The organism is Mycobacterium syngnathidarum (assembly GCF_001942625.1).
Classification (GTDB): Bacteria; Actinomycetota; Actinomycetes; order Mycobacteriales; family Mycobacteriaceae; genus Mycobacterium; species Mycobacterium syngnathidarum.
Genome location: NZ_MLCL01000024.1, coordinates 167,907 through 225,217, shown reverse-complemented (window position 1 = coordinate 225,217; position 57,311 = coordinate 167,907). Strand labels below are relative to the sequence as shown.

At 67.2% G+C, this 57,311-nt stretch carries 51 protein-coding genes (2 of these 51 cut by a window edge); 24 read left to right on the top strand and 27 right to left on the bottom strand.

Annotated elements, in window-relative coordinates:
• Together BKG60_RS07250 and BKG60_RS07245 are read left to right on the top strand one after the other, a co-directional pair.
• Positions 1-630, top strand: partial view of an AurF N-oxygenase family protein gene (locus tag BKG60_RS07250; protein ID WP_070944910.1) — the 3' portion only. 363 nt of this gene lie to the left of the window's left edge; 630 of the gene's 993 nt are visible here — the last part of the coding sequence; the start codon falls outside the window, past its left edge; it ends in the stop codon at positions 628-630.
• Positions 630-2,060: an FAD-dependent oxidoreductase gene (locus BKG60_RS07245; protein WP_075909458.1), complete on the top strand. Its 1,431-nt coding sequence runs from the start codon at positions 630-632 to the stop codon at positions 2,058-2,060. Before BKG60_RS07250 ends, BKG60_RS07245 begins: the two co-directional genes overlap by 1 nt.
• Here BKG60_RS07245 and BKG60_RS07240 read toward each other — a convergent pair.
• Genes BKG60_RS07240 through BKG60_RS07230 form a run of 3 tightly spaced genes read right to left on the bottom strand, consistent with a single transcriptional unit; the run spans position 2,057 to position 4,495 of the window.
• Positions 2,057-2,779, bottom strand: a complete 723-nt coding sequence (locus tag BKG60_RS07240) for a TetR/AcrR family transcriptional regulator (protein WP_070944912.1) — start codon at positions 2,777-2,779, stop codon at positions 2,057-2,059. The genes BKG60_RS07245 and BKG60_RS07240 overlap by 4 nt on opposite strands.
• A 55-nt stretch (positions 2,780-2,834) precedes the next feature.
• Positions 2,835-3,677, bottom strand: coding sequence for an alpha/beta fold hydrolase (locus BKG60_RS07235; protein WP_075909481.1), 843 nt, complete (start codon positions 3,675-3,677; stop codon positions 2,835-2,837).
• Positions 3,678-3,730: 53 nt separating this feature from the next.
• Positions 3,731-4,495 carry a trans-aconitate 2-methyltransferase gene (locus BKG60_RS07230; RefSeq protein ID WP_075909457.1) on the bottom strand — a complete coding sequence of 255 codons (765 nt, stop codon included), beginning with the start codon at positions 4,493-4,495 and terminating at the stop codon, positions 3,731-3,733.
• A 43-nt stretch (positions 4,496-4,538) separates the two neighbouring features.
• Here BKG60_RS07230 and BKG60_RS07225 point away from each other — a divergent pair, with 43 nt between their 5' ends.
• Positions 4,539-5,417, top strand: coding sequence for an amidohydrolase family protein (locus BKG60_RS07225; RefSeq protein WP_075909456.1), 879 nt, complete (start codon positions 4,539-4,541; stop codon positions 5,415-5,417).
• A 22-nt stretch (positions 5,418-5,439) separates the two neighbouring features.
• Positions 5,440-6,630 (top strand): alpha/beta hydrolase family protein, encoded by a 1,191-nt coding sequence (locus tag BKG60_RS07220; RefSeq protein ID WP_423226851.1) that lies wholly within the window; start codon positions 5,440-5,442, stop codon positions 6,628-6,630.
• Here BKG60_RS07220 and eccE read toward each other — a convergent pair.
• From eccE to BKG60_RS07155, 13 genes are all read right to left on the bottom strand, one after another.
• A complete protein-coding gene (gene eccE / locus BKG60_RS07215) occupies positions 6,586-7,515 on the bottom strand; it encodes a type VII secretion protein EccE (RefSeq protein WP_070944915.1) in 930 nt (309 codons plus the stop codon). The genes BKG60_RS07220 and eccE overlap by 45 nt on opposite strands.
• Positions 7,512-8,891: a type VII secretion-associated serine protease mycosin gene (gene mycP, locus BKG60_RS07210; RefSeq protein WP_070944916.1), complete on the bottom strand. Its 1,380-nt coding sequence runs from the start codon at positions 8,889-8,891 to the stop codon at positions 7,512-7,514. The genes eccE and mycP overlap by 4 nt, the downstream gene beginning before the upstream one ends.
• Positions 8,892-8,898: 7 nt before the next feature.
• Entirely contained in the window at positions 8,899-10,314 is a 1,416-nt protein-coding gene (gene eccD / locus BKG60_RS07205; RefSeq protein ID WP_070944917.1) for a type VII secretion integral membrane protein EccD, read from the bottom strand.
• Between the two features lie 2 nt (positions 10,315-10,316).
• Positions 10,317-11,267 (bottom strand): ESX secretion-associated protein EspG, encoded by a 951-nt coding sequence (locus tag BKG60_RS07200; RefSeq protein ID WP_070944918.1) that lies wholly within the window; start codon positions 11,265-11,267, stop codon positions 10,317-10,319.
• A 16-nt stretch (positions 11,268-11,283) separates the two neighbouring features.
• Complete coding sequence (locus tag BKG60_RS07195; protein WP_019342950.1) at positions 11,284-11,571, bottom strand: WXG100 family type VII secretion target; 288 nt, start codon at positions 11,569-11,571, stop codon at positions 11,284-11,286.
• 29 nt (positions 11,572-11,600) lie between these two features.
• On the bottom strand, positions 11,601-11,894 hold the full coding sequence (gene esxG, locus BKG60_RS07190) for a type VII secretion system protein EsxG (protein ID WP_070189520.1): 294 nt from the start codon (positions 11,892-11,894) through the stop codon (positions 11,601-11,603).
• Between the two features lie 49 nt (positions 11,895-11,943).
• Entirely contained in the window at positions 11,944-13,524 is a 1,581-nt protein-coding gene (locus tag BKG60_RS07185) for a PPE family protein (protein ID WP_070944919.1), read from the bottom strand.
• A gap of 1 nt (position 13,525) precedes the next feature.
• On the bottom strand, positions 13,526-13,837 hold the full coding sequence (locus tag BKG60_RS07180; RefSeq protein WP_070944920.1) for a PE family protein: 312 nt from the start codon (positions 13,835-13,837) through the stop codon (positions 13,526-13,528).
• On the bottom strand, positions 13,837-17,802 hold the full coding sequence (eccCa, locus tag BKG60_RS07175; protein WP_075909455.1) for a type VII secretion protein EccCa: 3,966 nt from the start codon (positions 17,800-17,802) through the stop codon (positions 13,837-13,839). Before eccCa ends, BKG60_RS07180 begins: the two co-directional genes overlap by 1 nt.
• Entirely contained in the window at positions 17,799-19,349 is a 1,551-nt protein-coding gene (gene eccB, locus BKG60_RS07170) for a type VII secretion protein EccB (RefSeq protein ID WP_070944922.1), read from the bottom strand. Before eccB ends, eccCa begins: the two co-directional genes overlap by 4 nt.
• Complete coding sequence (eccA, locus tag BKG60_RS07165) at positions 19,346-21,115, bottom strand: type VII secretion AAA-ATPase EccA (protein ID WP_070944923.1); 1,770 nt, start codon at positions 21,113-21,115, stop codon at positions 19,346-19,348. Before eccA ends, eccB begins: the two co-directional genes overlap by 4 nt.
• 186 nt (positions 21,116-21,301) lie before the next feature.
• Positions 21,302-22,204, bottom strand: a complete 903-nt coding sequence (locus BKG60_RS07160) for a class I SAM-dependent methyltransferase (RefSeq protein WP_070944924.1) — start codon at positions 22,202-22,204, stop codon at positions 21,302-21,304.
• Between the two features lie 30 nt (positions 22,205-22,234).
• Positions 22,235-23,140 carry an oxygenase MpaB family protein gene (locus BKG60_RS07155; protein ID WP_070944925.1) on the bottom strand — a complete coding sequence of 302 codons (906 nt, stop codon included), beginning with the start codon at positions 23,138-23,140 and terminating at the stop codon, positions 22,235-22,237.
• Positions 23,141-23,216: 76 nt separating this feature from the next.
• Here BKG60_RS07155 and BKG60_RS07150 point away from each other — a divergent pair, with 76 nt between their 5' ends.
• A complete protein-coding gene (locus tag BKG60_RS07150; RefSeq protein WP_070944926.1) occupies positions 23,217-23,831 on the top strand; it encodes a TetR/AcrR family transcriptional regulator in 615 nt (204 codons plus the stop codon).
• A gap of 1 nt (position 23,832) precedes the next feature.
• The gene (locus tag BKG60_RS07145; RefSeq protein ID WP_075909454.1) at positions 23,833-24,648 is read left to right on the top strand and encodes a helix-turn-helix transcriptional regulator; all 816 of its coding nucleotides are present in this window, start codon (positions 23,833-23,835) and stop codon (positions 24,646-24,648) included.
• Here the strand turns inward: BKG60_RS07145 and BKG60_RS07140 are convergent.
• Together BKG60_RS07140 and BKG60_RS07135 are read right to left on the bottom strand one after the other, a co-directional pair.
• A complete protein-coding gene (locus BKG60_RS07140) occupies positions 24,632-26,041 on the bottom strand; it encodes a carboxylesterase/lipase family protein (protein WP_075909453.1) in 1,410 nt (469 codons plus the stop codon). The genes BKG60_RS07145 and BKG60_RS07140 overlap by 17 nt on opposite strands.
• Before the next feature lie 2 nt (positions 26,042-26,043).
• Positions 26,044-26,952 (bottom strand): MBL fold metallo-hydrolase, encoded by a 909-nt coding sequence (locus BKG60_RS07135; protein ID WP_075909452.1) that lies wholly within the window; start codon positions 26,950-26,952, stop codon positions 26,044-26,046.
• Between the two features lie 101 nt (positions 26,953-27,053).
• Between BKG60_RS07135 and BKG60_RS07130 the strand changes: the two genes are divergently transcribed.
• On the top strand, positions 27,054-27,935 hold the full coding sequence (locus BKG60_RS07130; protein WP_075909451.1) for a helix-turn-helix transcriptional regulator: 882 nt from the start codon (positions 27,054-27,056) through the stop codon (positions 27,933-27,935).
• Positions 27,936-27,942: 7 nt separating this feature from the next.
• Positions 27,943-28,779 (top strand): SAM-dependent methyltransferase, encoded by an 837-nt coding sequence (locus BKG60_RS07125; RefSeq protein WP_075909450.1) that lies wholly within the window; start codon positions 27,943-27,945, stop codon positions 28,777-28,779.
• A 121-nt stretch (positions 28,780-28,900) separates the two neighbouring features.
• Here the strand turns inward: BKG60_RS07125 and BKG60_RS07120 are convergent, their stop codons facing one another.
• Entirely contained in the window at positions 28,901-29,482 is a 582-nt protein-coding gene (locus BKG60_RS07120) for a VOC family protein (protein WP_070189510.1), read from the bottom strand.
• A 123-nt stretch (positions 29,483-29,605) separates the two neighbouring features.
• Here BKG60_RS07120 and BKG60_RS07115 point away from each other — a divergent pair, with 123 nt between their 5' ends.
• The 5 genes from BKG60_RS07115 (at position 29,606) to BKG60_RS07090 (ending at position 35,292) form a co-directional block, all read left to right on the top strand.
• On the top strand, positions 29,606-30,235 hold the full coding sequence (locus tag BKG60_RS07115) for a TetR/AcrR family transcriptional regulator (RefSeq protein WP_075909449.1): 630 nt from the start codon (positions 29,606-29,608) through the stop codon (positions 30,233-30,235).
• Positions 30,232-31,353 carry an alpha/beta hydrolase gene (locus tag BKG60_RS07110; RefSeq protein ID WP_075909448.1) on the top strand — a complete coding sequence of 374 codons (1,122 nt, stop codon included), beginning with the start codon at positions 30,232-30,234 and terminating at the stop codon, positions 31,351-31,353. The genes BKG60_RS07115 and BKG60_RS07110 overlap by 4 nt, the downstream gene beginning before the upstream one ends.
• The gene (locus tag BKG60_RS07105) at positions 31,329-32,318 is read left to right on the top strand and encodes a 2-hydroxyacid dehydrogenase (protein WP_083650262.1); all 990 of its coding nucleotides are present in this window, start codon (positions 31,329-31,331) and stop codon (positions 32,316-32,318) included. Before BKG60_RS07110 ends, BKG60_RS07105 begins: the two co-directional genes overlap by 25 nt.
• An 80-nt stretch (positions 32,319-32,398) precedes the next feature.
• Complete coding sequence (locus BKG60_RS07100; RefSeq protein WP_075909447.1) at positions 32,399-34,606, top strand: acyl-CoA dehydrogenase family protein; 2,208 nt, start codon at positions 32,399-32,401, stop codon at positions 34,604-34,606.
• Positions 34,607-34,980: 374 nt separating this feature from the next.
• The gene (locus BKG60_RS07090) at positions 34,981-35,292 is read left to right on the top strand and encodes a hypothetical protein (RefSeq protein WP_075909446.1); all 312 of its coding nucleotides are present in this window, start codon (positions 34,981-34,983) and stop codon (positions 35,290-35,292) included.
• Positions 35,293-35,367: 75 nt separating this feature from the next.
• Here the strand turns inward: BKG60_RS07090 and BKG60_RS07085 are convergent, their stop codons facing one another.
• Both BKG60_RS07085 and fadD2 read right to left on the bottom strand, forming a co-directional pair.
• On the bottom strand, positions 35,368-36,150 hold the full coding sequence (locus BKG60_RS07085) for an SDR family NAD(P)-dependent oxidoreductase (protein WP_070189505.1): 783 nt from the start codon (positions 36,148-36,150) through the stop codon (positions 35,368-35,370).
• 29 nt (positions 36,151-36,179) lie between these two features.
• Entirely contained in the window at positions 36,180-37,853 is a 1,674-nt protein-coding gene (gene fadD2, locus BKG60_RS07080; protein WP_070944932.1) for a long-chain-fatty-acid--CoA ligase FadD2, read from the bottom strand.
• Between the two features lie 54 nt (positions 37,854-37,907).
• Here fadD2 and ligD point away from each other — a divergent pair, with 54 nt between their 5' ends.
• From ligD to BKG60_RS07055, 5 genes are all read left to right on the top strand, one after another.
• Positions 37,908-39,149, top strand: coding sequence for a non-homologous end-joining DNA ligase (gene ligD, locus BKG60_RS07075; protein WP_070945045.1), 1,242 nt, complete (start codon positions 37,908-37,910; stop codon positions 39,147-39,149).
• Positions 39,150-39,157: 8 nt separating this feature from the next.
• Entirely contained in the window at positions 39,158-39,892 is a 735-nt protein-coding gene (locus BKG60_RS07070; protein WP_070944933.1) for a (Fe-S)-binding protein, read from the top strand.
• On the top strand, positions 39,889-41,364 hold the full coding sequence (locus BKG60_RS07065; protein ID WP_075909445.1) for a LutB/LldF family L-lactate oxidation iron-sulfur protein: 1,476 nt from the start codon (positions 39,889-39,891) through the stop codon (positions 41,362-41,364). The genes BKG60_RS07070 and BKG60_RS07065 overlap by 4 nt, the downstream gene beginning before the upstream one ends.
• Complete coding sequence (locus BKG60_RS07060) at positions 41,361-41,981, top strand: LutC/YkgG family protein (protein ID WP_070189501.1); 621 nt, start codon at positions 41,361-41,363, stop codon at positions 41,979-41,981. The genes BKG60_RS07065 and BKG60_RS07060 overlap by 4 nt, the downstream gene beginning before the upstream one ends.
• A 146-nt stretch (positions 41,982-42,127) precedes the next feature.
• On the top strand, positions 42,128-42,577 hold the full coding sequence (locus BKG60_RS07055; RefSeq protein ID WP_070944935.1) for an STAS domain-containing protein: 450 nt from the start codon (positions 42,128-42,130) through the stop codon (positions 42,575-42,577).
• 168 nt (positions 42,578-42,745) lie between these two features.
• On the opposite strand, the gene BKG60_RS07050 is transcribed toward BKG60_RS07055, so the two are convergent.
• Entirely contained in the window at positions 42,746-44,143 is a 1,398-nt protein-coding gene (locus BKG60_RS07050; protein ID WP_070945046.1) for a DUF1254 domain-containing protein, read from the bottom strand.
• Between the two features lie 84 nt (positions 44,144-44,227).
• Positions 44,228-46,567 (bottom strand): arylsulfatase, encoded by a 2,340-nt coding sequence (locus BKG60_RS07045; protein WP_070944936.1) that lies wholly within the window; start codon positions 46,565-46,567, stop codon positions 44,228-44,230.
• 152 nt (positions 46,568-46,719) lie between these two features.
• Between BKG60_RS07045 and BKG60_RS07040 the strand changes: the two genes are divergently transcribed.
• From BKG60_RS07040 to BKG60_RS07030, 3 genes are all read left to right on the top strand, one after another.
• Positions 46,720-47,736, top strand: a complete 1,017-nt coding sequence (locus BKG60_RS07040; protein WP_070944937.1) for an AraC family transcriptional regulator — start codon at positions 46,720-46,722, stop codon at positions 47,734-47,736.
• A gap of 142 nt (positions 47,737-47,878) precedes the next feature.
• A complete protein-coding gene (locus BKG60_RS07035) occupies positions 47,879-48,265 on the top strand; it encodes a heme-binding protein (RefSeq protein WP_070184936.1) in 387 nt (128 codons plus the stop codon).
• Positions 48,265-48,582, top strand: a complete 318-nt coding sequence (locus BKG60_RS07030) for a hypothetical protein (RefSeq protein WP_070945047.1) — start codon at positions 48,265-48,267, stop codon at positions 48,580-48,582. Before BKG60_RS07035 ends, BKG60_RS07030 begins: the two co-directional genes overlap by 1 nt.
• Positions 48,583-48,699: 117 nt before the next feature.
• Here the strand turns inward: BKG60_RS07030 and BKG60_RS07025 are convergent, their stop codons facing one another.
• Positions 48,700-49,911 carry a CaiB/BaiF CoA transferase family protein gene (locus tag BKG60_RS07025; protein ID WP_070187699.1) on the bottom strand — a complete coding sequence of 404 codons (1,212 nt, stop codon included), beginning with the start codon at positions 49,909-49,911 and terminating at the stop codon, positions 48,700-48,702.
• A gap of 144 nt (positions 49,912-50,055) precedes the next feature.
• Between BKG60_RS07025 and BKG60_RS07020 the strand changes: the two genes are divergently transcribed.
• Positions 50,056-51,945, top strand: a complete 1,890-nt coding sequence (locus tag BKG60_RS07020; protein ID WP_070944938.1) for an acyl-CoA dehydrogenase family protein — start codon at positions 50,056-50,058, stop codon at positions 51,943-51,945.
• Positions 51,946-52,023: 78 nt separating this feature from the next.
• Positions 52,024-52,401 (top strand): hypothetical protein, encoded by a 378-nt coding sequence (locus tag BKG60_RS07015; protein ID WP_070944939.1) that lies wholly within the window; start codon positions 52,024-52,026, stop codon positions 52,399-52,401.
• 9 nt (positions 52,402-52,410) lie between these two features.
• On the opposite strand, the gene BKG60_RS07010 is transcribed toward BKG60_RS07015, so the two are convergent.
• Positions 52,411-53,865 carry an NAD-dependent succinate-semialdehyde dehydrogenase gene (locus tag BKG60_RS07010; RefSeq protein ID WP_070944940.1) on the bottom strand — a complete coding sequence of 485 codons (1,455 nt, stop codon included), beginning with the start codon at positions 53,863-53,865 and terminating at the stop codon, positions 52,411-52,413.
• Between the two features lie 25 nt (positions 53,866-53,890).
• Entirely contained in the window at positions 53,891-55,237 is a 1,347-nt protein-coding gene (gene gabT / locus BKG60_RS07005; protein ID WP_075909477.1) for a 4-aminobutyrate--2-oxoglutarate transaminase, read from the bottom strand.
• A 128-nt stretch (positions 55,238-55,365) separates the two neighbouring features.
• On the opposite strand from gabT, the gene BKG60_RS07000 reads away from it, so the two are divergent.
• The gene (locus BKG60_RS07000; protein ID WP_239252194.1) at positions 55,366-56,859 is read left to right on the top strand and encodes a PucR family transcriptional regulator; all 1,494 of its coding nucleotides are present in this window, start codon (positions 55,366-55,368) and stop codon (positions 56,857-56,859) included.
• On the opposite strand, the gene BKG60_RS06995 is transcribed toward BKG60_RS07000, so the two are convergent.
• Positions 56,844-57,311, bottom strand: partial view of an acyl-CoA thioesterase gene (locus tag BKG60_RS06995; protein ID WP_070944942.1) — the 3' portion only. It continues 330 nt past the right edge of the window; 468 of the gene's 798 nt are visible here — the last part of the coding sequence; its start codon lies beyond the right edge, outside the window; it ends in the stop codon at positions 56,844-56,846. The two genes, BKG60_RS07000 and BKG60_RS06995, sit on opposite strands and share 16 nt — an antisense overlap.

Below are 57,311 nucleotides of genomic sequence, written 5' to 3'. Positions count from 1 at the left end.
ATGACCGAGGAGTGCAACCACATTCAGATGTTCCAGGAACTGGTCAACCGCAGCGGCGTGGACGTGCCGGGCATGCGGCCGCTGTTCCGCCGCCTGTCGCCCTACATCGGCCTGGTCGGCCAGTACTCCCCCACGGCATTCATGGCGGGAATCCTGGCCGGCGAGGAGCCGATCGATCATTTCCAGAAGGGGCTGATCCGCGAGGGTGCCAACATTCCGCCCGCGGTGCTGCGGACCATGCAGATCCACATCGCCGAAGAGGCCCGCCACATCTCCTGGGCGCATGAGTTCCTCAAGACCCATATGCCGGAACGATCTTGGCGGATGAAGGCCTTCGCGTGCGTCGCCTTCCCGCTCACCCTGCGCTGGCTCGCGCACGAGATCGTGGCCCCGCCGAAGTCGTTCGGTCAGGACTTCGGCATTCCGCGCGCGGTGATCAAGGACGCGTTCTGGCGCAGCCCGCACTCCCGCAAGATCCTCGCCGGTTACTTCGGTGAGATGCGTTCCCTGAGCGAAGAACTCGGCTTGATGAACCGGGTCGGCCGGTGGATGTGGAAGCGTTGCGGGATCGACGGTGAGGCGGCCCGCTACCGCGGTGTGCCCGACCGCGAAGCGGTTGCCCTGCCCTGATGCCACACGTCATCACGCAGTCCTGCTGCAGCGACGCCTCGTGCGTCTATGCCTGCCCGGTCAACTGCATTCACCCCACACCCGACGAACCGGACTTCCACACCGCTCAGATGCTGTACGTCGACCCGGTCGAATGCGTCGACTGCGGAGCGTGCGTGACGGCCTGCCCGGTGGACGCGATCAAACCGCACACCAAGCTGACCGCCGACGAAGACGTGTTCGCCACGCTCAACGCCGATTTCTACGCCACACCCCGCCGGCCGAGGCCGATCCTGGCTCCGGTCGTCCCGCCGCTTGAAGTGCGCCCGGGCGAGCTGCGCGTGGCGATCGTCGGATCCGGCCCGGCCGCGATGTACGCCGCCGAAGAGGTGCTGACCATTCCCGGCGCCCTGGTCTTGATCTACGAACGACTCACCACGCCATACGGTTTGGCCCGGTTCGGCGTGGCACCCGATCACCAGCGGACGCGCGGGGTGACACACCAGTTCGACCACGTCACCGCCAACCCGCGCTTGCAGATGCGCCTCGGCGTCGAGGTCGGCAGTGAGATCACCCATGAGGACCTGCTGAACGAGCATCACGCCGTCATCTACGCCGTCGGCGCGTCGACCGACCGCCGCCTCGACATCGACGGCATCGACCTGCCCGGCGTCAGCTCGGCCACCGAGTTCGTCGCCTGGTACAACGGTCATCCCGATCACGCCGATCGCAGGTTCGACCTGTCGCATCGACGCGCGGTCGTGATCGGCAACGGCAACGTCGCCCTCGACGTCGCGCGTCTCCTCACGATCGACCCGGACCGGCTCGCCGACACCGACATCGCTCCGCATGCCCTGAAAGCCTTGCGCGGCAGTTTGATCGAAGAGGTGGTCGTGGCCGGCCGGCGCGGCATCGAACAGTCCGCGTTCACTGTCCCCGAACTCGTCGGCCTGTGTTCGACGCCCGGCGTCGATGTCGTCGTCCGCAACGAAGATCTGCGGGCGCTGCCTGACTCCGACCCGCGTGCCGCGATCTTGCGTGCGGCGCCGCGCGGGGCGGGCAATCGCCGAGTCGTGCTCGAGTACCTGTTGTCGCCCACCGCGATCCTCGGAGACTGCGCCGCCGAAGGTGTCGAGTTCGTCCACAACGAGCTGATCGCTGCACCCGACGGCTCCACGCGGGTGAAATCGACTGGGCTCCAACGGGTCATCGAAGCCGGTCTGGTGCTGACCTCCATCGGATATCGCGGGCGGCCGGTGCCGGGGTTGCCGTTTGACGATGCCACGGCGACGGTGCCGCACCAGGGTGGTCGGGTTCCGGGCGTCCGGGGCGCGTTCGTCACCGGGTGGATCAAACGCGGGCCGACCGGATTCATCGGCACCAACAAGTCCTGCGCCCAGGAGACGGTCCGCAGCCTCGTCGCCGATTACAACGCCGGGTTGTTGGCCTAGCTGGTCTCGCGGTTCGTCAGCGCCGCGATCACCGAGGTCAGCTGGTCGTCGCGGTTGATGTCCAGCCCACTCGCCCGCGCCGCGCCGTCGAGGACATACCACCCGAAGTCGGCCAGGTGCGTCACGATCTCTTCTCGTGACCGCTCCGGCGCCGCACCGCGGATCCACGCCGACAAGGTGGCCTCCACCATCGTCACCACCGCGAACGGCACCGTCTTGAATGCGCTGTCATCCACCCCGATGGTTTGCGCGATCGTGGCGATGATCCCTTCGGACTGCCTGGTCATTCGGAGCTTCAGCTCACTGACCGCGTCCAGCGAGCCGTCGCTGCCGAAAGTCGGCCCGCGCCGGACGAACTCGTCGAGCCGCGGGTGGTCCAGCATCCAATCGGCCACCGCCCCCACGGTGCGGGTCAGGATCTCCCGCAATGAGCCGCTGGAGACGTCGAGGTTGGTGTCGAGCACCGCCGCGAAGTCGTCGAACACGTACGAGCGGACGCGTCGCTCCAGCTCTTCTTTGCCGGCGAACTGGCGGTACACCACCGACTTCGCCAGTCCGGCGCGGTCCGCGATCCGCGCCATGGAGATGTCGGCGCCCGGCGGATTCTCCTCGATCAGCGCGACCGCGGCTTGCATGATCTGGGCACGACGCTCGGAGTTGTGCTGCTCCCAGCGGGCCTCATAGCCGCTGACCGCAGCGGGGTCGGCGGCGGTCGGCATGGCCCCCACCCTACCCACGGCCGGTTCGGACGTGGAGTGGATGGGAAAGGACGTGTCAACCAGTGATTTGTGCACCGCCGGTAACGGGCAGCGGTTGCGCCGGTGCACAAATCGCGTCGATGACGCGGTCGGCATGGGTGACGTACAGCCCGTGGGCGGCGCCGGGGATCTCGACGAGCGTGCCCTGTGGCAACAGTGCGACGGTCCGGCGCCCGGTGAGCTCGATGGGTGACGACACGTCGGCGTCACCGTGGACCAGTAGCACCGGAAGGTCGAGTTCGGCCAGCTCGGCACGGTAATCGGTGTGGGCCCCCATCCGCTGGGTGGCCAGCAGCGTCTCGACGGGCACCGCAGCGATCTGGTCCACCGTCCACTCGACGACCTCAGGCTCCACGGCGTGGTGTCCGAAAAACGGTGGTGCGCTGTCGATACACCATTGCTGCACATCGCGTTCCAGCTCGGCGAGCATCCCGTCGAGCATCTCCTCGGGTACCCCGTCCGGATTGTCCGCGGTCTGAACCAGCAGTGGGAGTTGCGCCGCCACCAGCACCGCACGATTCACCCGGCCGGTCCCATGCCCGCTGAGATAGCGCACGATCTCACCGCATCCCAGGGAATGCCCCACCAGTGTCACATCGCTGAGATCCAGGTGATCGAGCAGCCCGGCCAGGTCGTCGGCCAGCAGATCCACCGTCCACTCACCGCGATAGGCGCTCGAGCCTCCGTGGCCGCGCCGGTCGTAGGCGACACAGCGAAAGCCCTTGGCCACCAGGCGTTCGATGATGTGATTCCACTGGCCTGAGTTGAGCCCCCACGAGTGGGTGAACACCAGGACAGGCCCTGACCCGGTGTCGGTGTAGTGGATGTCGGCGTTGTCGGCTGTCTTTGACGTAGGCATGTGTCCATCGTCGAACGTGCAGGTACGCATGTCGATTACGTCGTAGGTAATGACTACCGGACTCGGGCGGCCACGAACACCCGACGGAACGGGAAGAACGTGGTGCCGTCAGCGCGTCGCGGGTAGGCCTCGGCCAGCATCGGGATGATCGCCTGGCGGTACTGCTGCCATAGCTCGTCGGTCAGCCGTCCTTTGACCTGAGTCAGGGCGGTACCGGTGATCCAATCCAAAACTGGTGTCTCGCCCGATAATTGGTGTACATAGGTGGTCTCCCAGGCGTCCACCGCACAGCCCGCATCGGTCAACAGGCCGGCGTACTGAACCGGCGTGTCCACCTGGCCCATGTCTCGCCACGGCATGTCACACAGCGGCCCGGTGAACGGCTCGCGGCGCGCCAGCGCGCGCACCGCGTGGTGCGACGGCGCGTCGAAATTGCCGGGTACCTGAAAGGCGATCCAGGCCCGGGCGGACAACTGCCGAGCCCAGCGCGACACGAGCTCGCGATGCGAGGGCACCCACTGCAACGCCGCGTTCGAAACCACCACGTCGGTGTCCGGTTGCGGTTCCCAGTGCTCGATCGCGCCGGCATGCGCCTTGAGCCCACGGGCCTGCGCAGCCGCGACCATCTCCGGTGAGCTGTCCCAGGCCTCCAGTGTGGCACCGGGCCAACGCTGCGCGAGCGTCTCGGTCAGGTTGCCCGGCCCACAACCCAGGTCCACCACGCGGCGCGGAGCCTCAGCCCCGACCCTCGAGAGCAGGTCATAGAACGGCCGGACCCGATGGTCGGCGAACGCGAGGTAGGTGTCCGGATTCCACATGCCCCGATCATGCCCGGCACCTGGCTCGATATCGTCGGATCCGATGGGCGAATCGGAGCAGGTACGGCAGATCTGGTCGGGGCTGGGGCTGCCCGGCATCATCGACGTGCACACCCACTTCATGCCCAAGAACGTCATGGACAAGGTGTGGCAGTACTTCGACGGCCGGGGCCCGCTGATCGGGCGGGAATGGCCCATCACCTACCGTGCCGACGAGGCGCAGCGGGTGGCCACCCTTCGGGCCTTCGGCATCCGCAGGTTCTCCTCGCTGATCTATCCGCACAAGCCGGACATGGCGGCCTGGCTCAACCAGTGGGCCAGAGGGTTCGCACAGGACACCCCGGACTGCCTGGCCACCGCCACGTTCTATCCCGAACAACAGGCCGCCGGCTACGTCGCCGACGCCATCGCCGCAGGCACCCAGGTGTTCAAAGCACACATCCAGGTGGGCAACTATGAGCCGAACGACCCCCTGCTCGACGAGGTGTGGGGCCAGATCGAAGACGCCGGCGTCCCCGTCGTGATCCACTGCGGCTCCGGCCCGGCACCTGGCGATTTCACCGGCCCGGACCCGATCGCCCGGCTGCTGAGCCGTTATCCACGCCTGGCGTTGATCATCGCGCACATGGGGATGCCGGAGTACTCGGCGTTCCTGGATCTCGCGGAGCGCTACGACAACGTGCGCCTGGACACCACCATGGCGTTCACCCCGTTCGTCGAGGAGATGATGCCGTTTCCCACCGCCGAGGCGAGCCGGCTGAAAGCCCTGGGTGAGCACATCCTCTGGGGCAGCGATTTCCCCAACATCCCCTACGGTTACGCCGAGGCCGTGCACCACCTGATCGACCTGCCGGGTGTCGACGACGCATGGTGCCGCAACGTTCTGCACGACAACGCCGCGAAGTTGTTCGGCCTCAGCTGAGCAGTTGGTTAGCATCGGGATCGTGGACGCGGACCCGGTAGAACCCCCGATCCCAGTTCCTGATGTTCCCGGCGGCGATGCCGGCGCCCGCGGACTGCCGCGGCGGGCCGATCTGACCATGCGACAGCGTGCCATCGTGGACGCCTCCGCGATCGCCGACATCGCGTTGCGCACCGGGGTTGCCTCGATCGTGGCGACGTCGATGGTGCCGACCACCCTGGCGTCGATGGTGCACCCGTCGACGTTCCGAACCGAGAACGACCACATGCGGTTCTACGCCGAACTGGCCACCGCAAAAGATCCCGCGGTGTCGTTTCCGGCGCCTACCCGGCCACCCCGGGTGTCCACCCGCCGGGCCAATCCCCTGGCCGAGATGATCGCGCACGGCCGGGTGGAGAACCTCCAGTTCGACAGCAGCTTCACCGCGGTCAACCCCGCGCTGCGCGACATGTGCAGTGGGTTCACTCGCAACAATGTTGTGCGGGCACAGCATTGGCGCCACGACGACGGACCGCACCCCACGCTGTGCGTGATCCATGGCTTCATGGGGTCGCCGTACCTGGCGAACGGGCTGTTCCTGTCGCTGCCCTGGTTCTACCGCTCCGGCTACGACGTGTTGTTGTACACATTGCCGTTTCACGGCGGCCGCGCCGAGCGTTTCTCACCGTTCAGTGGTTACGGATTCTTTTCCCACGGATTCGCCGGCTTCTCCGAGGCCATGGCCCAGGCCGTGCACGATTTTCGTTCGGTGATCGACTATCTGGAGTCCACGGGTGTCGATCGGGTTGCCTTGACCGGCATCTCGCTGGGTGGCTTCACTTCGGCACTGCTGGCCAGTGTGGATGACCGGATTCAGGCCGTAGTCCCCAATGTTCCTGTGGTGACGCCGGATCGCACGGTGGACGAATGGTTCCCGGCCAACAAGCTGGTGGCGCTGCAACGGTTCGTGGCCAGGACCGACCCCGCGTTGACCGAAGCGGCGGCACGGTACGCCTCACCGTTGAACTACCAACCGGTGGTGCCCAAGGAACGACGCCTGATCATCACCGGCCTCGGCGACCGGCTGGCTCCGCCGCAACAGGCCGAATTGCTGTGGGAACACTGGGATCGCTGCGCGTTCCACTGGTTCCCCGGCAACCACCTGCTGCATGTGAGCCAGCCGGACTACCTACGCCGGATGACCCGCTTCCTGCGGGATTTCATGTTCGACTGACGGCACGGGCGACCCCAGCAGTGCCTGCGGCAGCGCGGCCGGGTTGCCGTCCAGACGCTGCGAAGACAGCGGGTTCAGCGCGGCCAACGCCGGACGGTGCCGACCGCCTGCCGATTTCAACCCAGCCAACGGAGCCCGACGCGGGGGCCGATCGGCCGTCCGCAGGGCAACACCCACCGTCAACTGCGGTTGTGCCGGAGATCCGGTGAATTCCAGTGCGGTCCAGGTTTCCTGAGCCGGCAGCGCGCCGACCCCGGCCAGCACGGCCTCCAGCTTGTCGCTGACGTTGACGCGGTATGCCGCGAAGTACCCGGAGTCGTCCTTGACACCCCGCCAGGTCTCCTTGCCCGGGTCGGGCAGCGGTGAGTCCACCCCCTCGACCAGCGTGACCGTCCAGCCCTGCTCCCGTAGGTGATCGGCCAGGCGACGCCCGACGATTTCCGTGGTGTCCCGCAACGGGATTCGCGACGACCGGGCACGCAACGCATCGAGGTTGTCGGTGGCGACGACGGTCAGGCTGATCCAGCTGCGTCGCACACCACCGGCGTCGCGGTGGGTCACTCGAACCTTGTCGCATCGGATGCCGTACCGGTCCAGGTAGCTGACGACAACCGGAAGCTGCGCCGGGTTCGCGGGGTCGACCCGCAACACGACGGTCTCCGAATCGATTGCCGCCTCAGGCTGCTTCTTGGTCAGGTTGCGCCGCCACACCCCGAAGTGCCGGGCCACCCGCGTGGTCAGGAACAACCCGCCCCACCAGGCCAGCAGCAGCACCACCGCGGCGGCGGAGACGCCGAGCACCCAGCGTTCGGTGTTGGTCTGCCATGGCCGGGCCAGTACGGCCGCGACGATGAACAGGGACGCCAACGCAAGTCGGGCGGTCATGAAGGATCCTTCCGTCGGTATGCGCTGAACGCCACGGCGATGGCCGCCAGCGCAAGTGCGCCGGTGCCGGCGAATGCGACGATTCGCCCGGTGTTGTCACGGGGCGCCGGTTCTGCCGGCGCGGCAATGGGTTTGCCTTCGGGAGACGCCGGGCCGTCCAGCGGCATGTCGGCGACGTCCCAGGTGAGCGCGGCCACCGGATCGACACCGCCGGCGCCCATCACGTTCGACGGCGAGCGGGCGGCGCCCCGAGCCGTCGTGGTCAGCCGGTGCACCACCTGACGCGCGTTCAGGTCGGGAAACTTGCTGCGCACCAAGGCCGCAACGCCGGACACGTAGGCGGCGGCATAGCTGGTACCGCTGAGCGGCACCAACTTGTCCTGATCGGCGGGCATGGCGTTGGACAATCCTCCGCCGGGTGCGTTACTCACCGAGGAGATGTTCTCGCCCGGTGCGGCGATGCCCACCCAGGGTCCGGCCATCGTAAACGCCGAGGGCTGACCGGTGGCGTTGAGCGCCCCGACCGACAGCACGTAGGGCTGCCACCACGACGGGATGGATACCGAGGAGACGCCGCCCCAGTTGCGCGGATCGCCCGGGGCGCCGGCATCGGCAAGCGGATTGGAACCGCACGCCGATCCGGTGGTGACCCCGCCCTGGGTGTTGCCCGCGGCCGCGACGATCACCGCGTCCTTCTCGACCGCCGCATATCGCAGCGCCGCGCCGAGTTCGGTCTGGTCGATTTGTTTGTCGGCCGGCATGCAGGTCACCACGGAGATGTTGATGACACGCGCACCCATGTCGGCCGCGCGCACCACGGCGCGGGCCAGGCTCGCCACGTCCGCCGTAATGCGCGCCTCAGCCATGTCGCCACCGGCCGCCCGCGGAGCGAACCGCGGTGAGTTCTGCCGGATCGAGATCAGCCGGGCCTCCGGCGCCACGCCGGAGAAGCCGTCGGGTCCGGGCTGCCCGGCGATCAGGCCTGCCACCGAGGTGCCGTGACCATCACAGTCGGTCAGGCCGTCGGTGGACTCGATGAAGTCACCACCACCTTCGACATGCGGCAGCCGGGGCCCCGGCTGCACGCCGGTGTCGATGACGGCGACCGTCTGACCTTGCCCGCGACTCTGCTTCCACGCGTCGGACAGGTTGAGCGCCAACTGGTTTGGATTGACCGATCCCGGATCGGTGCCCGGCAGGACACCGGTGGTGACACACGCCGAACGCTGTGCCATCGCCCCCATCGGGCCGGCACTACCGGCCGGTGGGGCGACCTGTGGATCGACCGCGGGCGGGCTGATGGCTCCCGCCGACGGGGAGCCGACCAACAACACCAAACTGGTTGTGGCCAGAACACCCAGGCTCTTGTGGATCACCGAGTCATCACCTGTCGAGAACGAGGCTGAACAGCCCGATGAGGAAGGCCATCACCGGAATCAGCGAGGCGTCGAGGCCGGCGGCAAGGAAGCCGACCAGGCGCCGCATCGGCAGCGAGTAGGTGTCCGGCGAGGCGACCGGCGGGTTGAGCGCGGCCACGGCCCACACCACCACCAGGGCGGCCAGCACCGCCAGCGCCCACCACGCGGCCTGGTACCGGCCGTCGATCGCGAAGGTCACCAACAGGGCAACGGTCAGCAGGTAGGGATGCTCGAGCAGCCATGCCTTGCACGAGGCGGAGTCCCAGACCCGGGCGCGCAGAGCGGCTCCGAGAGCGGCGGCCACCACGACGTACCAGGCCCACGGGGACGCGGTCGGCGACCCGACCAGCACTACCGACCCGGCCACCCCGAGCAGCACGCCCGCGGCGATCACGCCGGTCTGATGCGACTGGCTCGCCCGGACCCGGCGCGGCAGGTCGGCCAACACCGAAAGCGGCTGTGCCGACGGGGACGGATCGCCCGGCGCCGGGATGACCGGCAGCGGGAAGCGTGCCCACATGGCAGACAACTGGGCAGCCTGAACGGTGACCACCAGTGCGATGAGGATCAGTGCGCAGCCGATCACCGTCGAGTTGATCGTCCACAGCGACGCCGCACCGGCGACCAGCAGCACGCCCACTCCGGCGACCGTGGTCGCAGTGAACGCCGCGACGCCCCGACCGTCGGGAGAATTGGCCACGCTGATCAGCGACCATGCGGCCACCGCGGCGGCGGCCAGCAGGATGCTCGGCGCGCCGAAATCACCGGGCACGCCGAGCGCGAACGCCGCGGCGACGGGGACGAGCGCGGTGACGGCCAGCGCGGTCGCCAGCGCCGGGGACCGGCCCTTGACCGACAGCGAGGCGAGCACCGAGGCAACGGCGATACCGCCGACGACGAAGAGACCGAGCAGTTCACTGGTCACCACGCGGTGGGCGACGGCCAGGCCGGTACCGACCAGGATCAGCCCGATCAGAGCCAGTGAGGCATAACGCGCGATGTTCACGGCGCCCCACGGACGCTGACGCGAGGCCGAGAAGATCACGGCGGCGTCGGCGATGTCCTCGACGATGCGCGGCGCAGCGGGCCCGACGGGAACGGCCTGCAGCGCAAGCAGATCCCCGTCCACCACACCGACCGTGTCGAGCGTGGCATCCAGGCTGTAGGGCGCACCGCCGACCGGGGCCAGGCTGAGCCGCACCGGGTCCGGGGCGCTGGCGCCGTCGTCGCCCCCGGCGGGGAGCACGATCCGCTGGACCGCGGGCAGGATCTCACGCAACGGCAGCTCGGACGGCAGAGCCATCTCGGTCAGCCGGCCGCCGTCGTCTCCAGCGGCCAGCACGGCCACCCGAACGATCGGCATCACAGTGTTGTCGGACATTCCTATGCTTTCTGGGTTCTTCTCATGGAGCGTGAATCTCGGTGGGATGCAGCGCTGTCGGTTACTACGCAGTCGGGTGCCGCTACTCGGTCGAAGTCGCGGATGAGCGGCTGGTCCGGGAACCAGGAGCCGCTCGGCAGCGAGGCAGTGAGCCGCTCGATCGCCATCGCGATCTCTTCGGCTGTGCCCGCCGTGAAGGTCGAAATCCATTCCCCGTCAAAAGCTTGTGACGGGGACACCAGAATCCGTCCCTCGGGGGTGTCGATGATGCTGACCCCCACTTGGGTGGTGACCCGGTGACCGTCGCGATGTTCGCCGGCGACGATCTCGACGTAGGTACGCCGTCCGTCGAACACCGATTCCACGATCGGCCGGGCCGAGTCCGGGACACCGAGGAATCCCAGCACTTCGATCAGGGGGGTGCCGTTGCGGATCTGCTCATCAGCGCGGGCGCCGGCTTCTGCCGGCAACGCGAACTCGTCGAACCGCGCCGGCCTGCGACGCGACAGTCCGGCAGTGAGCACCGGGACCAGGGCGTGAGGATGGTGAATGTCCATCTCGGTGAACGTCACCAGCTGCGCGTTGCGCAACACCACAACGGACTTGCCCTCCAGGCTGTGCTGGTCGTCTCCTCGCGCAAGCGCTCGTCGGGCGATGATCCCGCGCAGCAGATCCCCCGGTCCGGAGACGAACCGCAGATCGAGCCATTGGGTCGCCCGGCACACCAGCCGAACCCATTGCGCTACCTGCGGATTCACCTCACCACTGGAGTCGAGCACACCCATCCTGGTCAGTTCGGCGGTCTGCTCGGCGGCGAAGCCGAACCGCTGCGCCGGCTCGCTGTAGGGCGGCGTGATGGCCAGCACCCACGGGTACGCCCCGGCGCCGAGTACCTCGGCGAGGTACCAGGCCTGATCGGTGGTCAGCTCGACCGCGTTGGCTCCGGTGCTCAATGCGGAGCCTCCGGCATCAGCCCCACTTGGCCCCTTCGGCTGCGTCACGCGCGCTCATCGACATGGTGTTCATCTCGTGGGTCGATGCCATCGCACGGTAGGCCCGGGTCAGCTCTTCCATGGCCTGGTTCCATTGTGCCTGCCAGGCCTGGTAGGTCATACCGGTGTCACCCTGCCAGGCGCTGCTCAGCGCGGCCTGCTCGGCGGCGATGTCGGCGCCGACGGCGTGCAGAGCACCCGAGTAGGTGTTCATTTCCCCGGCGTGAGCCAGCATGGCCGGGTAGTTGTACATGATCTGAGACATGAAAACTCCTGTATCCGTTGCTTGTTCGGCTAGACCGCGGTGTAGGTGCTGGCGGCGGCGGCATCCTGGGCGACGTAGGTGCTCGCGGCGTCGCCGAGGTTGAGCTGCGCGATGTCGAGCAGTGCGTTGACCTTGGCCGACACCTCGACGAACCGGGCGTGGGCGGCCTGGAACGCGGCGGAGGCCTCACCCATGTGGAAGGCCTGCGAGGACATGGCGGCCTGCTCGGCCTGGGCGATGGTGCTGCGCATCAGCGCGGCCTTGGCACCGAAGGCGGCCTCGGAAGCGATCAGCTGGGGGATGTGAGCATCCAACAGGCTCATGGTTTTTCCTTTCGGATCGTTGATGGTTGGTCGTGCACGGGCGGTCTGGTCAGCTGCGCGAACCCCCTTCCGGATCACCCGGGGCCTCGTCGGGCTCCCAGGAACCTGGCAGCATCGGCGAAACGGGACTCTCGTCGAATCTCTCGCCGGCCAAGGTGGTCAGACCTGCCGCGGTCGCGTCGGGTCTGGTTTCGGTACCGGTGAATCCCATGGCCCCGGCGCCGCTTTCAGAGGCACGCACCCCTGGTTCCGGTCGCGGCGCGGGATCGGGATCCGGTTCCTCGTAGTCCATGTAGGCATCCGCGTATGCGTGATCCTCCAGTGCCGCACCCCGCTTGCGCCGCCGCTTGCGCCGCGCCGCCAGCGATGCCGCCACCCCGGACGCCGCCGCGGGGATTCCGGAAGCCGGCGCCGAGGCACTGGACTTGCCGCCGACTGTCGGGCTGAAACCCTCGTCCGGGTCATTGCCCATCACCGCGTAGGGCGCGAACGCTGCCGCGGGGACCGGGGCCGGCGCTGCGGCACCTCCCGCGCCGGCAGCGGGTGCACCTGCGGGAGCGGCCGCGACACCGCCGCCGACCCCTGCCGGCGCCAGGCCGGCCACCGGCAGCCCCTGATCGGCACGAACCGGCACCGGTGGAGCATCGGCGTCGGCCGGTGCGTCGGCCGGGGCATCGGCGGGAGCCAGGTCGAGGAATCCCAAGGCGGCAAGGCCGATGCCGAGAAGTGGGATCAGGAACGGCGACAAGGCAACACTGATCCAGGTACCCCAACCCACGGGCTGGAAGATCGCTTGATAGAGCACACCGGCCAGGAACGGGCCCCATTCGGTCAAGAAGCCTGCCGGGTTGGTGAGCAAGGACGTGAGCATGTCCTGAATCGTCCCGACGGGGTCGCGCAGCAGTTGGGCTACGTACTCGCCACCGATCAGGTTGTTGTTCGGATCGGCGAAGTAGTCCGCCAGCGCCTTGATCAGCTGGTTCTCTGACCACCAGTCCGGAGTGCTGAGAGCCTGCCCGGACTCGGTGGCCTGAGCCTGGGCACCGGTCTGCATGGTGTTGGCCGACGCTGTACCGGCCTCTCCCACACCAGGTTTGAGCAGCATCGGCGACGGCGTGCTGGTCGGTGCCGCCATGACCGCGGCACCCGAGACCGCCTGATAGGTGGCCATGGTGGTGGCTGCCTGGATCCACATCCGGACGTAATCAGCCTCGTTGACCGCGATCGGAATCGTGTTGATACCGAAGAAGTTCGTGGCGATCAGGACGCCGTGCACGACGTGGTTCAGAGCCAGTTCGGGCAAGGTCGGCATGGTGGCCACCGCGGTGGTGTAGGCCGCGGCCGCCGTCTCGTGTTGCACCGCCACCGCGGCACTGTTGGCACTCTGCTGCGCCAGCCACGTCAGGTACGGCCCGTGGGCGGCGATGTACTGCTCCGAGCTCGGCCCCTCCCACGACCCGGCCTGCACCCCACCCAGCACACTGGTGAGTTCTGCTGCCGCCGAGGCATATTCGGTGCTCAGCGCCTGCCAGGCCCCCGCCGCGGCCAGCAACGACCCGGCGCCCGGGCCGCTGGAGAGCAGCGTCGAGTGCACCTCGGGTGGTAGGGCCATCCAGATGGGGGCGGTCATGTCAGAGGCCGCGCGCGATCATGTAGGACGACGCTGCCATCGCGTCACCGGTGATGTAGCTGGCGCCGGACTCCCCGACACCGACGCCCGAGCGGCCGAGCTCTTCGACACCCTGGGCGGCCAGCACAGAGTGCTGGGCGCCGTGCGCGCTGAACCCGGTCGCGGTCTGCAGTGACACCGCGTCCGCTGCTGGGGGGATCACTGCCGAGACGACGGGGGCGGCCGCTGCATGGGCGGCGGCCAGACGCGCGGTGAGCGCTTCGACGGCCGCGCTCGCGGCGGTCAATCCTTCCGGAACTACCCGCAATGTCATCAGAATTCCTTTCTCCCGTTGTTCACGGACAGGGCCGTGTCATCGATGAGTGGGTTGACGAGCTGAACGAACTCGGGCGATTCGCTGTCGCCGAGCAACATGCCGCGTCCCGCGGGGAACCGGGCGAACCGGTGCCCGCGGAGTTTGCCGCTGTCGGCGGGGTTGCCCGACAACATCAACGTGGTCGCCTGCAGATCATTGAGACGACGCAGCAGCGGCGCCGTCATCACGGCGTGCGCGGACCCGGTGGCCCGGGCCGTCACGATGACGCGTAGACCCAGATCGCCCGCCTCGGCCAACAGGTTCACGATGTTGGTCCACGGGCGCTGCCCGGCGAACGGCCCACTGATGGCCGGCCCGTCGGGGATCTGGTCCACGTCGTCGATGATCAGGTAGTGGATGTGGCCATCCGTCCCTGACCTCTCACGCCAGGAGCTGAGCTCCTGCGCACTCAAACCGGCTGGCGGGCGGCGCTTCTCGATGAGGGCCGACAGGCCGAGCATGGCCGGCAGCACCCGATCGATGTTGGCGGTGTACTCGTTGTCCGGGAACAACGGCTCCTCCACCAGGTGCAGCCGCCGGTCGATGACCGTGAAGGCCACCTCGTCCGGCCGGGAGTTCTCCCGGATGGTCCGGATGATGTGACGCAGCAGCGTGGTCTTGCCGGACCTCGAGTCGCCGAACACCGCCAGCAGCGGGTTGGCCTTGAAGTCCAGCAGCACCGGTGCCAGGTCTTCTTCGCGCTGGCCGATGACGACCTGCTCGGGGGCCCGGTACAGCGGCGCCAGCGCGGCCGGGGCCAGCGAGGTGGGCAGCAGCCGCACCGGAGGTGCGCTCTGTCCCGGGTAGCGGACGTTGATGACGGCGATGTCGCTCAACTGCGGCTCGGCGAACAGGAAGTGTTCGGCGGCCATGGTCAGGCCCCGCCCCGGCTGATCGGCCGGAACCGATTCGGCCGGACGCCGCAGTGCACCCGCCACCCGCACGATGCTGTCGTGACTGTCGTGCAGCTTGAGCTCCAGCCGCAGGCCCAGGCCGTCGCGCATCGCCAGCGGCACCTCCAGCCAGTTCGGCGTGGTGATGATGACGTGGATGCCGTAGGCCAGCCCGGTGTTCGCCAGCTCGGTCACCTTGGCCAGCAACGGGTTACGGGTGTTGAAGGTGTCGGTGTTGTCGCGGCTGAACGCATACAGGTTGTCGACGACGAGGAACACCTCGCCGTATCCGTCGGCATAGCGGCCGACCCGGCTCACCGCACCCTGCTGCTGGCGGGCCCGCAGCAACTGCTCGAGCTCGCCGAAGGTACGGCGGATGCGCTCGGGCTCCAGCGGCGTGGCCACGCTGCCGACGTGGGCCAGCTCGGCCAATCCCGCGAGCTGTCCGCCGCCGTAATCCAGGCAGTAGAAGCTCACCTCGCTCGGCGAGTGCAGCGCCGCGGCCGACAGGATGAACGTCTGCAGCGCGGTCGACTTGCCCGATCGCGGACCACCGTGGATCAGCACGTTGGCGGCCGACGAGTTGGCGTCGTACACCAGGACGTCCCGGCGCATCTCGAACGGCTTGTCGATCTCGCCGAGCGGCCAACGCAGTTGGCCGGGCTCCACCTCGGTGCCGGCCAGCACGTCGTCCAACGCGATCGCATTGTCCAGCGGCGGCAGCCACAGCTTGGGAGCCTGCGGGCCGTAGGTGGCCAGCTGGTCACCGATGGTGGCGATCAGCTTGCGCGGCGGCGCCGCATCGAATTCGGGCTCGTTGCTGACGATGACGGTGTCGGGTTCGGGCTCGACCCGCGACGCGGTGAACAACTGCGGCTGCGGAAGTGCCCGCACCACGATCGACTTCTCGGCGCGCGGCGGATCGTAGATGCCGTCGACGTAGGTGCTGCGGAACTTGATCGGAACCGCACCCGGAGCGGGCACCAGGAAGCCCTCGCCCTTGTGCTCGCGACCGGACTCGATGTGGTAGGCGTCCTCGACCCCGATGATCTGACGAGAGATGCTGGGGCTGGCCACTTTCAGGCCGATCCGGTACGACGTGTTCTTGTCGATGTCCTTGATCCGGCCCACGTCCAGGGTCTGCGATGCGAACAGGATGTGAATCCGGAACGAGCGGCCCTTACGCGCAACGTAATCGAACAGATCCGCGTACTCGGGATGCTCGGCGAGCATCAGGGTGAACTCGTCGGCGACCACGAACAACGTGGGCATCGGCGGCAGGTCGTGTCCGGCGGCGATCGCGGCTTCGTACTCGGTGACCGAGTTGAAGGCGCTGCCCTGCACGCGACGGCCGGCCTCCTTGAGAAGCTGCTCACGACGGGCCACCTCACCACGCAGGGTGTCGGCGAACCGGTCGGCCAGCGACCGCTTCTCGGCCATGTTCGAGATGACCGCGACCACCTGCGGGAAGTTGCGGAAGATGTCGGCACCGGCCTCGCCCTTGAAGTCGGCGTAGATCACGATGAGCCGATCAGCGGAGTGAGTGGTCAACAGCGACAACAGGATCGACATCAAGGTCTGCGACTTGCCCGAGCCGGTCATACCGATCATCAAGCCATGCGGGCCCATACCGCCCTCGGCCTCGTCCTTGAGGTCGAAGTACAGCGGCTCACCGGTAGCGGTGACACCGATCGGTACGCGCAGTTCATCGTCGCGGTTACGCGGAGCCCACAGGTCGGCAACGTCCAATGCCGAGGCATCTGGGATGTCGAGCAGTGTCGTGAAGGTGGCGCCACCGGTGGCGGTCGACCGCACGTAGCCGGGGTTGGAGTCCCAGCGCGACAACCGGCGCGCAATGTGGGCGGCCGCGGCGGCCGACATCGCGTCGGCGTGAGCGACATACGGCTGCCAACCGCTGCTCTGCCACCGTTCGATCCGGCCCTCGGTGACCCGCAGGATGGGCCGCTCGGGGTCGGGGTACTGCTCACGGTTGGGCAGCTTGTCGCTGCGGTGGATCACGGTGACCCCGGTCACACCCGGTTTGCGTGCAATGTCGTCGGGGTCGGCTTCGGGATCGTCGAGCACGACCAGCATGTGCTTGAGCGCCTGGTCGGCCGCCGCCGGGAAGGCCGGCCGGCCGGCCAGCGCCGAATCGAGTTGTCCGCGAAGCTCGGTGACACCGCTGGTCAGATACCGGGCCGGACCGACGCCGTCAGCCTGAGACGGAATATCCACGTGCGGAAGCCATTTGAGCCACGACCAGGTGTCGGCATCGACGTCGGGCGAGGCCAGCGCCACCCCGAGCATGGTCGGGTCGTGCCAGGTGACGGCTTGGGCAATCCAGGCCCGCAGTGCGCCGCGGACTTCCTCGGCCTCACCGATCACAGTGATTCGGGCCAGCTTGGTGACGTCGATGCCGGTGGGAGCGTCGCGCACGGTGCGCTGTACGTCGAGCAGGCCACGAAGGGTGGTGTGCGACACCGGCTCCAGGTCGATCTCGTCGGCGGTGTCCTTGACCTTCAGCGCCGCATCCAGCGGCACGTCGTGCAACCCCGCGCGCAGCACCAGGAAGTCACGGTCACGCGGGTCGCGCTCCCACTGCCGACGGGTGCCCGGAATGACGGCCAGGGCCTCGGGCTCCGGGTGCGACCACTCCAGCGCCGCACGCTGCTCGGCGGCATGGGCACGGACATTGTCGCGGACCACCGACAGGTAGCGCAGGTAGTCGGCGCGCTCGGCGTCGACCTCCTCGGTGCGCATCTTGTTGCCGCCGCGGTAGAGGGCGGTGGCGGCCAGCAGCAGCACGAACGGGAAGAACAGCATGGTCGGCGAGATCATCCGCATACCGGTGGCGAACAACGCGACGATCATGCCCACGATCAGGATGACGATCAGGTAGGGCAGTACCCGGCGCAGCAGTGACGGCGGGACCATCCGTTCCAACTGAGGTGGCGGCTCGATGGTGATGGTGCCCTTGCGGGTGGTCGGCGGAGCCAGCCGACGCTGGTGCTCGAAGATCAACCTACTCATCGCGTTGCCTCCAGGCGAGCAGCATTGGCGTTGGACGACAGCGCATCGTGTGCGGTCAGGGCGTCGCCACGGGACAGGGTCGGACCGGCAGCGAACTGCGTCAGAATCGACCACGGAATGGGCAGGGCCGGCGCGGTGAGTCCAAGCGCGGCAAGGGTTTTGCCGTCACCGTTGGTGTCGATGCCATAGCGCACGCCGGTGTCGCTCACCCAGAAATGCGAGCCGGCGACCGGCGATCCGGGCTCGGCACCCACGGTCTGCACCAGGTACCCGGTTCCGGGCTCCATCGCGACACGAGTGGCGGCACCGTTGGCGCCCGCGCCGACCAGGTCGACGCTGTGTTGCCCATTGGGGATCGGGAGGGCCGCACCGGAGAGCAGGCTCAACCGACTCTCGGTCGCGCCGGCGGGCTTGCTCCACTGCGCGCAGGTCACCGGGGCCGCCGAGTCGGAAACCAGTTCGAAGGGCCTCGTCGGATAGGCAGCGGTGTCGATCCCGTGGGCCACCGGCGTGCGGGCGACCTCATCAGCTCCGAGTCGCGGCGGCTGTTGCAGCCCAAAGGAATCGGTGTTGCGCATGATCGATGCGAGCACCGGAGAGATCGGCTGCAGGCCGTCGGGCAGCACCGCGTAGTAGCGGACGGTGTTGTCGGCCTCGGCGGCCGAGACCACCGCACCCACCGGGACCGGCGTCGACAATTCGAACTGCGCGGGAGCCCCCGCGCCGGCGATGGCCGGAGCGGTCAGCGCGGGAGCCTCGGGAATCGCATTGAACAGGCCGGCCGCGATCGGGCGCGGAGCCGGGATCTCGGCACCGAAACCGAGCGCATCGGTGACCGCGCGGTTGTTCAGGTCGATCGGGCTGCGCTTGCCGTCCCACAGCAACCAGTCACCCGGGAAGGGACCACCACTGTGGTGCACGAGCACCGCCTGACCCGCAGTGATCGGCAATGCCCGCTCCTCACCGGAGCCAAGCGTTCCGGCGATCAGCGTCACGCCGGCGGACGAACCCGAATTGCTGTCGCAGACAGTCCAATCCGCGGCAGAACTGGCGTTCTGCACCATCCGCTCCGGCGCGCCTGGAATGCCGAGCAGGTTGCCTCGCGGGTACTTGTCGATCTCGCTGGTCTTGACGGTGGTCGGGTTGTCCGCCTTGCCCGTGATCAGCCGTGCCGACGTCAGGTTGAGCACGGGATGCAGCTGTTCACCCACGCGCACGTACAACGCCGCGGTGGATCGGTCGGCCAGCACGGTGTCGTTGCCGGCTGTACCGCCCGGGCGGAACAACGAGAACAGGAAACAGCCGACCAGGCCGGTGATCAGGATCAATGCGCCGGTCAGCACCGCACGGCTCTGCGTGCGCAGCGGGTCGACCAACATCCGGGTGTCGTGCAGTGCCACACCGGATGCGATACGACGCTGCACGAATCGCCAGCCCGTGACCTGGTTCTTGGTGACAAAGCCGCGCCGGTAGGACACCTGGTCGGGGTTCTCGTTGGACGGCGTGCGGGACGCGAATGAGCGCCGGTCCGGATCGGGTGCGGTCATGCGGGCACCGTCAATCCCAGCCCGCGCAGCAGCGGGGCGGCCGAATTGTTCACGTCACCGGCGGTGATCGTCATCATCTCCTCGTCGGTGAAGTCGTCCTGGTCGGAATGATCAAGGCGGTACTCGCGTTCCTCCTCGGAACGCTCCACCAGGTTGCGGACGAAGCGGCCGTTACCGGCGATGTCGAGGCTGCGCCGCGGCACGCCGGCGGCGTCGGGCGTGGTGGCCTCGGCCAGGTGGCCGAACAGCTTCTCCATCTCGTCGTGGGCGGCCTTCTCGAAGGTGCTGTCCCGCTTCTCGGCCATCCGCTCGGCGATCTCGACGAGTTCGGACGACGAGTACGACGGAAAGTCGATGCTGCGCGTGAAGCGGGAGCGCAGACCCTCGTTGGTGTCCAGGAACATGTCGAGGTCCTTGCGGTAACCCGCGACGATCACCACGAGCCGGTCACGGTCGTTCTCCATGCGCGCAAGCAGCGTGTCGATGGCGACCAGACCGAAGTCGTTCTTGGCACCGGTGGACACCAGCGCGTACGCCTCGTCGAGGAACAGCACACCGTCGAGCGCGCTGTCGATGATCGCGTTGGTCTTGGCTTCGGTCTCACCGATGTGCTGGCCGATCAGATCGGCACGGTGCACTTCGCGGACCGTCTCCTTCTTGAGAAGCCCCAGGCCGCAATAGATCTTGGCGACGACACGGGCGATGGTGGTCTTACCCGTTCCGGGCGGCCCGGCGAACACCAGGTGGTTGGTGCGCTGGGCCACGGCCAGCCCGCGTTCCTGCCGGCGGATCGACATGGCGACCGAGCTCTTGAGGCGGGCCACCTGGTACTTCACTTCTTCCAGGCCGATGAACTCGGCCAGCTCGGCTTCCGCCTCGATGAGCAGGTGCGCCTTGCGTTCCTTGGCGCCCGGGTCGACGAAGTCCGACTCAGACGGCTCGGTGTCGGGATCCCATGGATCGGTGCGGGCGTCGATGCGGGCCGCGGTGGTGGTGAGCAGCCCGAAGGTCGGATCCAGCAGGGCCTCTTCGACCTGCTTGTTCTCCGGGTGCGCCGCGAAGAGGTCTTGCAGTACCTCGCTGGCGTCCTCGTCCTCGCCTTGACCGCGCAAGGTCAGCCCCTTGGCCAGCGCACCGTCGAGTGCGGCGACCGCGATCGGCCCCGATGGGTCCTCCAGGTACGACAGCGCGGGTGCCAACATGCCGAGTCGGGCCAGCGCGATGCCCAGGGTGATCCGGGCGGCGTGCGCGGTGACCTCGTCCAGCGAGGGATCGGTGACCACCGGGGTGAGCAGGCGCACCACGTCGTTCCAACGCTGGGCTTGGTGGTTGAGCGCCACCCGCAGCCACGTGGCGTTGAGCCATCCGGGACGGCGGGCGAGCAGCTCGCCCACCAATGCGTCGGCCTCGGCGAGCTGCCCCTCGGCAGCCCGGCGCGCCGCGCAGGCCAGCTGGAAGTCGTCCACCTCGCTGGCGCGGAACTGCAGGTACAGGCCACTGTCATAGGTGAAGCCGAGGTCGCCGGCGGCGAGCTCGATCTCCCGCTGCAGGAGCCCGGCGCTACCGCGGGTGCGCCATACCGCGTCGATGACCGGTCCGGACACATCGCCCGCGGCGGCCAGGCCGGTCCAGGCGTCACAGTGGTCATGCGCGATACGTGTCAGACCGGCGAAGCCGGTCCGGGCTGCGTCGGCGTCGGCCGGCCGTTGCCGGTCGTTCACCGTCAAGCCCAGCGCACGACAACATGTGGCGAAGCGGCTGATCACATCGCGATCGAGCCGGGGCGCTCCCTGTGTTGGAGCCGCAAGCGTGTCACTACCCATATGCGTGCACGGGAGCGACTACGCCCCCGAATCTCTCCCTTATGTATGGCTAAGCTAACTTTTGCTGAAGTTAGCATTGCATAACTTAGGTGTCGAGAGGCACGTACTCGCACTAGGTCGTGAACTGCCTCACCTTTTTGTCGCAGAGACCAAGGTGATAGTTCCTGTCATCAGGCCGGCTTCGGAGTCGGGAGCGGGTACCGGACGACCGACGTCGACCAGATAGCGGTGCAGCGGCGTCGCCACCGCGTCCCAGCCACGCGACCCGAACCACCGCTGTGCAGGCTCGTGTTGCTGGTTGTACACGAGCGTGAAAAAGGCGTTCTCTTCATCGGAGGCCGCCGCTTCCGCGCGCTTGGCCTCGAAAGCCTCATCCGGCATCGGCTCCGCCTCCTCGATGCCGACAAAGCTGCCCGGCGCGGCCAGTGCGTCGATTCCAGCAAACAGCTGTTCCTGTGCTGTGGCAGGCAGGTAGATCAACAGTCCCTCGGCGATCCAGGCTGACGGCCGCGCCGGGTCGAAGCCGCTGTCCTGCAGCGCGCGCGGCCAGTCGTCGCGCAGATCGATCGCCACCTCGCGGCGCTCAGCTCTGGGTGAGTCGTCGAGGCCGTCGATGGTCTCGCGCTTGAACTCGAGCACCTGGGGCTGATCCAACTCGTACACAACGGTGCCGTCGGCCCAAGGTAGCCGGTAGGCCCGCGAGTCCAGGCCCGCCGCCAGCAGCACCACTTGCTTGATCCCGGCGTCGATGGCACGGGTGAAGTACTCGTCGAAGTACTTCGTGCGAGCACCTTGGAAGGTCACGAAGCTCTCGCCGAACTCGGTCTGCAGCGGATGCTCGGGATCGGTGCCCTCCACCGCAGCAATCCACTCACCCCCGACCCTGCGGCAGAACACCTCGGCATACTGGTCAACGGCGAGCGGATCTTCCTTCTGTGCCTCCAACGCCCTTGATGCGGCTACGAATAACGCTGTCGAACCGACGCTCGTGGTGATGTCCCAGTTGTCATTGTCTGTTCGTCCGGTGCTCACCCGCGCGAGGGTACGCCGCGAAACTGGTAGCTACACCAACGGACGCCCGGTGCGAATGCGCCAGTCGAGGTCCTTGAGCAGCACATTGAACGGGAACTGCCGCAAGACCGAGGGCAGCAGGTCGTTGATCGTTCGGAGCACCGCGATCAGCCGATCGAACCGCTTCTGGCTCTTGGCATCCCACGGCAGGTGCATCTCGTCGCGGAACCGCTGCGGCAGGAACCCGGTGGTAATCAGCAGGGCAACCGCGTCGAGCCGGCGCTGCACGAAGCGGGGCAGCTTCGGGTTCTTGGGGCGGCCCGCGGCGATCGGGTACAGGTAGCCACGCACGGTGTTGTCGATGTGCAGTTTCTCGAGCGACTCTTCCCAGTACCGGTCGAACGCGGCCCGGTCGGCCGGCCACATCTCCTCGGGCACCTGCAGGGTGGTGCCCATCGTGACGCTGTCGCGGTAGTGGCGGTCGGCGGTCTCGTCGTCCAACTCTCCGACGAACATCCGGAACACGTCGACCCCGCCCTTGTAGAGGCAGGCGGCCACCCACAGCTGCAGATTCTTGTCGAACGCGTTGTATTTCACCGGGCTGTCCTCGGTGGAATACACCTGCGCGTGGGCCTTGTTCACGGCACGTCGGTAGGCCGCTTTCTGGGCATCGGAGCCGCGGGTGGCCACGGCCAGGTAGGTGAAGGTGGTCCTGGCCCGCTTGATCGGGTGCAGGTCGGTGCGGCCGCTGTCTACGCGACTCTCCACCACGCCATACCCGACACCCGGGTTCGCCAGCTGCATGATCACGTTCGCCGGACCGGCCAGCAGCGCGACACCCATCAATCCGTCGTCGAAACTGGCGGCCCGCCGGCGGCGCTTGGGCGCAGCCCCGGGACGCGACGACGGGTCGTTCATTGCCCGTTCGACATGCGGGATCGGTTCACTGACCGTCATGGTCACCCCTTCTAAAACTGAGAACGTGTGATTCCTGATATTGGCCTGCCAGCCTGACGGGTGTCAAGATGTGGGAATGAAGCAGGTCCGCCCATACCGCGGCATCGAAGCCGCCGACCGTGTCGCGCAGCGGCGCAGCCAGCTGCTGGAGGCGGGGCTGGACCTGTTGGGCGCCGAAGACGCCGAGGTGACGGTGCGCGCCGTGTGCCGCACCGCCGGGCTGGCAGCACGGTATTTCTACGAGAGTTTCGCCGACAAAGACGACTTCATCGGCGCGGTCTACGACTGGGTGATCGCCGATATCGCCACCTCGACACAAGCCGCCGTCGACGCGGTCCCCCTGGCCGACCAGACCATGGCCGGAATGACCAACATCGTGCACCTGATCGCCAAGGATCCGCGGATCGGCCGACTCCTGTTCAGCGTCAAACTGTCCAACGAGGTACTGACCCGCAAACGCGTCGAATCCGTGGCGCTGTTCGCCACGCTGCTCGGCCAGCACGCCGGCGACGCCCTGCAGCTGCCGGCCAACGACTATCTCAAAGCCACTTCCTATTTCGCGGTCGGCGGGGTGACACAGACGATCAGCGCCTGGTTGTCCGGCGAGGTCTCACTGTCCCCGGAACAACTCATCAACCAGCTGCGCTCGATGCTCGACGCGGTGGCGGGCATGCACCAACCGGGGACCTGACATGCCGGGGCCGGTACTGCTGCGCCCCGGCGCGGCGCTGGCCGCCCATGTTCAGTTCTTCGGATATTGGCAGAACCTGCAGGGCATCGCCCATCGCAGCCGGGCACTCCCCCGCGGCGCCGCGACCGTGGTCATCGATCTCGACGCGCGAGAGCAAGTCGATTTTTACGCTGCCGACGCCACCACTCGCCTTCACGTCGGCGCGGCCTTCGTCGCGGGTGCAGGGGTGACCTCGTACGTCACTCAGATCGACGCGGCACAGACCGTGCTGACCATCCACTTCCGCCCCGGTGGCGCAGCGGCGTTTCTGCCCGCCCCTCAGCACGACCTCGAGGACGAGTGCGTCAGCCTTGAAGCCGTCTGGGGCCGGGCCGGGTCGACTCTGCGCGGCCGCCTGATCGACGCATCCTCGGTACGGGCGCGGATCGCGTTGGTCGAGTCATTTCTGTTGGCGCGCATGCGGTCCCGTGATCCTGCCGTACAAGCTGTCCTGCACGCGGCCGAGCGCCGGCCTTCGCTGCGGGTGGCCGATGCCTGCACGCTGACCGGGTTGTCGGCCCGGCGACTGATCGCGTCGTTCCGTTCCGAGGTGGGCCTGACTCCCAAGACCTATCTGCGGGTGCGCCGGTTCCAGGCCGCAATGCGACTGCTCGACGCCGGAGACGTCCGCGGCGCCCGGATCGCCACCGATCTGGGCTACTTCGATCAGGCGCATTTCAACCGGGAGTTCCGGTCGTTCACCGCCATGACGCCCACGCAGTACAGCCAGCGCCGTACGTGGCTGCCCAGCCACGTCGGGATCAGCCCGCCCCGGTGAATTCGCGGGTCACCGACGGTGCCCAGCCCGGATCTCCGGTGGCTGCGTAACGGACCCACGCGCCGTGCATCTCGGCAGCCAGGTCAGCGGGAGGTTCGGCAGGCCCGAGCAGCGCTTCCGGACCACGCAGCGCCTCCAGCCCTACGCGGTCGAAGACGAACGGTAGCTCAACCGCGTGGGCCGCACCCAGCATCCCGTCCACCGCTTCTGAGCGCCAAGAGAATTCGTAGCGGTACGTCGCGGCGGAGGCCAGTTGTTCGTGCGCCCGGGCCGTCTGGCCACTTCCCGTGCGGAACAGCGCGTCACCCAGAATCGCCGCACGCAGCTCACCCCAGCCCGCCCCGGGAATGCGCGACCGGTACCGCTGGACCAGAGCCGCCGGATCGATGTCCACCTGGGTGGCAAGCTTCTCGACGTCGACGCGGGTGGACGAGTCGAGGTGACCCTGGGGTGCCAGGTACAGATTGCCTTCTTCGGTGTTGGTCCCGATGAGCAGTCCCACTTCGGGATTGAGCCGCTGCGCGGGCTGTTCGGCCAGCACCAAGCTGAACGGGCTCAACCCCAGCAGCGGGTCGAAGTGTCCTTCGGTACGAAGATCGAGCCCGGACAGGGACGAAACCGCGTTGACGAGCTGCTCGTCGGAGAGCCCGCCGAAGCCCCCGAGGCTCGGCTCGACGCCCAGAGCCCGAGCGGCGGCCCGTGTCACCCGGCCGGCCTGTTCCGGACTGAACGCACCGAAACCGTTTCCGCTCTGCATGATTGCGCGGCGGATCAACCGCTCCACGCCAGGAGTCGCCAGCACGCCCGCGGTGATCGTGGCGCCCGCGGACTGGCCGAGCACAGTGACATTGCCGGGATCACCGCCAAAGGCCTCGATGTTGTCGTGCACCCAACCCAGAGCAGCCAAAACGTCGAGCAGTCCACGGTTGGGTACCGCTCCCGGCAGGTCCAGGAATCCTGTGATGCCCAGCCGATACGTCACCGACACCAGCACCACGCCATCACGGGCGAACGCGGTGCCGTCGTACAGCGGTGAGCGAGTGGAGCCGGCGACGAAGCCACCGCCGTGGACGAAAACCATCACCGGAAGGCGCTGCGCGTCAGGCGGACTCCACACGTTGACGGTGAGGTAGTCGGGTGCGTGCACCCAGCCCGGCCCGAAGAATGGTGACATGTCCAGGCGTCCGAAGCCCTTTCGGGCCGGCTGCGGCGCCGTCGGTCCGGGGCTGGTCGTATCGAGCACGTCACGCCACGGTTCGTGCGCGGTTGGAGCCGCGAACCGACCCGCAGCGGTAGGCGCTGCGGCGTAGGGGATTCCGAGGAACGCCCGCGCCTCCGAGCTCTGGGATCCACGCACGGCGCCGGTGTTGGTCTCGATGATCGGATCGTCCATCCTCACGAAACCTTCGCCGCCCGGTCGAACGGCGCCCACGCCTTGATCGCATATCCGTCGCCGTCGCGGATCACCTCGGCACCGCCATGTCCGCCAAAATGCGCCGGGATCACCAGGGTGTTGGTGTCGGCGGCCTGGTCCAGCACCCTTCGCCGGGTGGCCCGTGCCTGTGCCGGGTCCTCGCAGTAGCAGCTGTTGGTGTCGGGTTGGATGATCTGCAGCGCCGTGTGCATCATGTCACCGACGAACACGGCACGGTCAGTGCCCGACTGCAGCCTGACCACCGAGGAACCTGGGGTGTGGCCCGGGGCGGCCTCAAGCGCAAGGTTGGCGTCGATCCTGAAGGTGTCCTCCCACAACACTGTTTGTCCGGCGCTGTGGACCGGCGCAACGCTGTCGAGAAAGACGTTGTCCCGTCCCGGGACCGGGTCGCCCCGATTGGCGGGATTCCAGAAATCGAAGTCGGCGCGCGGCATCAGATAGGTGGCGTTCGGAAAGGTCGGGATCCAGGTGCCGTCGTCGAGATAGGTGTTCCAGCCGACGTGGTCGACATGGAGATGGGTGTTGATCACCACATCGACGTCTTCGGGAGCGACATCGGCGCGGGCCAGATTCCCGAGAAAATCGGTGTCCAGTCGATGCCACACCGGGGCGTGCGGCCGGTCTTTGTGATTGCCCACCCCGGTGTCGACCAGGATGGTCCGGCACTCGCTGCGCAACAGCCAGGTCTGGATCGCAGAGACGCAGACGTCGTCATCGGGGTCATAGAAGTCGGGCACCATCCAACTCTCGTTGCGCCGCCACAGCTCCTCGGAGCTGTCCGGGAAGAACTCCTGCGGCGACAATCGGACCGAGCCGTAGTACTCCATCACCCGGGTCACACTGACGTCGCCCAACACGATTTCGTTCATGACCCGAGCCTGGCCGCCCGGCGATCGGCCGGCCACACCCCGCCGTGCCTACCACTGCCAGGGATAGGCACGGCCCTTCAGCACAGGGGCATAGTGGGGTCATGACCACCGGACAACTCGGCGAATTCCTGCGCGCCCGGCGTGGTCGGCTGCATCCGGAAGATGTGGGGCTTTCCCGTTACGGCGAACGGCGACGCGTGGCAGGGCTGCGCCGGGAGGAGGTTGCCCAGCTGGCCGGGGTCAGCGTTTCTTACTACACGCGGCTGGAGCAGGGGCAGTCGGTGAACGCCTCGGAGGCCATCCTCGACGCACTGGCGCGCGCCCTGCAGTTGGACGTCCACGAGCACACGCATCTGCGGGAGTTGGCGACCCAACGTATGCAGCCGCCACGCCGCCCACCGGTCGAGCGCGTCAGCACATTGACCCGCGATCTGTTGCGATCGATGGACCACCTGCCTGTGCTGGTGATCGGGCGTCGCACCGACATCCTGGCCTGGAACGAGCTGGGACACGCCCTGCTGGCAGGCCACGTGGATTTCGCGGCGGTGGACAACCCTGCGGCACGGCCAAACCTCGCCCGACTGCTGTTCCTCGACCCCCACACTCGCGATCTGTACGTGGATTGGCACCGTAAGGTCCGCACGGTGGTCGGCAGCCTTCGCCTTGCGGCGGGCCGACATCCCGACGACGCACTGCTGTCCGCCCTGATCGGTGAATTGTCGGTCAAGAGCGAGCAGTTCGCGGCGCTGTGGGCCGATCACCGGGTCAAACCCTGCGAGGCAGACTCCTACGACCTGCGCCATCCACTTGTCGGACCGCTTACGGTAACGATGCAGAATCTGAAGCTCGCCCGTGACGCCGAGCAATCGCTGTGTGTGGTGACGACAGCGGAGGACTCGAGTTCAGCGGACACGTTGCAGCTCCTTGCGAGGGAGACCCGGGACAAAAGTATCCAATCCACCGCTGCACCCGGCCGCGCATGATGGCGGCATGACCAACTCTGGACAACGCCCGGGCCAGGCGGTGGCTGATACCGGCGTCCTGGTGGCGGCCATCCGCGCCGAGGAAACCCGCCGCACCGACCGGCTTTTCGACGACCCGTTCGCAGAGCGCCTGGCCGGGGACTCCGGACGGAAGATGCTCGCTGACGCCGTCGCCGCCGGCGGTGACAAGTCCACACTGCAGATCGTGGTGCGCACCCGGTTCTGGGACGAGGCGCTGCTGCATGCCGTACCGCCGGTGAAACAGGTGGTGATTCTCGCGGCCGGTCTGGACGCCCGGGCCTACCGGCTGCCGTGGCCCGAGGGCACCACGGTGTTCGAACTCGACCAGCCCGCCGTGATGACGTCCAAGGCTGAGGCGTTGGCCGGTGACGAACCCCGCTGCCGCCGGGTGGCCATCGGCGTCGACCTCACCGCGGACTGGACTGACACCCTGCGGGCCAACGGCTTTGACCCGGGTCTACCGGCGGTCTGGCTGATGGAGGGGCTGCTGCAGTACCTCGACGAGGACGCCGTGCACACAGTGTTCGAGCGCGTCGATGCGCTCTCGGCGCCCGGGTCGGTGCTGCTGTACGACATTGTCGGCAAGACCCTGCTGGACAGCGTGATGCTGGCCGCGGTGCGTGAGCAGATGCAGCGCAGCGGGGCGCCGTGGTTGTTCGGCACCGACGCCCCGGAACAGTTGTGTGAGCGACTGGGATGGTCGGCCGTCGTCACCGACGTGGCCGAACCAGGGAACAAGTGGGGCCGGTGGTTCGCCCCCGCGGTGCCACTGGACATTCCCGGGGTGCCACGCGGCTATTTCGTCGTCGCCACCAAGTCCTGACGCCCGCCCCGCCACGTCTTCTCGGTGCCACACGTCTCCACTGTCACGCTGGAGTGGCTACCGGGCTCGACAGCCACTCTCGCGTGACAATGGCGATGTGTGGCCCGGCGCCAACGCCCGATCAGTGCCCTGCGGTCACCGGCGGCCGTCGGTCGGCCGCCGTCTTCGGCGGAGTCTGTGCGTCGTTGTCGGTGAATTCCTTGGTCCAGCACGCGAATTCCAGGGTGATGCCGTCGGGATCGAGGAAGTAGAACGACCGCACGTAGACGCCGGGGTGCACGGTGGCCGACGCTTGCATCGGGCTGTCGTCATGGTTGAGCACGGGGCCGACACGAACGCCCTTGGCCTTGAGTTTCTGCCGGTACTCGTCGAATTTCTCGGCGGGCACGTGCAAGGCAATGTGATTGAGCGAGCCGGTGGCGCTGACGAATTCGCCGATGCCCGGGATGGCGGCCGGCGCCGAGATCCCGGGCACGCCATCGGGGGCGTCACGGAACCAGAAGAACGCGATGCAATCCCCGTTACCCGCGTCGAAGAAGAAGTGCTGCCCCATGTCGCCGGGCAGATCCAACGACTTGATCAGGGGCATGCCGAGAACGTTGGTGTAGAAGTCGACCGTGCGCGCCATGTCCGCGCACACCAGGGCCACATGGTTGATTCCACCGAACTCGAATTCCGAGTTGGGATTGTCGGGCTTGATCACGTCGATGAACCTCCGGGGCGAACACGCCAAGGACTGGCGCAAGTGCACATCTGAATCTAACATCAGATTCAGATGTGATCAATGGCCTGCCAGGTTCCCCGGTCGCCGGGAGTGAGGAAATCCGTGACCGTCAGTCCCCGCACCCCGTTGCCGACCGCGCGCGGCCGCCAGACCCAGGCGGCGATCGACAGCGCAGCCCGGACAGTCATCGCCCGCAAGGGCATCCTGGCCACGACGATCGCCGACATCGCCTCCGAGGCAGGCCGCTCGGCCGCGTCGTTCTACAACTATTACGCCTCGAAAGAGGCCATGGTCCGCGAATGGGCCCTTCGGTTCCGCAACGAGGCCCGCGAACGCGCGCTGCCCGCGACCGGACCGAACCTGACCAACCGGGAGCGCTGCCACCAGGCAGCCTCCGCGCACTGGATGACCTACCGGCACCGCCTGGCCGAGATCATCAGCGTGTCCCAGATGGCGATGATCGACGACGACTTCGCCGAATACTGGGACGAGATCTGCCAGCTGCCGATATCCATGATCACCGAGATGATCAAACATGCTCAGCAGCAAGGGTTCTGCCCCGACGATGACGCTCACCTGACCGCCGTCGCGTTGGTGTCGATGCTCAACCAGTTCTGCTACACCCAACTGTCCGGCGGTCGCGACGCCACCGCCGACGACGCTGCCTGCATCACCACCTTGGCCAACGTGTTCCACCGGACCATCTACCACGAGGAGAGACCCCGCACATGAACCAGCCGGAAGTGATCCGCGAGTTCATCGGTATGGAATCGCCGACGGCCCAACGTGCCGGCGCCGGCGGCTACCCGTGCCAGGGCCTCTACTACCGGCCCGCGGGACACAAACCGACAGTCGCCGTGATCGCCACCCACTATCAGATCGACTTCTCCGAGCACTACATTGCCGACTACCTGGCTGCCAGGGGCATCGGCTTCCTGGGCTGGAACACGCGATTCCGCGGATTCGAGAGCAGCTTCCTGCTCGACCACGCCCTGGTCGACATCGGAGTGGGCGTGCGCTGGCTCCATGACCGACAGGGAATCGAAACCGTTGTGCTGCTCGGCAATTCCGGCGGCGGATCACTGATGGCCGCCTACCAGTCCCAGGCCGTCGACCCGAATGTGCAGCCGTTGGCCGGGATGCGACCGGCGGCCGGACTCACCGAACTGCCGCCCGCCGACGGGTATGTGGCCAGCGCAGCCCACCCGGGCCGCCCCGACGTGCTCACCGCCTGGATGGACGGCTCCGTCGTCGACGAGAACGACGCGGTCGCCGGCGACCCCGAGCTGGACCTGTTCGACGAGCGCAACCCCGCGCCCTACTCGGCGGAGTTCGTGGCGCGCTATCGCGCCGCCCAGGTCGCCCGCAACGAGAAGATCACGGACTGGGCTGAGACGGAGCTCAAAAGAATTCAGGCAGCGGGATATTCGGATCGCCCCTTCACAGTGATGCGCACCTGGGCCGACCCGAGGATGGTCGACCCCGCCATCGAGCCCACCAACCGGCAGCCCAACCTGTGCTACGCCGGCACTCCGATCAAGGCCAACCGATCGGCCCGCGGCATCGCTGCGGCCACCACCGTGCGCAACTGGATCGGCATGTGGAGCCTGCGGCACGCCCAGACCAGGGCCGAGCCGCATCTGGCCCGGATCACCTGCCCGGCCCTGGTGATCAACGCCGACCAGGACACCGGGGTGTTTCCGTCCGACGCCAAACGCATCTACGACGCGCTGGCCGGCACCGACAAGTCCCAGTGCTCGATCGACACCGATCATTACTTCACCACTGCCGGCGCCCGCGATGAGCAGGCCGATACCATCGCCGAATGGATCGCGAAGCGGTGGCCGTGAACCCCGGACCGATCCGGGTTCTCGCCCACTTCACCCCCGGCGACAAGGTGCTGGATTTCCTTGCACCGCATCAGGACTGGCTCGATGTGCGGTTCTGCGCCGAAGATGACGACGACACCTTCTACCGGGAACTGCCCACCGCCGAGGTGCTCTGGCATGTGCTGCGGCCGGTTTCTGGGGATGACCTACAGCGCGGTCTACGGCTGCGGCTGGTGCACAAGCTGGGCGCGGGCGTCAACACCATCGATGTCGACACCGCCACCCAGCTGGGCATTCTGGTGGCCAACATGCCCGGGGCCAATGCCCCCTCTGTGGCCGAGGGCACCGTGCTGCTGATGCTGGCCGCGCTGCGCCGGTTGCCCGAACTCGACCGTGCCACCCGGGACGGTACGGGCTGGCCGTCGGATCACAGCCTGGGCGAGACAGTGCGCGACATCGGCGGGTGCACCGTGGGCCTGCTCGGCTACGGCAACGTCGCCAAGCGGGTCGAGAAGATCGTCGTCGCGATGGGCGCCGAGCCGTCACAGGTCCTGCACACCAGCACCCGCGACACCGGCCACCCTCGATGGCGCCCCCTGCCAGATCTGTTGGCCGCCAGCGACATCGTCTCGTTGCATCTCCCCCTGACCGGCACCACCCGCGGCCTGCTGGACAGCAAGGCCCTGGCGTCCATGAAGGCCGGCGCGGTCGTCATCAACACCGCGCGGGGGCCGATCATCGACGAGCCTGCCCTGGTCGAGGCACTGCGCAATGGGCAGCTGGCGGCTGCCGGGCTCGATGTGTTCGCCGAAGAACCGATACCCGCCGACAACCCGCTGCTGGAGCTGCCCAACGTGGTGCTCACCCCACACGTCACCTGGTACACCGTCGACACCATGCGGCGCTACCTGACCATGGCGGTGGACAACTGCCGGCGCATCCGCGACGGGGAACACTTGGTCCACGTAGTGAACGGGGTCAGATAGGCCGCTGGAGTGGCGCCGGTCACGCCGGGGTACCCTCGGGCCCAACCGACCGGTTAATAGACCCCGGATGGAGGAACCGCATGCCCATTGCGATCACTTCTGAGCACAGCGATCTGGCCGATTCTGTTCGGTCCCTGGTAGCGCGGGTGGCGCCGTCGGAGGTGTTGCACGAAGCGCTCGAGACACCGATCCCCAATCCCCCGCCGTACTGGAAAGCCGCGGCCGAGCAGGGGCTGCAGGGCGTCCACCTCGCGGAATCCGTTGGCGGGCAAGGCTTCGGAATCCTGGAGCTGGCCATCACCTTGGCCGAGTTCGGCTACGGCGCGGTGCCCGGCCCCTTCGTCCCGTCGGCGATCGCCGGCGCACTGATCTCGGCCGACAACCCCGAGGCAAAGATTCTCAGCGGCCTGGCCTCCGGCGAGACCATCGCCGCCTACGCCATCGACTCCGGCCTGACCGCGACCCGCCACGGCGACGGCCTGATCATCCGCGGCGAGGCACGGGCAGTACCTGCCGCGGCGCAGGCATCCGTTCTGGTGCTGCCGGTCGCGATCGAATCCGGTGTCCAGTGGGTGGTGCTGGATGCCGACCAGCTGGAGATCGAGCCGGTACAGAGTGTCGATCCCCTGCGCCCGCTGGCCCATGTGCGAGCCAATGCCACCGAGGTGGCCTTGAACGAGGACGCTGGTCGCGTTCTATCTCGCCTGACCCGCGCCCACGCCCGCGCCCTCATCACGACCCTGCTGGCGGCCGAGGCGATCGGTGTCGCCCGCTGGGCCACCGACACCGCCACCGCGTACGCCAAGATCCGCGAACAGTTCGGCAGGCCGATCGGGCAGTTCCAGGCGATCAAGCACAAGTGCGCCGGGATGATCGCCGAGACCGAACGGGCCACCGCTGCGGTCTGGGATGCCGCCCGCGCATTGGACGAAGCGCAGGAAGACCCCTCGGCGGAAACCTATTTCGAGTTCGCCGCCGCGGTGGCCGCCACCCTGGCACCCGCCGCCGCGCAGCACACCAACCAGGATTGCATCCAGGTGCACGGCGGAATCGGCTTCACCTGGGAGCACGACACCAACGTCTACTACCGGCGTGCGCTCGTGCTGGCCGCCTGCTTCGGTCGGGCCTCGGACTACCCGCAGTCGGTGGTCGATACCGCGACGACCACCGGGATGCGCCCGGTCGACATCGACCTCGATCCCGACACCGAGAAGCTGCGCGACGAGATCCGCGCGGAAGTCGCTGGGCTGAAGGCGCTTCCGAGTGGCGCCGAGCGCAACACCGCGATCGCCGAGGGCGGCTGGGTGCAGCCGCACCTGCCCAAGCCATGGGGGCGTGCCTCGGAGCCGATCGAGCAGATCATCATCGCCCAGGAATTCAGCACCGGCCGCGTACGGCGCCCACAGATGGGCATCGCGTCGTGGATCATCCCTTCGATCGTGGCGTTCGGCACCGAAGAGCAGAAGCAGCGCTTCCTGCCGCCGACGTTCCGCGGCGAGATGATCTGGTGCCAGCTGTTTTCCGAGCCGGGCGCGGGTTCGGACCTGGCCAGCCTGACCACCAAGGCCACCAAGGTCGACGGCGGCTGGCGCATCACCGGTCAGAAGATCTGGACGACGGGTGCGCAGTTCTCGGAGTGGGGTGCGCTGCTGGCGCGGACGGACTCAAGCGCTCCGAAGCACAATGGCATCACGTACTTCCTGCTGGACATGAAGTCTCCCGGCGTCGAGGTGAAGCCGCTGCGCGAGCTGACCGGCAACGCGATGTTCAACACCGTGTTCATCGATGACGTGTTCGTGCCCGACGACATGGTGCTCGGCGAGGTCGACCGCGGCTGGGAGGTCAGCCGCAACACGCTGACCAACGAGCGGGTGTCGATCGGCAGCAGCGAGCCGCCGTTCCTGGCCAACCTCGACCAGTTCGTCGCGTTCCTACGTGACGGCCAGTTCGACCAGATCGAGCAGAACCATGCCGGCCAGCTGATCGCCGAAGGCCACGCCGCCAAGGTGCTCAATCTGCGGTCCACCCTGTTGACGCTGGCCGGTGGCGACGCGATGCCCGCGGCGGCGATCTCCAAGCTGCTGTCGATGAAGACCGGCCAGGGCTACGCGGAGTTCGCGGTGGCGTCCTTCGGTACCGACGGCGCCGTGGGCGATCCCGAGCAGGAGTTCGGTCGCTGGGCCGAGTACCTGTTGGCCAGCCGCGCCACCACCATCTACGGCGGCACCACCGAGGTCCAGCTCAACATCATCGCCGAACGACTGCTGGGCCTGCCCCGCGACCCGTAATCGTTCCCCGCGCGGGTGTCAGGCGTACCGTCGAAATAGGCGGCTACCAGAAACGGTTGGCACTCGATGATGAGAACGTCACTACAGCGCATTGTGCGCCCGGTGGTACTGGGTGTGGCGGCGGCGTCGATTGTCATAGCGCCGACGGTCGTGTGGGGTCAGGCCCCTCCTGGGCCCACCAAACTTCAGGCCGAGCCATGTGTGAATGGCGTCATTCCGTGGAACCCCTACGTAGTGAACTGCAATCTGCAGCCCAGACCACCGCGGGTGCGCGGCTCTGCCCCCGACGCCGGCGCCATCATCGCGTGCCGGGACCGGCCGGGCTGCCTGGCCTGGTACATCAACGGGCCGCCGTGACGAGCTGAGTTGACTGTATGGGCAGCAACAGAAACGACGTCGAAAAGCGTTGGCACGACCCGCAAACGTTCCGGTCCGCGGTGGGCTACGTGGTGGGGGTCGTGGTCCTCGCTGCTGTCGCGCTGGCGTTCTACGCGTTTGACCATTCCACGCTCTCGGCGATCCTGGTCCCCACGATCTTGTTCGTCGGCGGCGTCGGCGCCTTCATCCGCACCTACCAGGTGTGGAAAGCCGAGGGCACCTGGCCGATCTGGCAGGGCGCGGGCTGGTTCCTGCTGGCGTTGTCGCTGATATGCCTGGCTGTGCCGGGCAGCGCGATGATGTCTTGATCCGCGCCCAGCGGCCAGTTATTGCACGCGGTCCACGAAAATCCGTGCAATAAGTGGCCGTTCGACACCCACGGACTAGGGCAGGATCGAGTCGACGTATCCGCCGTCGACGCGTAGCGCCCCGCCGGTGGTGGCCGAGGCCAGCGGAGAGGCCAGGTAGGTCACCATGTTGGCGATCTCCTCGGGCTCGATGAGGCGCTGGATCAGCGACTGCGGCCGGTGCTTGATCATGAACTCGCGCTGCGCCTCGTCCCACGGCAGCGATTTGTCGACGAGTTGGTAGACGAAGTCCTCGACGCCTGCCGTGTGCGTCGGCCCGGCGATCACCGAGTTCACGGTCACGCCGGTGCCCGCGGCCTCCTTGGCGAAACCGCGCGACACCGCGAGCAGTGCGGTCTTGGACACGCCGTAATGGATCATCTCCGCCGGCGTGACAATGGCGGAGTCACTGGCGATCTGGATCGCACGGCCCCAGCCGCGCTCGGTCATCCCGGGCAGATAGCTGCGGATAAGCCGAACTGACGCAAGGACATTCACGTCGAAGTAGGTGCGCCACTGGTCGTCGGTGATCTCCAGCGGCGGCACGGCACCGAAGATGCCGAGGTTGTTGACCAGGATGTCGACGTCGGGAAGCTGCCGCAGCAGGTCGGCGGTCCCCGCTTCGGTCGAGACGTCGGCGGCGAAGCCAAGGACGTCGAACTCGCCCAGTTTGGCGACGGCTTCGTCGACGCGGGCCGCCGTGCGGCCGTTGACGGCCACCCGGGCTCCGCTGCGGGCCAGTTGCTCGGCGATGGCCAGCCCGATGCCCTGGGTCGAGCCGGTGACGAGTGCGGTCTTTCCGGTCAGGTCGATGTTCACAACGCTGTACTACCACCGGCGCGCGCGAACTATTCCAGGTTGCGCAGCTCCCGCTTGAGGATCTTGCCGGTCGGGTTGCGCGGCAGCTCGTCGATGAAGACCACCTCACGCGGCACCTTGTAGCGGGCCAGATGCTCTTTGACGTACGCCTTGACCGTGTCCTCGTCGAGGCTGGCGCCCTCGGCCTTCACCACGAAGGCCTTCAGCCGGGCACCCCATTCCTTGTCCTCGACGCCAAGTGCGGTGGCCTCGATGACATCGGGGTGACCGCTGATCAGATCCTCGACCTCGGCCGGGAACACGTTCTCCCCGCCGGAGACGATCATCTCGTCGTCTCGGCCGCTGACGTAGAGCAGGCCGTGCTCGTCGAAGTATCCGACATCGCCCGAGGAGAGCATGCCGTCGATGATCTGCTTTCCTCCGCCACCCGTATAACCCTTGAACGGGAAGGTGTTTCGCACGAAGATACGGCCCACCTGGCCTTGGGGAAGCTCGTTGCCGTTGTCATCGATGATCTTGACGGTGATGCCCTTGACCACCGGTCCCACCGTCGACGGATTGATCGACAGATCCTTGGGCCGGGCAATGCTCGCGAAGGCGATCTCGGTCGAGCCGTAGAGGTTGTAGATGACCGGCCCGAGGTCCTTGAGGGCCCGGGAGGCCAGCTCGGCTCCGAGCTGGGACCCGGACACGAACACGATCCGCAGTGAGGACAGATTGGGCTTGGGCGTCATCTGCTCGAGATGGTCGAGGATCCGCGACAGCATGACCGGTACCACGACCATGGCGGTGACCTGGTGCTTCTCAACGTCTTCCAGCACCGTGGCGGGCTTGAACCGGCGACGCAGCACCAGCGTGGTACCCAGCATCATCGCGATGGTGGCGTGCAGGAAGCCGAGCGCGTGGAACATCGGCGCGGGCAGCGCGGTGACCTCGCCGGCCTTGAACGGTACGTGGGACAGCACTCCGCCGATCGGGGCGAGTGACGGCGGAGCGGCCCGGTTGGCGCCCTTGGGTGTTCCGGTGGTGCCGCTGGTCAGGATGATGATCGACGGGTGCTTACTGGCCTTGGGTGCGGGCCGCCCGTTGCCGCGCGCGATGACGTCGGCCAGGGTCTCATCGGTGCTGCCTGACGGCTTCTCGGAATCCGGGTTGACGCCCAGCGCCCGCAGTTTGCCCAGTTCCGGTTCGGCGTGGGCCACCGCCGCGGTGTACTCGTCGTCGTAGATGATCACCTTGGCGCCCTCGCGCTCGGAGACCTCTTTGATCTGCGGCCCCGAGAACTCCGAGTTGAGCATGATGATCCGGGCGCCGACCCGGGCCGCGCCGTACAGCGCGACCAGGAACCAGCGGTGATTGCGGGCCAGGATCCCCACCCCGTCACCGCCTCTGACGCCCATCGTGAGCAGTTCGTGGGCCACCGCGTGCGCCGCGGAGTCGAGCTCACCGAACGTGAATTCACCGTCATCGTCGATGACTGCGACACGCTCGGGGTGCCGACGCGCGTTGAGCGCCGGGATCATCCCGATCTCGCCCCAGGTGCGGATATCCCCGAGCATGGCCAGGACGTTCTGTGGCGGTTCCAGCCGCAGCGCGCCGGCCTCGAACATCTTGCGCGCATAGTGCAATTCGGCTGCGCCGCGCTCGGCGTACTCCTTGGCCTTCGCGGTCAGGTTCGCCGGCAGATCAGACAGGCTTGGCATGTCGCCACAATATGTGACACCTGTCGCACCGCGGGCGGTAACTACCATGTGGTCATGGCCGGTGCAGTGTCGCTGGAGATCGACGGCCTCGAGGTGGCCGTCAGCAATCCCGACAAGGTGGTTTTCCCAGCCGCGCACGTGACCAAGCTGGACCTCATCAACTACTACCGGTCAGTGGCCGACGGCGCGTTACGCGGTGTGTACGGGCGTCCGATGATCCTCAAACGGTTCGTCAAGGGCATCGCCGTCGAGGCCATCTTCCAGAAGCGGGCACCGGAGAAGCGGCCGGACTATGTGGACGTCGCCGAGCTCAAGTACCGATCCGGTACCTCGGCCAAGGAAGCCGTCCTGCGTGATGTTGCGGGGCTGGCGTGGGCCGTGAACCTGGGGTGCGTCGACTTGAACCCACACCCGGTGCGCGCTGAGGACCTCGACCATCCCGACGAATTGCGGGTCGACCTGGACCCGATGCCCGGGGTCGACTGGCCGCAGATCGTCGACGTCGCCCAGGTGGCCCGCGAGGTGCTGGAGGAATACGGTCTGACGGCGTGGCCCAAGACGTCGGGGTCGCGCGGCTTCCACATCTATGCCCGCATCCACCCGAGGTGGCCGTTCACCAAGGTGCGCCTGGCCGCCGAGACGGTGGCCCGCGAAGTGGAGCGACGCGTTCCCGACCTCGCGACGGCCCGGTGGTGGAAGGAAGAACGGGGCGCCCGGGTGTTCGTCGACTTCAACCAGAACGCCAAGGACCGCACGGTGGCCTCTGCCTATTCCGTCCGGGCCACTCCCGACGCGAGGGTGTCCACCCCGTTGCGCTGGGACGAGGTCGACGAGTGCCACCCAGAGGCGTTCACGGTGGCCACGGTGCCCGACCGGTTCGCCGCCATCGGCGACCCGTGGGAGGGCATGGATGTCACGGTCGGCGAGTTGGACCCGTTGCTGGCGTTGGCCAAGGAGCTCGGCCCGGCCGAGAAGGCCCCCAAGGGAGCCGGACGAAGCGGTGACGGCAGGCGCGTTTCTTCGATGCCGCTGATCGAAATCGCCAAGACCAAGACCAAAGACGAGGCGATGGCGGCGCTGGATGTGTGGCGTGAACGTCATCCCGCGGCGGCCGAACGTCTGGAGCCCGTCGACATCCTGCTCGACGGCATGCGCGGTCCGAGCTCGATCTGGTACCGGGTGCGGATCAACCTGCAGCATGTGCCGGAGGCTGAACGTCCTCCGCAGGAGGAGCTGCTCGCCGACTACAACCCGTGGGAGCACTACCGCGGCGCGCAGTGGCACCGGGATTCCTAGGAGAACGCATGCGAATCGCCCTGTTCGCGACCTGCCTGGCCGATGCCATGTTCCCGCCCGCGGCGATCGCCACCGTGCGGCTACTCGAACGCCTCGGCCATCACGTTGTCTTTCCGAAAGACCAAACCTGTTGCGGCCAAATGCATGTCAACACCGGCTATCTCAAGGAAGCCACCGCGCTGGTGCGCAATCACGTCGAGGCCTTCGAATCCGCCAACTGCGAGGCCGTGGTCGCCCCGTCGGGCTCATGCGTGGGTTCGGCGCGTCACCAGCACGCGATGGTGGCCCGTCGCGCGGGCGACGAAACCCTGGCCACCCGAGCCGAGAACCTGGCCGCCAAGACGTACGAGCTGTCCGAGTTCCTGATCGACGTGCTCGGTGTCGACGACGTCGGCGCCTACTATCCGCACCGCGTCACCTATCACCCCACTTGCCACTCGCTGCGCATGCTCGGGGTGGGTGACAAACCACTGCGGCTGCTGCGCAATGTGGGAGGTCTGACGCTGGTGCCGCTACCCGAGGCCGAATCCTGTTGTGGCTTCGGCGGAACGTTCGCGATCAAGAACGCCGACACGTCCACGGCCATGCTGGCCGACAAGATGGCCCACGTCCTGGAGACCGACGCCGAGGTGTGCAGCGCCGGCGACTCGTCGTGCCTCATGCACATCGGGGGCGGGCTGAGCCGGCTGCGTGCGGGGGTGCGCACCGTGCACCTGGCCGAGATCCTGGCAGCCCACCCATGACCACCTTCCTGGGCACCCCCGGCGTCGGCAACCTCCGAGGCGACGCATCGTTTCCGCAAGCCGCCCGCACCGCGCTCGCCGACTCTCAGTTGCGCCGCAACATCGGCCACGCCACCCAAACCATTCGCACCAAGCGGCTCAACGCAATTCGCGAATGCGACGACTGGGAGCAACTGCGGGCCGCGGGCAGCGCCCTCAAGCAAGACGTGATGGCACGGCTTCCCGAACTGCTGGTACAGCTCGAGGACAACGTCACCCGGCGCGGCGGTGTGGTGCACTGGGCGCGCGACGGCGACGAGGCCAACCGCATCGTGGCCGACCTCGTCCGCGCCACCGGCTCCGACGAGGTGGTCAAGGTCAAGTCGATGGCCACCCAGGAGATCGGACTCAACGAACACCTGGAAGCCCAGGGCATCGCCGCCTTCGAAACCGATCTGGCGGAGCTCATCGTGCAGCTCGGCCACGACAAACCCAGCCACATCCTGGTGCCGGCCATCCACCGCAACCGCGCCGAGATCCGGGAGATCTTCATGCGCGAGATGCCCGACGCCGGTGAGCTCACCGACGATCCCCGGGTACTGGCCATGGCGGCCAGAGCACATCTGCGCCGCAAGTTCCTCACCGCGAACGTCGCGATCAGCGGTGCCAACTTCGGTATCGCCGAGACCGGAACGCTCGCGGTCGTGGAGTCCGAAGGCAACGGACGGATGTGCCTGACGCTGCCGCGGACGCTGATCACCGTGATGGGCATCGAGAAGATCGTGCCGACGTTCGCCGATCTCGAGGTCTTCATGCAGCTGCTGCCCCGCTCGTCGACGGCGGAGCGGATGAACCCGTACGCCTCGATGTGGACCGGTGTGCACCCCGGCGATGGTCCACAGGAGTTCCACCTGGTCCTGCTGGACAACGGACGGACCAGGGTGCTGGCCGACGAGGTGGGCCGCGCCGCCCTGCACTGCATTCGGTGCAGTGCGTGCCTGAACGTGTGCCCGGTCTACGAACGCACCGGCGGGCACGCCTACGGCTCGGTGTATCCGGGACCGATCGGCGCGATCCTGAGTCCTCAGCTCACCGGCACCACCGGCCACGATGACCCCAACGCCAGCCTGCCGTACGCCTCGTCGCTGTGCGGCGCGTGCTTCGAAGCCTGTCCGGTCCGCATCGACATCCCGTCGATCCTGGTGCACCTGCGCGCGCAGCAGGTCGACGAAGAAAGGGGAGCACGAGGGGTCCTTCCGTCCGGGCAGGACCTGGCCATGAAGGTCGCGGGCTGGGCCATGGCCGGTGCGGGCCGGTTCTCGTTGGGCGAGAAGGCTCTGAGCGCCGGGCGGCTGATCGCCGGGCGCGATCACCGCATCTCCGCACTGCCCTGGCCGGCGTCGAAGTGGACCGCCAGCCGCGACATTCCGGAACCACCACCCGAGACGTTCCGGCAATGGTGGAGCCGGACGCACGACGGGGGCCACGAATGAGCGGCCCGACGCCCGAGGCCAGGGCCGCGGTACTCGGCCGGGTCGGTGCCGCCCTGGCGTCCGCGCCGCCCCGGCCCGTCGTGGTCCCGCGGGACTACCACCGCGAGCCGCTGACCGGCACCGGCAACGTCGAACGGTTCGCCACGACGGTCGCCGAGTATCGGGCCCGCGTACACCGCATCGAGGCCGCAGCGATCGCGTCGACGGTCCGCGAACTGGTCGGACCACACGCCAGCGTGGTCATCCCCGCTGACGTGCCGCCCGAATGGGTGGCGGGGCTGACCACCGTCGCCGACGAGCCGGCGCTGGGCGTCGAGCAACTCGACCGAGCCGATGCGGTGCTGACCGGATGCGCGCTCGGTATCGCCGCGACTGGGACGATCGTGCTGGACGCCGGCCCCACGCAGGGGCGGCGCGCGCTGACCCTGGTGCCCGACCATCACCTCTGTGTGGTGCGGGCAGACCAGATCGTCGACACCGTGCCGCAGGCGTTCGCCGAGCTGGCGCCGACACGACCGCTGACCTTCATCTCCGGCCCCAGCGCCACCAGCGACATCGAATTACAGCGCGTAGAAGGCGTCCACGGACCGCGAACGCTCGACGTACTGATCGTGTGAACCTTACCGACGAGTAAGCCCCCGAGGGTTCTTAGCAAAGTATTAACGCTGGCACCCAGCCGCCTTAGATTGCCCGCATAACTTTGTGGACAGGTTGACGCGACGGAGCTCAGCCAGAGCTCAGGAAAGAAGGCGGGAGGCTGATCATGACATTCACGAACAACACCCCGGCAATGGATCGACACTTTCGGTACGGAAACTCGGCAGTCATCTGCGAGGGCGCATCCATGCGCGCGGTATGCCGCCAGCTGGCGACAGTGGTGACCGTCAAGGGAGATATCGACAGCAACAACATCGACCAGATCGCGTCGTACGTGAATCGGTTCATCCTTGCGGAGAAGCCGCTGACACTCGATCTGAGTAGCGTGAACAGCTTTGCACCGCAGGCGATCTCACTGTTCTACGACATCGACGAAAAGTGCGGTGAGCTCGGCGTGGACTGGTCAGTGGTGGCCAGCCAGCCGGTCGTCACCGAGATTCGCCGCCAGGAGGTGGGCGTTCCGCTCAGCTCCTCGGTGCCAGAAGCCCTGCATCACTTCGCCGAAGGCAATACGGCACGCCGCCGGTTGCTCCCCCTGCTTATCAAAAGCGCCTGACAGAAAGGCCGACGTAATGTTGATCGATGTTCGCTGGTTGACCCGCTTGCTCCGTCATCGCCACCGGGCGGTGCACATCTAGCTCACCGCTACACCCGAGAAAACGAGGTGGCTGCCAGAGGTCTGGCAGCCACCTCGTTTTCGTTGGCAAGTTCCTGGTAATCCTTGTCAGGAAACCTTCCTGACGGCCGGCGGCTTCCACGTGCCGTCGATGATCGATGGCGCGGTCTCCTTCGGCCAGTACAGGCGCAGCATGAGGTTGAACTTTCCGTGTGGTGCGGGCAGCCAGTTGGCTTCGTTCTGCGGCCCGGGGTTGTCGCGTTGCAGATACAGATCGACCGACCCGTCCGGGTTGGTGACGAAGTCGTTCCGCTGGCTCAGCGTGTACCGGTTGAGCGGGTTGTCGACAAAGAAGAATGCCTCGTCGTACATGGTCAGCGACCAGAACCCGTTGACGGGTGGGAACTGGCCTTTGTCGAAGTGCAGCGTGTACTTGTTGGCGCCGTCGTAGGCCTGGCCGTCGGCATCTGCTTCAGAAGTCGGGTAGACCGCGTCCTGGGGCCGGTTGGCACCCAACCCGATGGCGGTGATCACGGCGCGTTGCAGATAGTCGGTGCCGTACTGACCGGTCTGGGTGGTGAACCGCCAGCCGTTGACGTCCTCCAACTCTTTGAAGCGGGCCATGATCTTGTCGACCCCTTCTTTGGGAACCGACTGCAGAGCCGCCGCGACATCGGAGCCGAGCTTGTTGATGTCGAACTTCTCCCCCGGTGCGATGCCGAGTTCGGCCATCTTGTCCACGATCGGCTTGTCCGCCTCGGCGGGCGGGTTGTCTTTCATCAGGGTGGCCATCAGATTGAAGAAGTCCTCGGTGCTCAGCTTCTCGACCTGATCGCGAACCGGGGTCTTCATGTCGATGGAGGGATCGACCTTGCCGGGCGGCGGGGTGTAGGGCTTGCCGTACGAGCTGAGCGGCACCAACGAGATCTCGTCCTGCAGCTTGTGCACGGCGGCGTAGTCCTCGGGCGTGCCATCGCAGTAGATGCGGCCCAGCAGCCACACCGTCGAGGTGGGTGACTTGTACTCCTTCACGCCTGCGGGCAGCGCGCCCTTCCAGCCGGGCCCGGTGATGGCGTAGGTCTGCGGACCAGTGCCCGTAGTGCGCTTCCCGGGAACCTCGAACACGTTGGTGTAGCCGTCGAGCATCGGGAACAGGTAGTAGCGGTCGTGGGCGTCCGGCAGGCTCAGCACCCAGGGCTCATCCTTGACGTCGATGAACCCGTTTGTGTACAGCGTATCCGCGTTGGGCGCGGTGACGTCACGGAACTGTGCGTTGGGGTACTCCCGCATCCGCATGAGCTGCCCCATCGGAGCCCGCGGCGCTTCAGGCTTGTCCACATTGGTCATGACGCGTCGCGTCATCTCAACGGTGACCAGGGAGTAACCGTAGACGTACGCATCCAGGGCGATGGCCTTGGCCTCGTCGGGTGTCAGCTGCCCCGAGCCGGATTGGCCGGACTTTTCCGGCGACGACGGCGAACATGCCAGCGTGGCCATCATCAGCATCGTGGTGCCGAGCGCGACCAGCCATTTGGCCGTGCGCCGATCCTTCTTCACGAAAAGTCGTTCCTTTCTCGGGTCTTCTGCCGGCTAGGTGTAGGCGACGTGCACGCGGTGAATCTGCCCCTCGAACGGGAACGGTGCGCGTTCGCGGTAGTCGAGCGATACCGGTGAACCCAGGCAGGTCCCGATGTCCAGGCAGTCGTTGGCGGTGAACAACAACGGTGCGCTGATCGGGACTTGACCACTGGCGAGTGTTTCGCCGTTGCGCGCAACGGTGATGTCGAGCGGGCCGGCCGGGCGGGGATCGGCGTACTGGGTGGTCACGGTGATGGTGGCCCGCCCCGGCGGCACCTTGCCGGCAGAGCGGATCTTGGTACGCGACAAGATGAAGAGGTTGTACTCGTAGCAGAGTTGGCCCTCGTCCAGATAGAGGGTCAGCCCCCCGGCCGCGGCGCCGAGAGCGTACAGCACCCCGTTGGCATTGGCGGGGATGTCGACGTCGATGGTGACGACGTTGTTCTTGTTGCCGAGCGCAGGCGCACAGAACTCCGGCATCCGGATGGTGTCCCCCGAGAACTCCCACTCTTTGTACGGCGGGGCGATGCGCAGCTCGGGGTGATAGACCGGAACCCATAGGCCGCCGCCGACGGGCAGCACCGCGTTGCGGGCGGCTTCGACCATGAACATCTCGCGCATCTGAGCGAGTTTCTCGGGCTGCTCTGCGGCGAGATCGTCGGCCTGAGACCAGTCTTCGTCGAGGTGGTACAGCTCCCACACGTCGTTGTCGGGGGTCCAGGTGGCGATACCCGGCGGCTGGCCCGGCACCCACGGCAGCCGCGGCCCGCGCGCCGAGGCCATCCAGCCGTCGTGGTAGATGCCACGGCTACCCATGATCTCGAAGTACTGGGTCTTCTTGCCGCCGGGTGCATTTCGGTCAGCCAGTGTGCGGGCGAAACTGGATCCCGCGAGCGGCATCTGGTGTTCGCCGTTCACCGTGTGCGGCGGTGCGATGCCGACGATGTCGTAGATGGTCGGCACGATGTCGTTGCAATGCAGGAACACGTCGCGGGGAGCGGCGTCCGCGTTGATCTTGGCCGGCCAGCGCACCGCCATCGGGTTGCGCGTGCCACCCAGGTGGGAGGCGAGCAGTTTCATTCCCTTGTACGGAGTGCTGCCGGCCCACGCCCACGCCGCGTGGTACTGGTTGTCGACCAGAGGCGAACCCAGGACGTCGAGGCCGCCGAGCTCGTCGAGGGCATCGATGTGCTGGCGCACCGTGGTGGGAATCCCGTTCTGCGCCAACAGCTCAGCGATGGTGCCGTTCTGGCCTTCGCCCGACGACCCGTTGTCGCCCCAGATGTACAGGAACAGAGTGTTGTCGGAATAGCCCAGCGATTCGAGCTCGTCGGCGATGCGGCCGACCTGGACGTCGACGTGCTCGCCGTAGCCGGCCGCCACTTCCATCAGGCGGCGCTGGAAGGGTTTCTCGTCCTCGGGGATGTCGTCCCACGCCGCGAGCTGAGGATCACGCTCGGTCAGGGCGCAGTCCTGCGGGATCCAGCCCTTGTCCTTGGCGCGCTCGAAGACGCGCTCCCGGTAAGCGTCCCAGCCGTCATCGAATTTACCCGCGTACTTGTCCGCCCACTCCTTCATGATGTGGTGCGGGCCGTGGATGGCACCGCTGGCCCAATACATGAAGAACGGTTTGTCGGCGTTGAACGCCTTGTGCCGGCGCAGCCAGGAGATGGCGTCGTCGGCGAGATCCTCCGACAGGTGGTATCCCTCTTCGGCGGTCTTCGGCGGGGCGACAACGGTGGTGTTGCGCACCAGGTTCGGTTCGTACTGCGAGGCCTCACCGGCCAGGAATCCATAGAAGTACTCGAAACCCAAACCCGTGGGCCAGTTCTCGAACGGCCCTGCCGCGGTGGTCTCTTCCGCGGGGGTGTTGTGCCACTTCCCGAACGCCGAGGTCGCGTAGCCGTACTGCTTGAGCACTTCGGCCACGGTGGCGCTCGACCGCGGGATCTTGCCCGCGTAGCCGTCCCAGTCGTTGGCCAGCTCGGCGATCTGGCCGTTGCCGATCTCGTGGTGGTTGCGGCCGGTCAGCAACGAGGCCCGGGTCGGCGAGCACATGGCGGTGGTGTGAAAGCGGTTGTAGGACACGCCTTCAGCGCAGATCCGATCCAGGGTCGCGGTCTGCACCTCGCCGCCGAATGTCGAGGGCAGGCCGGGGCCTGCGTCGTCGATGAGGACGATGACGATGTTCGGCGAGTCATCGTGCAGTCGCTTCGGTACCTGCCGCGGCTGGTACGTCGACTCCTGCAACGTGCGGCCCGCGATACTGGCCGATGGAACTGGCGGGAACGGCAAGACGCCGCCGTCCGGTAGAACCGCCGCCACCAACTGGTCACCTTGCACGTCAGACACCGCGCCCCTCTCATCAACAGGAACTCGGGCTGTGTAGCCGACCACTGGGGGCAAGCCGCACAGCCGATTCACCCCGACCCGGGCATCTACTTTGCAGCAAACTGACAGCTGCTGTCTTGACATTTCGGGACAAATCTTTGACATTGTGGGACATGGCCGTGATCCGGGGGACGGCGCTGACGAATTTTCACCAGCTCGTCACCGAACTCGGCGGGGACAGTCGCGCTCTGGTCACCGCAGCCCACATTCCGTATGACGATGTCGGTCGCCACGACCGGTTCATCTCCCTGCCCAATGGCGCCCAGATGCTCGAAGACACCGCTGCCGTGCTCGAAACCCCCGATTTCGGACGGCGTTTGGCGCTCCGTCAAGGTATCGACATCCTCGGCCCGGTCGGGCTGGCAGGACGCAACGCCGGCACCGTCGCCGAAGCCTTCACGATCTTCGACAAGTTCATGGCGGCCTACAGCCCGTCGATCACCGCGCGGGTGACCACACACCTCGACCCCGATCTGCGGCGCTTTGAATTCGAGTACGTCCTGGATCCGTCACCGCCGCAAGCCCAGGCCGTCGAGTTGTCTCTGGGTGTCACGCTGCAGGTCTTACGGCTGTTTCTCGGTGCCGAGTACCGCCCCGTCGCAGTACACCTACCCCACCCCGCGCTTGCCCCCGCCGACGACTATCAGGCCTATTTCGGCTGCCCGCCCAGCTTTTTCGAACCGGTCGCCGGCTTCACCCTGCGCACCACCGACCTGCAACGGCCACTGCCCACCGATCACCTCGCCCACCAGACCGCGGTCGACTACCTCGCCGGTGTGATGGGCGAATTCGACCCGGCCGCCAGCCAACTGGTGCGCAGCCTGGTACGCCAGCTCCTACCCACCGGTGCCGTCGGCCTGACCGACATCTCCCGACACATCGGCCTGCACCCCAAGGCGCTGCAACGGCGGCTGCGCGCGGAGAACGCCACGTTCGCCGATCTGGTCGACCAGACGCGTCGCGACGTCGCACAACGCCTGCTGCTCGACACTGCTCTCGGACTCGACCAGTTGTGTCACCAACTCGGCTACGCCGAGCAGAGCGTGCTCACCCGCGCGTGCAAGCGCTGGTTCGGCACCACCCCGACAGCCTATCGCAATGCGCGGTCGACCTCGACGGCGCGGCCCTAAACAGCCCTAAACACCGGCACGCCAAGCCAAGCCACGTCCTTGCCGAGCGAACAATTCGTCGCGCACCCCCTGCCGAGCTGCTAATGTTCGGCCCGCCGGGCGATGCAATCGGCACCTGCCCACCTCGGGAAGGAGTCCCGCTGTGTCCCGCACACTGACCACCGTGCGCTACGGGGTGGTGCCCGCTGTCGCAGCGGGTGCCGTCGGAGTTGCCGTGGCCTTGTTCAGCCCGGTGACCGCGGCTGCCGAGCCGCCGCCGCGCCCGCCCAACTGCACGGCCGGAGATCTCGCCGGTATCGCCTCGGGGGTGGCGGCCGCGACGTCCACCTACTTGTGGACCCACCCCGACGTCAACGATTTCTACACCAACCTGCACGGCCGCCCGCAGGATGAGGTCCCGCAAGAAACCAAGGCCTTCTTCGACGCGAACCCGCAAGCACACGCCGACCTCGTCGGCATCCGTCAGCCGCTGACCGACTTCCGCAATCGCTGCGGAATCAAGGCCCCTGATCAGCCTTTAGGACAATGATGTTCACCTCATCGTCACGCTCACCCTGGCTCCGCGCGGCGACTGCCGCGCTCGCCTTCACCGCGTTGCCCGGCGCCATCGTTCTCGCTCCCGCCGGCACTGCCGCCGCCGACGTGTGTGCGAGTGCCGGACGCCGCATCTCGGTGGGCGGCTGCGTCAACGTCGCCGACGCCGTCGCCCCATATGTGCCGCCGCCGGCCTACTACGCCCCGCTGCCGGAAGACCCGCCACCACCGCCGCCACCACCCCCGGGCTCGAACGTCAGCGGCTGCATCGGTTACAACGGCCGGTGGGTCCACGCCGGCGGCTGCAACTAGTCCACGCCAGGCGGCGGGCCGTGCCGTCACCGTTTTCCACATAGGGGTTGGGATCTTTGCGATCAACAGCCCCCAGGTAGAAAGCGGCGAAGGGGGGACCGCCAGACAGCCGCGACCTCAGGCGATCGCGCCCGAGTCCTTGAGTTCTTCGATTCGATCCCAATCCATGCCGAGTTCCATCAGCACGATCTCGGTGTGCTCGGAGGCCTGGGGTGCCCGGGTGGTCTCCAGCGGCTCGTGGTTGAACTGCACGGGCCCGCGCACCACCCGGAACGGCTGACCCCCGTCGGCGGCCTCGACCTCCACCACCATGTCGTTGGCGATCGCCTGCTCGTCGGTGTTCAGATCGACCAGGCTCTGGAACGGCGCCCACTGGCCCTTCATCGTCTTGAGATGTTGACGCCAGTACTCGAACGGCTTGCTGCCGATCGCCTTCGCGATCAGTTCGACGCCTTCGGTGGCATTCTCGATCAACGGGAGCACATCGGAGAACCGCGGGTCATCGGCCAGCTCGGGCAATCCCAGATGTTCGAAGGCGTCGCGGATGTAGCCCGTCGGGCTGACGATGCACAGATTGATGGTGCCGCCATCGGAGGTCCGGTAGTTGGCCATGAACGGGTTCACCGAGGTGACGTCGTCGGGCATCAGCGAGCGCATCGTCTCACCGGTCTCCATGCCCTGGGTGACGCTCGCGCCGGCCGCCCACCACGCCGTACTCAGCAGCGAGACGTCGATCTCGGCGGTTTCCCCGGTCCGCTCACGATGGAACAGCGCCGCGGAAATACCGCCGGCGATGTTCATCCCGCCGATCGAATCACCGAATGCTGGAATGCCTTGAGACAGAGCGCCATTGATCGCCTCCGGGGTGAGCGCGTGGCCAACGCCGCTGCGGGTCCAGAAGGCGGTTCCGTCGAAGCCGCCGGTATCACGCTCGGACCCCTTGTCGCCGTAGGCGCTGCCGCGGGCGTAGATGATGTTCGGGTTCACCGCCCGGATGTGCTCGACGTCGAACTTGTTCTTCTGCCGTTGGGCGGGCAGGTAATTGGTCAGAAAGACGTCAGCCGTCTTGGCGATCTCGTAGAGGACCTCTTGCCCGCCGGGCGTCGAGACGTCGATCCCGACGCTGCGCTTGCCGCGGTTGGGGTGCTCGATCAGCGGGTGGCGGTTCGGGTCGAGTTGGAACCCGCCCATGTTGATGAAGCCGCGCTGGGTGTCGCCGCGCACCGGATGCTCGACCTTGATGACGTCGGCGCCCCAGTCGGCGAGGATGGCTCCCGCCGCCGGTACGAAGGTGAATTGCGCGACCTCGAGCACCCGCACGCCCTGCATGACCTTGATCAACGCGGCTCCTAACTGTTGGACTTACGGTAAGTGTAGCGAGAGCCTGCCGGTTCCCGTCTCCCCCGCCGAATACCGTTTCGGCCAAAATCGGCGCGGGTATGCCCCCAGCGAACGGACGTTTGGAGGCCGGCGATGACCGCTACCGGAGAAGTCAACGAACGACAGGCCAGGCAGGTAGCCGAGCAGGCGCGAGAAGCCCAGTGGCATCAGCCCAGCTTCGGAAAAGAACTGTTCCTCGGCCGCTTGCGGTTGGATCTGGTCCATCCGCACCCGCGGGGTGCGGCCGACACGACGCAGCGAGGCGAGGCATTTCTGGCCAGGCTGCGGGAATTCTGTGAGACGCAGATCGACGCCGCAGTGATCGAGCGCGACGCGCAGATCCCGGACAAGGTCATCCAGGGCTTGAAGGACCTCGGCGCGTTCGGCATGAAGATCTCCGCCGAGTACGACGGTCTCGGCCTGTCGCAGGTGTACTACAACAAAGCGCTGGCATTGGTCGGCTCGGTTCACCCCGCGCTCGGCGCGCTGCTCTCGGCCCACCAGTCGATCGGTGTACCGCAACCGGTGTCGATGTTCGGAACCGCCGAGCAGAAGCGCACCTGGCTGCCCCGGTGCACACGGGAGATCAGCGCGTTCCTGCTCACCGAACCCGATGTCGGTAGTGACCCGGCCCGACTGCACGCCACCGCAACCCCCGACGGCGACGACTACCTGCTCAACGGCGTCAAGCTGTGGACCACCAACGGCGTCATCGCCGACCTGCTGGTGGTCATGGCGCAGGTGCCGCCGAGCGAGGGACACCGCGGCGGCATCACCGCGTTCGTCGTCGAGGCGGATACCCCCGGCATCGTCGTCACCAACCGCAACGCGTTCATGGGATTACGCGGAATCGAGAACGGCCTGACCAAGCTGACCGATGTGCGGGTGCCCGCCGCGAACCGGATCGGCCGCGAAGGAGAGGGCCTGAAGATCGCGCTGACCACGCTCAACGTCGGACGCCTCTCGCTGCCCGCGGTATGTACCGGAACATCGAAATGGTGTCTGAAGATCGCCCGGGAATGGTCCAGGGAACGGGTGCAGTGGGGCCGGCCGGTCGGCGAGCACGACGCCGTGGCCGGCAAAGTGGCGTTCATCGCGGCCACCGCCTACGGCATCGAGTCGATGGTGGAACTGGCCAGCGAGCTCGCCGATGCCGGCCGTACCGACATCCGGATCGAAGCCGCATTGGCCAAGCTCTACGGCTCGGAGATGACGTGGCTGATCGCCGACGAGCTGGTGCAGATTCGTGGCGGCCGTGGCTTCGAGACCGCCGAGTCGCTGGCCGCCCGCGGGGAACGCGGCGTGCCCGTCGAGCAGATCCTGCGCGATATGCGGATCAACCGGATCTTCGAAGGCTCCACCGAGATCATGCATCTGATGCTGGCCCGCGAGGCGGTGGACGCCCACCTGTCGGTGGCCGGCGACATCATCGACCCCGACGCCGACCTGAAACACAAGGCGAAAGCCGCGACGCAGGCCGGGAAGTTCTATGCGCGCTGGCTACCCACCCTGGTCACCGGAAAAGGGCAGCTGCCAACGTCGTTCACCGAATTCGGGCCGCTGGCCGAACACCTACGGTACGTCGAACGGGCCAGCCGAAAACTCGCCCGCAGCACCTTTTACGGGATGTCGCGGTGGCAGGGCAAGCTGGAATACAAGCAACGTTTCCTGGGCCGGATCGTCGATATCGGGGCGGAGTTGTTCGCGATGACGGCGGCCTGCGTCCGGGCCCGCAGTGATGCACCGGACTCCGCGGTGGACCTTGCCGACGCGTTCTGCCGGCAATCGCGAGTACGGGCCGAGCAGCTGTTCACCCAGCTGTGGGACAACAGCGACGACTCCGACCGCACGCTGGCCCATGAGGTGCTCGCCGGTCGCCACACGTGGCTGGAAGACGGGATCGTCGATCCGTCGATCGAAGGACCGTGGATCGCGCAAGAGGGCGGCGACGTGACAGAGGACGTGCACCGAGTCATCCGGTGAAAAATGTCCTTGCACACGTGAATAAGCCACGGGCGCAGGCTTCCTCACAACGCGCCACGCTCGTAAGATCAATACGTTATGACGACCCCGTCAGACGCTCACAGCGGATGGGGACAGTGGCCGCATTCGATGGATGCCTTCGATCACCGTCTCACCCGCAGACAGGCGCGTCAGATGAGCCGGAGGTTCGCCGGCGTCGGTGTCGGCATCGCCGCGGCCCGCCTTCGTGAGTTATCCGCAGGCGCGCCGGCCGCCGACGCCGAACTCGCGCGGGTCGAGTTCGCCTTTGTCGCAAACGAACTCATGCGGGACGAGCGAATCGCGAAACTCTCACGCGGCAAGCAGCGCTGCACGATGTGGCTGGTGGTTGTCGTCATGGGCCTGATCATGTTCAGTTCCCTGTTGTGCATGGTCGTCCTGATGTTGAGCTTGATGCAGCACTCGGCGCCGTTCTGAGCGGACCGTTCAGTCGAACGCGACGCTGAAGTACTGCGTCTCCTGGAACTCCTCGAGTCCGACGCGGGCACCTTCGCGACCCAAACCGCTCTGCTTCACCCCACCGAACGGGGTTGACGGGTCCGACACGATGCCCCGGTTGATGCCGACCATACCGGCATCCAAGGACTCCGCGAGACGCACCGCGTCCTGCAGACGACCCGCGTAAACGTATGCGGCCAAGCCATATTCGGTGTCGTTGGCCCACCGCAGGAGATCGTCCTCGTCTTCCCACACCACAACCGGCGCGACAGGCCCGAAGATCTCGTCGGCCAGGATCGCGGCGTCCGGGGCGACCCCGGTCAGCAATGTGGGCGCGACGAACCAGCCCTCGGCCGGGGCCTGCGCCTGCGCAGCGATCACGGCACCGTCGGCCACCGCGGCCTCGATCGCGGCAGCCACGCGCTGGGCCGCGCGCTCACTGACCAAGGGGCCGACGTGCGATACCGGGTCCGACGCCGGGCCCACCCGCAGTGCCGCCACCTCGGCGCCGAAACCGGAGACGAACTCGTCGGCGACCGAGGCGTGCACATAGAAGCGGTTGGCCGCGGTGCAGGCCTGGCCGCCGCCGCGGAACTTGGCCACCATGGCGCCCGCGATGGCGGCTTCGACGTCGGCGTCGGCGGTCACGACGAACGGGGCGTTGCCGCCGAGTTCCATGCTTGCGTTGACGATCCGGTCGGCTGCCTGCTTGAGCAGGATTCGACCGATACCGGTGGAACCCGTGAACGACACCTTGCGGACCCGGTCATCGCTCAGCCAGTTCTCGACCACCGCGGCGGCGTCGGTGGTGGGCACCATGTTCACCACGCCGTCGGGAACGCCTGCGGCCGAGAGAATTCCGGCGATCGCCAACGCCGTCAGCGGTGTCTCGGCCGCCGGTTTGAGGACCACGGTGCAGCCCGCGGCCAGCGCCGGGGCGATCTTGCGGGTCGCCATCGCCGCCGGGAAGTTCCACGGCGTCACGAGTGCCGCCACCCCGACCGGCTTGTGCGTGACCAGGGTGCGGGTGCCGCCGGCGGGGCTGACACCGTAGGCGCCGTCGGTCCGCACTGCCTCCTCGGAGAACCAGCGGAAGAACTCGGCTGCGTAACCCACCTCGGCACGGGCGTCGGCCAGCGATTTGCCGTTCTCCGCGCAGATCAGGGCGGCCAGCCGCTCGGTGTCGGCGACCATCAGGTCGAACACCCGGCGCAGAATGTCGCTGCGCTGCCGCGGGCTGGTCTTGGCCCAGCCGGGGAAGGCCCGATGCGCGGCGTCGACGGCCGAGCGGGCTTCGGCAACGGTGCCGTCGGCCACTTCGGCGATGGTCCGCCCGGTGGCCGGGTCGTACACCTCGAACGTCGAGGCGGCACCGCGGGCTTTCCCGTCGATCAGGATGCCGTGCTTGGCGTCGAGTTCGGCAATCGCATTCTGCGTGTTCACAGCGGCTCCCACAGGTCGGCGTAGGTCAGCGGGTCTCGGCGAAGATGGCGGCCAGGATGTCCAGCCCCTCCTCGAGCAGGGGATCCGGCATCGACAGCGGCGGCAGTAACCGCAGCACGTTGCCGTAGGTACCGCAGGTCAGCACCACCAGGCCCTGGGCGTGGGCGGCGGCGGAGACCTGCTTGGCCAGGTCGGCGTCGGGTTCGGCGCTGCCCGCCTTGACCAGTTCGACGGCGATCATGGCACCGCGGCCGCGGACCTCGCCGATCCGGGGATCCTCGGCGGCGATCGCCTTGAGGCGGCCGGTCATGGTTTCCTCGATCTCCACCGCGCGGGCGAGCAGCCCCTCCCGCTCGATGGTGTCGATGACCGCGAGCGCGGCGGCACAGGCGAGCGGGTTGCCGCCGTAGGTGCCACCGAGGCCGCCGGCCTGCGGCGCATCCATGATCTCGGCGCGACCGGTGACCGCCGACAGCGGCAGGCCGCCCGCGATGCCCTTGGCGGTGACGATCAGATCGGGCACGACGCCGTCGTGTTCGACGGCGAACATCGCGCCGGTGCGGGCAAAGCCCGACTGCACCTCGTCGGCGACGAATACCGCGCCGGCCGCGGTGCACCAGTTCTGCAGAGCCGGCAGGAATCCCGGTGCGGGGACGATGAATCCGCCTTCGCCCTGGATGGGTTCGATCACCACGGCCGCGACGTTGTCGGCGCCGACCTGCTTGTCGATCAGATCGAGCGCGCGGGCCGCCGCAGCGGCGCCGTCGGTCTCGCCGTCACGGAACGGGAATGAGGTGGGCACGCGGTACACCTCACCGGCGAACGGCCCGAACCCGTTCTTGTACGGCTGATTCTTGGCGGTCATCGCCATGGTCAGATTGGTGCGCCCGTGATAGGCGTGGTCGAACACCACGACGGCCTGTCGACGGGTGTGGGCACGCGCGATCTTGACGGCGTTCTCGACCGCCTCGGCGCCGGAGTTGAACAGCACGCTGCGCTTCTCGTGGTCACCGGGGGTGAGCCGGTTGAGCTCCTCGGCCACCCGCACGTAGCCCTCGTACGGGGTGACCATGAAGCAGGTGTGGGTGAACGCGGCGGCCTGCTCGGCGACGGCCTCGACGACAGCGGGTGCACTGTTGCCGACGGTGGTCACCGCGATGCCGGAACCGAAGTCGATGAGCTGGTTGCCGTCGGCGTCGACGAGGATTCCGCCGCCTGCGGCCACTACGTAGACGGGCAAGGTGGTCCCGACGCCAGCGGCCACAGCGGCGGTCTTTCGTGCCTGCATCTGCTGCGAGACCGGACCCGGGATGGAGGTGACGAGCCGGCGTTCCTGGGTGACGGCTGCACCCGTGATCTCGGCGATGCTCACGTGTTCCTCCTGCTGCTGGCGGTTGTCGGACCTCACGCTGCTGGCGGTTGTCGGACCTCACGCTAGGGAACCGCGAGCATCACCGGCATGTCAGAGATGCACAAATAGACGCAACACATTGTGCAAAAATGGCACCCGTGGTCATGGTCGGCGAGGTCCTGGATGTGAGCAGTCTCGGACTACTCGCCGTAGAGATCAGCCGCCGCGACGCGCCGGTCCGCTGGGTGGCCACGAGCGAGCTCGCCGATCCGGGGCCCTTCCTCGAGGGCGGGGAGATCCTGCTGACAACCGGGCTGGAAACCGGCGACTGGCACGACCAGTGGGACGGGTACGTGCGCAGGCTCGCCGACGCGGGGGTGGCTGCGGTGGGCTTCGCCGTCGGCCTCACCCACGACGAGACGCCGGTGCCGCTCGCCGATGCCTGCCGGAGGCACCGGGTGAATCTGTTCGAGGTACCGCGCCGCACCACCTTTGTCGCAATCAGCCGATACGTCGCGCATCTGCTGGAGGAACAGGAGTCCACCGCGACGCGCGAATCGCTGCAGACGCAGCGCAAGCTCATCTCGGCTGCTGCCAAACCGGACCCCGCCGTTGCCGTCATCAGTGCACTGGCCGCAGCACTCGACGGGGCGACGTGCCTGATGAATCCCGACGGCCGGGTGGTGACGGGTCCGATCGGCGCCCGCCGCAAGGAGTTCCCCCTCGACGAGGTCGCTGATGACGTCAAACGCTTGCAGGCGCACGGATTGCGTTCGGCTGCAGCCTATTCCGGTCCAGCACACTCGGTATCGGTCCACCCGATCGGACTGCGCGGCCGGGCGTCGACCTACCTGTCGGCTTTGGCGCCGGCCAGGGCATCGGAAGGACAGCGACAGGCCGTGACGACCGCGGTCGCCCTCCTGGGGCTCATCGACGAGCAGGACCGCAGCCGCGCCTGGACCCGCAGGCACCTGCGCAGCCGCGCCCTGGAGCTACTTACCGAAAACGATCACCGCACAGCACAATTGGTACTGGCAGTGGATCAGCCCGCAATCGAGCTGCCGAAGCACGTCCGCTTCCTGCGGGCCACCGGGAATGAATCCGCCATCGAGGACGCGGCAGCCTACCTGGAGCGGCGCGGAATCCTTGCCGGGCTGTACGCCGGGGAGCTGTGCGCGGTCGTCGAGCCTGCGCAGGCAGAGGCTACCGGTACCGCCCTGAGCGCCGGCGGGATGCAGGTCGGCGTCGGTCGCGCGGTGACGCCCGACGATGGCGCGACCGGCTACCGTACGGCCGGGCTGGCACTTGCCCAGGCCACCGAGGTGTCCGGGGTGGTCGTCTGGGATCAAGTGATCGACAACGGCCCGCTCGGTCTGATCGATCCCGGGAAAGCTGCCGCCTTTGCCGAATCCTGGTTGCGCGGGCTCGATTCCGAGCAGATGGAAATTCTGCGCTGCTTCCTGCGCCACCACGGCTCGCGCCTCAAGGTCGCCGAAGAACTCGGCCTGCACCGCAACACCGTGCGCAATCGCCTCGCGGCCATCGAGGCGGTGTTGCCCGGCAAGCTCGATGATCCGCAGACCCGGGTGAGCGCTTGGATCGCCCTACAGTCTGCCCCGGAAAATCCTCAGCCCTTGAAATAGACGACCTGGTGACTGGTGGCCAGCAGGGTGGCGTCGCGACCCCACAGGTGCGCGGTCTGGTCGAAGTAGCCACGCGAAAATGCTTGCGCGCGTGCCGTGGCGAGCACAAATTCGTCGCCCTGGGCGGCAAGTTGCTCGTCGTCGGCATGGAAGTACGTGGTGATCGACACCGTCCCGGCAGGCACGAACTGGCCCTGGCGCAGGAACACCCGCGGATAGAAAATGTCGCTCACCGAGGCCAGCGCCGCGAAATCCATTGGCCGGGGCGGGTTGTTGCGAACCCACAGCGTGGTGGTCGATGAGCCGGATTCCGCGCCGTCGTCGGGCATGGCGCCGTCGGCGAAACGCATGTCGTAATTGTCGAACCACACCACGCCGAAAGGCGGTGCCGACGCCACGGTGTCCTCGGGAGCCGGGACCTGCGGTGGCGTCACCTCGGTGTCCGCCCAGGT

What these genes read in the sequence shown, in the direction of transcription:
- BKG60_RS07245 (WP_075909458.1), top strand. Translation starts at nt 630, where the DNA reads ATGCCACACGTCATCACGCAGTCCTGCTGCAGCGACGCCTCGTGCGTC.
- BKG60_RS07240 (WP_070944912.1), bottom strand. Translation starts at nt 2,779, where the DNA reads ATGCCGACCGCCGCCGACCCCGCTGCGGTCAGCGGCTATGAGGCCCGC.
- BKG60_RS07235 (WP_075909481.1), bottom strand. Translation starts at nt 3,677, where the DNA reads ATGCCTACGTCAAAGACAGCCGACAACGCCGACATCCACTACACCGAC.
- BKG60_RS07230 (WP_075909457.1), bottom strand. Translation starts at nt 4,495, where the DNA reads ATGTGGAATCCGGACACCTACCTCGCGTTCGCCGACCATCGGGTCCGG.
- BKG60_RS07225 (WP_075909456.1), top strand. Translation starts at nt 4,539, where the DNA reads ATGGGCGAATCGGAGCAGGTACGGCAGATCTGGTCGGGGCTGGGGCTG.
- eccE (WP_070944915.1), bottom strand. Translation starts at nt 7,515, where the DNA reads ATGACCGCCCGACTTGCGTTGGCGTCCCTGTTCATCGTCGCGGCCGTA.
- eccD (WP_070944917.1), bottom strand. Translation starts at nt 10,314, where the DNA reads ATGTCCGACAACACTGTGATGCCGATCGTTCGGGTGGCCGTGCTGGCC.
- BKG60_RS07195 (WP_019342950.1), bottom strand. Translation starts at nt 11,571, where the DNA reads ATGTCTCAGATCATGTACAACTACCCGGCCATGCTGGCTCACGCCGGG.
- esxG (WP_070189520.1), bottom strand. Translation starts at nt 11,894, where the DNA reads ATGAGCCTGTTGGATGCTCACATCCCCCAGCTGATCGCTTCCGAGGCC.
- BKG60_RS07185 (WP_070944919.1), bottom strand. Translation starts at nt 13,524, where the DNA reads ATGACCGCCCCCATCTGGATGGCCCTACCACCCGAGGTGCACTCGACG.
- BKG60_RS07180 (WP_070944920.1), bottom strand. Translation starts at nt 13,837, where the DNA reads ATGACATTGCGGGTAGTTCCGGAAGGATTGACCGCCGCGAGCGCGGCC.
- eccCa (WP_075909455.1), bottom strand. Translation starts at nt 17,802, where the DNA reads ATGAGTAGGTTGATCTTCGAGCACCAGCGTCGGCTGGCTCCGCCGACC.
- eccB (WP_070944922.1), bottom strand. Translation starts at nt 19,349, where the DNA reads ATGACCGCACCCGATCCGGACCGGCGCTCATTCGCGTCCCGCACGCCG.
- BKG60_RS07155 (WP_070944925.1), bottom strand. Translation starts at nt 23,140, where the DNA reads ATGACGGTCAGTGAACCGATCCCGCATGTCGAACGGGCAATGAACGAC.
- BKG60_RS07150 (WP_070944926.1), top strand. Translation starts at nt 23,217, where the DNA reads ATGAAGCAGGTCCGCCCATACCGCGGCATCGAAGCCGCCGACCGTGTC.
- BKG60_RS07145 (WP_075909454.1), top strand. Translation starts at nt 23,833, where the DNA reads ATGCCGGGGCCGGTACTGCTGCGCCCCGGCGCGGCGCTGGCCGCCCAT.
- BKG60_RS07140 (WP_075909453.1), bottom strand. Translation starts at nt 26,041, where the DNA reads ATGGACGATCCGATCATCGAGACCAACACCGGCGCCGTGCGTGGATCC.
- BKG60_RS07135 (WP_075909452.1), bottom strand. Translation starts at nt 26,952, where the DNA reads ATGAACGAAATCGTGTTGGGCGACGTCAGTGTGACCCGGGTGATGGAG.
- BKG60_RS07130 (WP_075909451.1), top strand. Translation starts at nt 27,054, where the DNA reads ATGACCACCGGACAACTCGGCGAATTCCTGCGCGCCCGGCGTGGTCGG.
- BKG60_RS07125 (WP_075909450.1), top strand. Translation starts at nt 27,943, where the DNA reads ATGACCAACTCTGGACAACGCCCGGGCCAGGCGGTGGCTGATACCGGC.
- BKG60_RS07110 (WP_075909448.1), top strand. Translation starts at nt 30,232, where the DNA reads ATGAACCAGCCGGAAGTGATCCGCGAGTTCATCGGTATGGAATCGCCG.
- BKG60_RS07105 (WP_083650262.1), top strand. Translation starts at nt 31,329, where the DNA reads ATGGATCGCGAAGCGGTGGCCGTGAACCCCGGACCGATCCGGGTTCTC.
- BKG60_RS07100 (WP_075909447.1), top strand. Translation starts at nt 32,399, where the DNA reads ATGCCCATTGCGATCACTTCTGAGCACAGCGATCTGGCCGATTCTGTT.
- BKG60_RS07090 (WP_075909446.1), top strand. Translation starts at nt 34,981, where the DNA reads ATGGGCAGCAACAGAAACGACGTCGAAAAGCGTTGGCACGACCCGCAA.
- fadD2 (WP_070944932.1), bottom strand. Translation starts at nt 37,853, where the DNA reads ATGCCAAGCCTGTCTGATCTGCCGGCGAACCTGACCGCGAAGGCCAAG.
- ligD (WP_070945045.1), top strand. Translation starts at nt 37,908, where the DNA reads ATGGCCGGTGCAGTGTCGCTGGAGATCGACGGCCTCGAGGTGGCCGTC.
- BKG60_RS07070 (WP_070944933.1), top strand. Translation starts at nt 39,158, where the DNA reads ATGCGAATCGCCCTGTTCGCGACCTGCCTGGCCGATGCCATGTTCCCG.
- BKG60_RS07065 (WP_075909445.1), top strand. Translation starts at nt 39,889, where the DNA reads ATGACCACCTTCCTGGGCACCCCCGGCGTCGGCAACCTCCGAGGCGAC.
- BKG60_RS07060 (WP_070189501.1), top strand. Translation starts at nt 41,361, where the DNA reads ATGAGCGGCCCGACGCCCGAGGCCAGGGCCGCGGTACTCGGCCGGGTC.
- BKG60_RS07055 (WP_070944935.1), top strand. Translation starts at nt 42,128, where the DNA reads ATGACATTCACGAACAACACCCCGGCAATGGATCGACACTTTCGGTAC.
- BKG60_RS07050 (WP_070945046.1), bottom strand. Translation starts at nt 44,143, where the DNA reads ATGCTGATGATGGCCACGCTGGCATGTTCGCCGTCGTCGCCGGAAAAG.
- BKG60_RS07040 (WP_070944937.1), top strand. Translation starts at nt 46,720, where the DNA reads ATGGCCGTGATCCGGGGGACGGCGCTGACGAATTTTCACCAGCTCGTC.
- BKG60_RS07030 (WP_070945047.1), top strand. Translation starts at nt 48,265, where the DNA reads ATGTTCACCTCATCGTCACGCTCACCCTGGCTCCGCGCGGCGACTGCC.
- BKG60_RS07025 (WP_070187699.1), bottom strand. Translation starts at nt 49,911, where the DNA reads ATGCAGGGCGTGCGGGTGCTCGAGGTCGCGCAATTCACCTTCGTACCG.
- BKG60_RS07020 (WP_070944938.1), top strand. Translation starts at nt 50,056, where the DNA reads ATGACCGCTACCGGAGAAGTCAACGAACGACAGGCCAGGCAGGTAGCC.
- BKG60_RS07015 (WP_070944939.1), top strand. Translation starts at nt 52,024, where the DNA reads ATGACGACCCCGTCAGACGCTCACAGCGGATGGGGACAGTGGCCGCAT.
- BKG60_RS07000 (WP_239252194.1), top strand. Translation starts at nt 55,366, where the DNA reads ATGGCACCCGTGGTCATGGTCGGCGAGGTCCTGGATGTGAGCAGTCTC.